Source organism: uncultured Chloroflexus sp. (genome assembly GCF_937129525.1).
GTDB lineage: Bacteria > Chloroflexota > Chloroflexia > Chloroflexales > Chloroflexaceae > Chloroflexus.
The window spans coordinates 1-57671 of record NZ_CAKZNK010000094.1 but is presented as its reverse complement, the minus strand read 5'-3'; the positions used below and the strand labels follow the sequence as shown (position 1 = coordinate 57671).

The 57671-nt window shown below is 58.1% G+C and carries 41 protein-coding genes and 1 riboswitch; of the genes, 23 read left to right on the top strand and 18 right to left on the bottom strand.

What is annotated here, in order from left to right:
* Positions 1-455: 455 nt before the first annotated feature.
* On the bottom strand, positions 456-1538 hold the full coding sequence (locus tag Q0650_RS11905) for a DUF2034 domain-containing protein (RefSeq protein ID WP_298819231.1): 1083 nt from the start codon (positions 1536-1538) through the stop codon (positions 456-458).
* 154 nt (positions 1539-1692) lie between these two features.
* Here Q0650_RS11905 and lspA (Q0650_RS11900) point away from each other — a divergent pair, with 154 nt between their 5' ends.
* From lspA (Q0650_RS11900) to Q0650_RS11865, 8 genes are all read left to right on the top strand, one after another.
* Positions 1693-2193: a signal peptidase II gene (lspA, locus tag Q0650_RS11900; RefSeq protein ID WP_298819267.1), complete on the top strand. Its 501-nt coding sequence runs from the start codon at positions 1693-1695 to the stop codon at positions 2191-2193.
* The gene (lspA, locus tag Q0650_RS11895; RefSeq protein ID WP_298819229.1) at positions 2193-2774 is read left to right on the top strand and encodes a signal peptidase II; all 582 of its coding nucleotides are present in this window, start codon (positions 2193-2195) and stop codon (positions 2772-2774) included. The genes lspA (Q0650_RS11900) and lspA (Q0650_RS11895) overlap by 1 nt, the downstream gene beginning before the upstream one ends.
* Positions 2771-3721: an RluA family pseudouridine synthase gene (locus tag Q0650_RS11890; RefSeq protein WP_298819227.1), complete on the top strand. Its 951-nt coding sequence runs from the start codon at positions 2771-2773 to the stop codon at positions 3719-3721. The genes lspA (Q0650_RS11895) and Q0650_RS11890 overlap by 4 nt, the downstream gene beginning before the upstream one ends.
* An 89-nt stretch (positions 3722-3810) precedes the next feature.
* Entirely contained in the window at positions 3811-4740 is a 930-nt protein-coding gene (gene mdh / locus Q0650_RS11885; protein WP_298819225.1) for a malate dehydrogenase, read from the top strand.
* A gap of 59 nt (positions 4741-4799) precedes the next feature.
* Entirely contained in the window at positions 4800-6581 is a 1782-nt protein-coding gene (locus Q0650_RS11880; protein WP_298819223.1) for an ATP-binding protein, read from the top strand.
* Positions 6578-7450, top strand: coding sequence for a 16S rRNA (adenine(1518)-N(6)/adenine(1519)-N(6))-dimethyltransferase RsmA (rsmA, locus tag Q0650_RS11875; RefSeq protein WP_298819221.1), 873 nt, complete (start codon positions 6578-6580; stop codon positions 7448-7450). Before Q0650_RS11880 ends, rsmA begins: the two co-directional genes overlap by 4 nt.
* Before the next feature lie 52 nt (positions 7451-7502).
* Positions 7503-7892, top strand: coding sequence for a PPOX class F420-dependent oxidoreductase (locus tag Q0650_RS11870; protein WP_298819219.1), 390 nt, complete (start codon positions 7503-7505; stop codon positions 7890-7892).
* Positions 7893-8233: 341 nt separating this feature from the next.
* Entirely contained in the window at positions 8234-9199 is a 966-nt protein-coding gene (locus Q0650_RS11865; RefSeq protein WP_298819217.1) for a hypothetical protein, read from the top strand.
* Positions 9200-9271: 72 nt separating this feature from the next.
* Here the strand turns inward: Q0650_RS11865 and Q0650_RS11860 are convergent, their stop codons facing one another.
* The gene (locus tag Q0650_RS11860) at positions 9272-10027 is read right to left on the bottom strand and encodes an LLM class F420-dependent oxidoreductase (protein WP_298819215.1); all 756 of its coding nucleotides are present in this window, start codon (positions 10025-10027) and stop codon (positions 9272-9274) included.
* Positions 10028-10174: 147 nt separating this feature from the next.
* On the opposite strand from Q0650_RS11860, the gene Q0650_RS11855 reads away from it, so the two are divergent.
* The 3 genes from Q0650_RS11855 (at position 10175) to raiA (ending at position 12946) form a co-directional block, all read left to right on the top strand.
* On the top strand, positions 10175-11083 hold the full coding sequence (locus Q0650_RS11855) for an MBL fold metallo-hydrolase (protein ID WP_298819213.1): 909 nt from the start codon (positions 10175-10177) through the stop codon (positions 11081-11083).
* Complete coding sequence (locus tag Q0650_RS11850; protein WP_298819212.1) at positions 11080-11922, top strand: MBL fold metallo-hydrolase; 843 nt, start codon at positions 11080-11082, stop codon at positions 11920-11922. The genes Q0650_RS11855 and Q0650_RS11850 overlap by 4 nt, the downstream gene beginning before the upstream one ends.
* Positions 11923-12352: 430 nt before the next feature.
* Positions 12353-12946 carry a ribosome hibernation-promoting factor, HPF/YfiA family gene (gene raiA / locus Q0650_RS11845; protein ID WP_298819210.1) on the top strand — a complete coding sequence of 198 codons (594 nt, stop codon included), beginning with the start codon at positions 12353-12355 and terminating at the stop codon, positions 12944-12946.
* Positions 12947-13051: 105 nt separating this feature from the next.
* Here raiA and Q0650_RS11840 read toward each other — a convergent pair whose 3' ends face one another.
* The 7 genes from Q0650_RS11840 to Q0650_RS11810 all read right to left on the bottom strand — a co-directional run bounded on the left by Q0650_RS11840 (position 13052) and on the right by Q0650_RS11810 (position 22331).
* Positions 13052-15754, bottom strand: coding sequence for a cation-translocating P-type ATPase (locus tag Q0650_RS11840; RefSeq protein ID WP_298819208.1), 2703 nt, complete (start codon positions 15752-15754; stop codon positions 13052-13054).
* A 292-nt stretch (positions 15755-16046) separates the two neighbouring features.
* Positions 16047-17171 carry an energy-coupling factor transporter transmembrane component T gene (locus tag Q0650_RS11835; protein ID WP_298819205.1) on the bottom strand — a complete coding sequence of 375 codons (1125 nt, stop codon included), beginning with the start codon at positions 17169-17171 and terminating at the stop codon, positions 16047-16049.
* Positions 17172-17336: 165 nt separating this feature from the next.
* Positions 17337-18092: an adenosylcobinamide-GDP ribazoletransferase gene (gene cobS / locus Q0650_RS11830; protein WP_298819204.1), complete on the bottom strand. Its 756-nt coding sequence runs from the start codon at positions 18090-18092 to the stop codon at positions 17337-17339.
* Positions 18093-18181: 89 nt separating this feature from the next.
* On the bottom strand, positions 18182-18787 hold the full coding sequence (locus Q0650_RS11825) for a histidine phosphatase family protein (protein WP_298819202.1): 606 nt from the start codon (positions 18785-18787) through the stop codon (positions 18182-18184).
* Between the two features lie 75 nt (positions 18788-18862).
* Positions 18863-19723, bottom strand: a complete 861-nt coding sequence (locus tag Q0650_RS11820) for a hypothetical protein (RefSeq protein WP_298819201.1) — start codon at positions 19721-19723, stop codon at positions 18863-18865.
* A gap of 25 nt (positions 19724-19748) precedes the next feature.
* Positions 19749-20807 carry a prenyltransferase/squalene oxidase repeat-containing protein gene (locus Q0650_RS11815; protein ID WP_298819200.1) on the bottom strand — a complete coding sequence of 353 codons (1059 nt, stop codon included), beginning with the start codon at positions 20805-20807 and terminating at the stop codon, positions 19749-19751.
* Positions 20808-20963: 156 nt separating this feature from the next.
* A riboswitch (cobalamin riboswitch) is annotated at positions 20964-21105 on the bottom strand.
* A 179-nt stretch (positions 21106-21284) separates the two neighbouring features.
* Entirely contained in the window at positions 21285-22331 is a 1047-nt protein-coding gene (locus tag Q0650_RS11810; protein WP_298819199.1) for a [LysW]-lysine hydrolase, read from the bottom strand.
* 223 nt (positions 22332-22554) lie between these two features.
* Here Q0650_RS11810 and Q0650_RS11805 point away from each other — a divergent pair, with 223 nt between their 5' ends.
* The 9 genes from Q0650_RS11805 (at position 22555) to Q0650_RS11765 (ending at position 43402) form a co-directional block, all read left to right on the top strand.
* Complete coding sequence (locus Q0650_RS11805; RefSeq protein ID WP_298819198.1) at positions 22555-22968, top strand: ATP-binding protein; 414 nt, start codon at positions 22555-22557, stop codon at positions 22966-22968.
* Positions 22969-23115: 147 nt separating this feature from the next.
* Positions 23116-23619, top strand: a complete 504-nt coding sequence (locus Q0650_RS11800; RefSeq protein ID WP_298819196.1) for a YcxB family protein — start codon at positions 23116-23118, stop codon at positions 23617-23619.
* A gap of 23 nt (positions 23620-23642) precedes the next feature.
* Entirely contained in the window at positions 23643-27857 is a 4215-nt protein-coding gene (locus Q0650_RS11795; RefSeq protein ID WP_298819194.1) for a bifunctional RecB family nuclease/DEAD/DEAH box helicase, read from the top strand.
* A gap of 428 nt (positions 27858-28285) precedes the next feature.
* Entirely contained in the window at positions 28286-30022 is a 1737-nt protein-coding gene (locus Q0650_RS11790) for a 2-oxoacid:acceptor oxidoreductase subunit alpha (RefSeq protein ID WP_298819192.1), read from the top strand.
* A 70-nt stretch (positions 30023-30092) separates the two neighbouring features.
* Positions 30093-30941 (top strand): 2-oxoacid:ferredoxin oxidoreductase subunit beta, encoded by an 849-nt coding sequence (locus Q0650_RS11785; RefSeq protein WP_298819189.1) that lies wholly within the window; start codon positions 30093-30095, stop codon positions 30939-30941.
* A gap of 85 nt (positions 30942-31026) precedes the next feature.
* Entirely contained in the window at positions 31027-31278 is a 252-nt protein-coding gene (locus tag Q0650_RS11780) for a (2Fe-2S) ferredoxin domain-containing protein (RefSeq protein WP_298819188.1), read from the top strand.
* Positions 31279-31408: 130 nt separating this feature from the next.
* Positions 31409-38989, top strand: a complete 7581-nt coding sequence (locus Q0650_RS11775) for a DUF2298 domain-containing protein (protein ID WP_298819187.1) — start codon at positions 31409-31411, stop codon at positions 38987-38989.
* A gap of 72 nt (positions 38990-39061) precedes the next feature.
* On the top strand, positions 39062-41569 hold the full coding sequence (locus tag Q0650_RS11770) for a DUF2298 domain-containing protein (protein WP_298819186.1): 2508 nt from the start codon (positions 39062-39064) through the stop codon (positions 41567-41569).
* A 162-nt stretch (positions 41570-41731) separates the two neighbouring features.
* On the top strand, positions 41732-43402 hold the full coding sequence (locus Q0650_RS11765; protein ID WP_298819184.1) for an NAD(P)/FAD-dependent oxidoreductase: 1671 nt from the start codon (positions 41732-41734) through the stop codon (positions 43400-43402).
* Positions 43403-43485: 83 nt separating this feature from the next.
* On the opposite strand, the gene Q0650_RS11760 is transcribed toward Q0650_RS11765, so the two are convergent.
* The 7 genes from Q0650_RS11760 to Q0650_RS11730 form a co-directional block, all read right to left on the bottom strand.
* Positions 43486-44484, bottom strand: a complete 999-nt coding sequence (locus Q0650_RS11760; protein WP_298819182.1) for a glycosyltransferase family 2 protein — start codon at positions 44482-44484, stop codon at positions 43486-43488.
* A gap of 498 nt (positions 44485-44982) precedes the next feature.
* Positions 44983-45306 (bottom strand): cupin domain-containing protein, encoded by a 324-nt coding sequence (locus Q0650_RS11755; protein ID WP_298819179.1) that lies wholly within the window; start codon positions 45304-45306, stop codon positions 44983-44985.
* A gap of 107 nt (positions 45307-45413) precedes the next feature.
* The gene (gene accC / locus Q0650_RS11750) at positions 45414-47201 is read right to left on the bottom strand and encodes an acetyl-CoA carboxylase biotin carboxylase subunit (RefSeq protein WP_298819177.1); all 1788 of its coding nucleotides are present in this window, start codon (positions 47199-47201) and stop codon (positions 45414-45416) included.
* A gap of 79 nt (positions 47202-47280) precedes the next feature.
* The gene (locus tag Q0650_RS11745; RefSeq protein WP_298819175.1) at positions 47281-48861 is read right to left on the bottom strand and encodes an amidase; all 1581 of its coding nucleotides are present in this window, start codon (positions 48859-48861) and stop codon (positions 47281-47283) included.
* Between the two features lie 32 nt (positions 48862-48893).
* Complete coding sequence (locus Q0650_RS11740; RefSeq protein ID WP_298819173.1) at positions 48894-50177, bottom strand: NAD(P)/FAD-dependent oxidoreductase; 1284 nt, start codon at positions 50175-50177, stop codon at positions 48894-48896.
* On the bottom strand, positions 50158-51618 hold the full coding sequence (locus Q0650_RS11735; RefSeq protein WP_298819171.1) for an NAD-dependent succinate-semialdehyde dehydrogenase: 1461 nt from the start codon (positions 51616-51618) through the stop codon (positions 50158-50160). The genes Q0650_RS11740 and Q0650_RS11735 overlap by 20 nt, the downstream gene beginning before the upstream one ends.
* A 67-nt stretch (positions 51619-51685) precedes the next feature.
* Complete coding sequence (locus Q0650_RS11730; protein WP_298819169.1) at positions 51686-51841, bottom strand: hypothetical protein; 156 nt, start codon at positions 51839-51841, stop codon at positions 51686-51688.
* 13 nt (positions 51842-51854) lie between these two features.
* Here Q0650_RS11730 and Q0650_RS11725 point away from each other — a divergent pair, with 13 nt between their 5' ends.
* Positions 51855-53933, top strand: a complete 2079-nt coding sequence (locus tag Q0650_RS11725) for an NAD(+) synthase (RefSeq protein WP_298819167.1) — start codon at positions 51855-51857, stop codon at positions 53931-53933.
* Positions 53879-54283 (top strand): cytochrome c family protein, encoded by a 405-nt coding sequence (locus tag Q0650_RS11720; protein WP_298819166.1) that lies wholly within the window; start codon positions 53879-53881, stop codon positions 54281-54283. The genes Q0650_RS11725 and Q0650_RS11720 overlap by 55 nt, the downstream gene beginning before the upstream one ends.
* Positions 54284-54355: 72 nt before the next feature.
* Here Q0650_RS11720 and Q0650_RS11715 read toward each other — a convergent pair whose 3' ends face one another.
* Positions 54356-55834: a CARDB domain-containing protein gene (locus Q0650_RS11715; protein WP_298819165.1), complete on the bottom strand. Its 1479-nt coding sequence runs from the start codon at positions 55832-55834 to the stop codon at positions 54356-54358.
* A gap of 225 nt (positions 55835-56059) precedes the next feature.
* On the opposite strand from Q0650_RS11715, the gene Q0650_RS11710 reads away from it, so the two are divergent.
* Positions 56060-56500 carry a carboxypeptidase regulatory-like domain-containing protein gene (locus Q0650_RS11710; RefSeq protein WP_298819162.1) on the top strand — a complete coding sequence of 147 codons (441 nt, stop codon included), beginning with the start codon at positions 56060-56062 and terminating at the stop codon, positions 56498-56500.
* A 10-nt stretch (positions 56501-56510) separates the two neighbouring features.
* On the opposite strand, the gene Q0650_RS11705 is transcribed toward Q0650_RS11710, so the two are convergent.
* A partial coding sequence (locus Q0650_RS11705; RefSeq protein ID WP_298819160.1) for a glycosyltransferase family 4 protein occupies positions 56511-57671 on the bottom strand: 1161 nt, incomplete at its 5' end.

Sequence of the window (57671 nt, the reverse complement as noted above, 5' to 3'; positions counted from 1 at the left end):
CGGTTTTGCGGCAGGGCGGCGATGACGGGAACCCGGTGACGGTGAGGGGTTTTGGGGTAGGGTGGCGGTGCCGGGAACCCGGTGATGGTGATGCGGTTTTGCGGCAGAGCAGAGCGGCGATGACAGGGAACCGATGCAGATGATGGGGTTGCAGCAGAGGAGGATAGAGCGGCAATGACGGGAAACCGGTGACGGAGAGGGGGGCAGAGCGGCAATGACTGGGTGCAGGTGACAGTGATGGGGCTTTTGACATGGTGCGGGTTAGCAGGTGACGTTAGCAGGCTTCAGAGCGGTAGCAATGGGCATGGCCTTGTCATGACCCACCATTGGTAGTTTATGCCAGTTTGACTCAGGATCACTAACTGGTCTGGAAAGAATTATGGCGGAGTTGTAAGCCGCAACACTTCTGCGACTAACTCCACCCTTCTACCGGTGAGAAATGCTGTCGCGTTCGCTTAATTTGAGGCAATAATCGGCAGGCTTTCGTCTACCGCCGGGTCGATTGTGAGCAGACTGCGATGCACCCAGCCCTCTTGCTGACGCGGATTGATAATCCGGCGCCACGATCCGTCGGCGCTGCGTCCCAGCAGGATTACTGTTTCATAGGCGTGAATCTGATCGAGCACTGTGCCTTGCAGGTTTGGCGCGGCGCGCACATTGCCACCATTAAATACTGTCGCTGTGGGCAGCACGGGTGTGGCGGTTGGCGCCGGTGTTGCCGTGGGTTGGGGTGTGCGGGTTGGTCGAGGCGTAGCAGTTGGTTTTGGGGTAGCGGTAGCCGGAATTGCCGCGTTGTTATTTGATGCAGCGTTGCTGGCGATGCCGACGAACTGCGCCTGACCGGCCTGCGCGCTGCCGGCAACTGTTGGCGGGCCGCTGAGCAACAAGGCGACTCCTGCCAGTATCAGATTAAAACCCATGGCACCGACAAGTAAGAGTGCATCGCGCTTGCGATGGTGTGGTTGGTGGGTGGCGTGCAGTTGTGCGGCTTCCTCAATACGCTGTATGAGAATTTTACCGTCCCATAGCTCAACTGCCTGCCCTTTCGCTTCAAGGCGCGATTGGCTGGTAAACGCGCTGGTCGTGACCAGAATTGCGCGGTCGGCGCGCTGAATCTGAAGCGCGCCAACTAGATCGCGCACGTAGTTGGGGCCAACCGGTTTGGTATAGCGTTTGCATTGAATGATGTAGCGCAAACCATCGCGTTCGGCGGTAATATCGACACCGCGGTCGCCGCTGCCGCCCCGCACTGTTACCTGACGCCAGCCGAGATCTTCCAGCAAGATCCCGACCCGCTGTTCAAATTCATCCGGCGAGAGATCGAGTAATTGTTGGCGCCGTAGCCAGCGGAGTCGTTGCTCGCGCAGCCAGCGATTGATCAGAAATGCAATGGTAAGACCGGCTCCGATCAGGCTTATCTTCCACCAGATCGTTAGATCAAGCACAATGCCACCAAAGATAACGATAAATACCAGCAATGAACTCAATAGATCAAGCTCGCCGGGATCACTGCGATGTGAGCGAGAATGTCGGGCCATGACGAAAACTCCCTATGCTTTTCAACGAGGTATGCGAGTACTACCCGGTTTGTAGAAAGGTACCAGAAAGATATTACCCATTCGTTTCCAGTGTCCTGCGTTATAATGAGAAAAATGAGCATACTTGCGCGGAAGGAATGTAGTAGTGAAACGTATGGTGCAGTCTCGCTGGATAATGCCGCTCGTTGTCGCCGTGTTGGCGGTTATGCTCGATCAGGTCTCGAAGCGCTGGATTGTTGCCACTCTAGGGCCTGAAACGATGACTCGCTTCATTCCACTGATCGGTGACAATGTGCGGCTGGCCTACTCACATAACACCGGTATTGCCTTTAGCCTTTTTCAGGGTCAATCAGACCTGCTCACTATCGTTGCGTTGGTGATCATCGCCGGCGCAATCTATCTTTACGTAACCCAGTTGCCCAATCGCCGCCGATTGGTTCAGATCGCAATGGGGTTGATCCTCGGTGGCGCGCTCGGCAATGTCATCGATCGGGTTCGGCTTGGGTACGTGGTCGATTTCATTCAGGTCGGCTGGTTTCCTATCTTCAATCTGGCCGATAGCGCGATTACCGTCGGGGCGGCGCTGTTGATGTTACAGTATGCGCTTGACGAGCTGGCGCTGCGCCGTGTCAGGCAAGCAATGATGTCTCAGTGATGGCTATGCGTTCACGCTGGTTGCTCCTCATTCTGGTGGCAACACCGATCCTGCTCATCGACCAGCTCAGCAAGGTCTGGTTGACCGATCTGCTCTTGCGCGCTGAACAGCCGATCCCCATCTTGTTTGATTGGATTCAGCTTGCCTATCACGAAAATACCGGAGTCGCTTTTGGCCTCTTTCCCGATCAGGGTGGTATTCTATCAATCGGGGCCGGTTTGGTGCTGATCTTGCTGGCCTATACCTATCAGCATTTGCTTCCTGCCGAATCGCGGTTGGTGACCATTGCAGTTGGCATGATCTTCGGTGGCGGCATTTCGAACCTGCTTGATCGATTGTGGCAGGGATACGTGGTCGATTTTATTCAGTTTGGCTGGTGGCCGGTGTTCAATATTGCCGATAGCGCCATCTCTATCGGCGTGGCTGCGTTAGCTTTTCACATCATCTTCATCGGTGATGAACCGTTGCCGGCTGAGCCTGAACCGTTCGATGAGGGGCTGCTCAGCGAATTGCTCAGCCGGGATCCTGAAGTATCGCTGCCCCAAGAGCAGCGAAATTATAATTCGGAGTCGCCATCATGAGTGAGTCTGGCGAACTCGAATGGCTCGAAGCCGACGAGCGGATGGTGGTTGTGCCGCCAACCGCAACCGGCGAGCGAATTGACCGTTTTCTGGCAGCAACGTTACCCGATCTATCGCGCGCGCAAGTGCAGCGCCTTATCGAGCAGGGACTGGTGCTCTATGCCGGTCGCCCTGCTCGCGCCAGTCAACCATTGCGTCCCGGCGTAGTTATCCAGGTCACCGTGCCGTCACCCGTTCCCACCGAACTCGTTGCCGAGCCAATCCCGCTGGCAGTGGTGTACGAAGATGTCGATATTGCTGTGATCAACAAGCCGGCTGGGATGGTGGTACATCCGGCGCCAGGGCATCCGCGTGGCACATTGGTCAATGCGCTGTTAGCTCGCTATCCTGATCTGGCAGTTGGTGGTGAAGTGCGACCAGGGATTGTTCATCGCCTTGATCGCGACACTTCAGGCTTGCTGGTCATAGCCCGTCACGATGCTGCGCTGCGCGCTTTAGTTGAACAGCAACAGGCTCGTCGTATGCGTAAAATCTATCAGGCGCTGGTGATCGGTCATCCTCCTGATACCGGAACCATTGATGCACCCATTGGCCGCGATCCGCGTGATCGGTTGCGGATGGCCGTAGTCAACGATGGCCGTCCGGCCCGAACGCATTATCGAGTGCTGGAGACGTTTGGCGACTACAGCTTGCTAGAGGTACAGCTCGAAACCGGGCGTACCCATCAGATCCGGGTGCATTTACGCTATCTCGGCTACCCGATTGTCGGTGATCCGGTGTATGGGCCGCGCCGCGCTCATCTCCATCTGGAACGCCAGTTTTTACATGCCGGACATCTGGGACTCTTTCACCCGCGCGATGGTCAATGGCGCGAATATACCGCTCCTTTGCCGCCCGATCTATCGTCAGTTCTCAACCATCTGCGACGAATTACATCGTATCATTGATGCGGCAATATGCTACAATGCGCAGGGAAGGCAACGGCGCACTCCGTCGCATTCCATAACTGGCACCGCGAAGATGTGAGGATACAGTTATGCGCAAGAAGATCAGCATTATCGGGGCAGGGTTTGTCGGCTCAACGACAGCGCACTGGCTGGCAGCTAAAGAACTGGGCGATATTGTGCTGCTGGATATCGTTGAGGGAACGCCGCAGGGTAAAGCGCTTGATCTGTACGAAGCGTCGCCGATTGAAGGGTTTGACGCGCGGGTGATTGGCACCAATGATTACGCTGATACCGCCAATTCCGATGTGATCGTGGTCACCTCTGGCGCTCCGCGCAAGCCGGGGATGAGCCGCGAAGACCTGATCAAAGTTAACGCCGATATTACCCGTGACTGCATTAGCAAGGCAGCGCCGCTTTCGCCGAATGCGATCATCATTATGGTCAACAATCCGCTCGACGCTATGACCTACCTGGCTGCTGAAGTCAGTGGTTTTCCCAAAGAGCGGGTGATGGGTCAGGCCGGTGTGCTCGACTCTGCGCGCTACCGCACCTTTATCGCCATGGAGGCGGGGGTTTCAGTCGAAGATGTGCAGGCCATGCTGATGGGTGGGCATGGCGATGAGATGGTACCCCTGCCGCGTTTCTCGACCATTAGCGGCATTCCAGTGAGCCATTTTATTGCGCCTGACCGTCTGGCGCAAATCGTTGAGCGCACTCGCAAGGGCGGTGGCGAGATCGTCAATCTGCTCAAGACAGGAAGCGCATACTATGCGCCGGCTGCTGCCACTGCGCAGATGGTCGAGGCGGTGTTGAAAGATAAGAAGCGGGTCGTTCCGGTGGCTGCGTATCTGACCGGCCAGTACGGTCTGAACGACATCTACTTTGGCGTGCCGGTGGTGCTTGGCGCCGGTGGGGTTGAGAAGATCATTGAGCTACCATTGAACGAAGAAGAGATGGCGCTGCTGAACGCTTCGGCAAAGGCAGTCCGCTCGACCCTTGATACGCTGAAATCGTTGTAGAGCTGCTCTAAGGCGGCGCGCGCAGGCGCGTCGCCTCGCTTACTTCACAGGCGCTATATATGGCCGGTTCGGCGCAACAATCAACGCCACTACCATCACAACGCACTGCGTCAGCATGGAGTCCACTGGGAGGTGAGCGTTTCTACGCAATGATGCGCTGGGTGATGCTCATCTTGTTGGGTCTCGTCACCCATTTTCTCACTAACGGTGGTCTCTTCACTGGCGAGTTAGAAACGCTAGAGCTGATCTTCCTGGTCTATGCCGGTTTTGCCTTTGTCTTCTCATTGCTGGCATTTCTACCGGCTGCTGCCGGTCTGAGTAGCCTTTCATACCTGTTCGATATTGTCTTTATTTCGCTCATGGCCTTTTTCGGCGGTGAGCGAATTGTGATCTTCTTTCCGCTTTACCTGGTGCCACTGACGTATGCTGCGATCCGGCAGCCGATCCTGGTTGGCTTGCTCTCTGGAGCGCTGGCAGCAGTCGCATATATTGCCGCTTTTATTGGCTGGCGACGGCTGATCGCGCCCGAAGCGCTCATGACAATGCTTGACTACGTGGCGTTGGGGTTGCGCGGTTTGACGCTAACGATTATGCCCTGGATAACGGGTAATCTGGTTGAGCGTCAGAGTGAAACGAATCGGCAGCGCGTGGCGCAGGCGCAACGTGAAGCCGAGCAAGCGTTGCGTGACGCCAATGCCTATCGCGATCAGATGCGCTCGTTGTATCAGGTTGCTCTGGCCTTGGGAGCAACTGCCGATTATCGTCAGGTACTTGATGTCCTATTGCGGGAAAGTCGCAAGATTGTGCCGTATCGCGCCGGAGTGGTGCTCTTCTCGTCGGGTCGGCCTAATGAACTGTATGTGGCATTCGGCTCGAATCTGGCACCCGGCGATCTCAATCGAACGTTGCAAATGGACACAGGCCTGGCGGCGGCGCTCCGCGCTCAGACAGCTCAGACTATCACCTCTTTTGCCCAATTTCCGGCCTTGCAGCAGATCGGTGCGCTGCGTGATTGCGCTGCGGCAGTGCTGATTCCGTTGCAGGCAGGTATGCGGGTCTATGGATTGTTTGTCGTGATGACCGATCACGCGCTCACGCCCGATCAGGTTGAGATGCTCATGGCGCTGGCTAATTATGCGATTGTGGCTCTGCACAATGCCCAGTTGATCGCCGATTTGAAAGAAGAGCGCGAAAAGTTGCTGTCACGTGAAGAGGAAGTGCGCCACCAACTGGCCCGTGATCTGCACGATGGCCCGGCTCAGGCTATGGCAGTGATCACTATGAAGGCCGAATTTATCAAGCGACTCCTCGAACGCGATCCGGCGCAAGCGCTGGCCGAACTCGATGAATTAAGCGCGATCGCGAAGCGCACCAATTTTGAGGTGCGCACAATGCTCTTTGAGTTGCGCCCGTTGATGCTGGAAACCCAGGGTTTGAAGGTTACGCTCGATCAGTATCTCGAACGGTTGCGCGCAAAGGCTGGCGATACCGCTATTGTGCTCGAAGGAAGTGATATTGACAAGATTCGCCTCGGCACGAAAGTCGAAGGCGCTCTCTTCAATATGATTCAGGAATCGGTAACCAACGCGATCAAGCATGCGAAAGCTGCTCATATCTGGGTGCGATTGCGCCGATTGAATGATCAGATGCTTGAAGTGGTGATCGAAGATGATGGCGTTGGTTTCGATAAGATGGCGGTGCTGAAATCTTATGAGAAGCGCGGGAGCTTCGGCCTGCTGAATATCGACGAGCGCGCCCGCCTGGTGGGTGGACGGGCAGAAATCGAATCGACCCCTGGCAAAGGCACTCGCATTACCATCTTTGTCCCGGTTGAACAGTGAATCCCTATCTCGATCCGCAACGTATCCGCGCCGCGCTGCGCGCGTTAAACCTGCGCCCAACCCGCGGGATGGGTCAGAATTTTCTGCTCGATCCTGGCGCGTTACAAACGATTGTTGCCGAAGCTGGATTGAGGCCAACTGACACTGTGATTGAGGTCGGGCCGGGGTTGGGGGTGTTAACCTGGGAATTGCTAGAGCGTGCTGGCCGGGTCATCTGTGTCGAGCTTGATCGTCGGTTGGCCGAACGACTGACCGACGAGTTTCGCAATCGCGCCAATCTCTTTTTAGTGCAGGGTGACATCCTTCGTTTCGCGCCTGCCGATCTGCTGACGCAGGCCGCCGCAACACTACCCTACAAATTGGTTGCCAATATTCCCTATGCCATCACCGCGCCGTTGCTGCGCCACTTTCTAGAAGCGACAATACCACCTGAGCTGAGCGTGGTGCTGGTGCAGTGGGAAGTGGCTCAGCGTATCTGTGCCGGTCCCGGCGATTATAGCGTGCTGGCCCACGCCATTCAATTCTATGCCGAACCGGCCATCGTCGCGCGGGTGCCGGCCAGCAGCTTCTTTCCTGCTCCTGCCGTCGATTCGGCCATCTTGCGCTTGCGTCGTCGCCCGCAGCCGGCAGTGAAGGTTGTCGATGTCAATGCCCTCTTTCGCCTGATCAAGGCCGGTTTCCTGCACGCGCGCAAGCAACTGGGCAATGCTCTGCCAGGTGGTTTGGCGGCGCTCGGCGTAGCCATTCCTCGTGAACGGGTGATCATGGCGCTGCGGTCTGCCGGTATTGATCCACAACGTCGCGCCGAGACGGTCACGCTGGTGGAATGGGCAAATCTACTCGCCGTTTTAGCCGAATCGGGGGTATAGTACAAAGAGAACCTGTTTGCACGGTTCGGATTCTATACCTCTGGAGGAAGTTGTGCCTGAGCAGACGACACCGTATTTTGCCGGTCTTCACCGACAACAATATGCGAACCTGATCACCTTTCGCAAGAATGGTCAGCCAGTGGTGACGCCGGTCTGGTTTGCCGAGCGAAATGGCAAGATCTATGTAATGACGACCGCTAACGCGGGCAAAGTGAAACGCATTCGAAATAATCCGCGTGTAGAGATTGGGCCTTCGGATCGGGCTGGCAAGCCGCTAGGCCCGACCGTGCCGGCGCAGGCGCGGATTCTGCCGCCTGAAGAGACGCAGGTGGCTCGTGAAGCGCTCGATGACAAGTACGGTCTGATGAAGGCGATGTTCGACTTCTTTATGAATGTGCGCGGCGTCGAGCGGGCATGGATCGAGATTTCACCGGCAGAGTGAAAGCGTCCGGGTTAGTTATCTGAAACGAGCCGGGCGCTATCGATGCGACCAATGACCATTGCCCTGTCACAGTTGTCTGCCGATATTGCAGGCTGGCGGTGATTGATGCGTCTGCCACCGCGCAGGGCATTTTGCCGGTGAGCAGACGATGATACAGGATGGGTTTCTTGGCGGCAGGCGATTGGCGTTCATTGCAATCTGGCAGTAAAAGCGTATGATTGGGCTGCAATGCCAGACTGCCGGCTGGTTTGACAATTGCGCGCATGTAGTGGTATAAGCATAGCCATGATTGCTATTGGCCAGATCGGGCGCCACGTCGCGCCGCCCAGGAGAAGGAGCGAGTGAAACGATCAAATCGCGCTCTGCTTGCGCTCCTGCCCGTGCTGGCAATGATGCTACTCATCGGCCTTATGGCCGCTACACCGCCAGCGCCGACACCGGCAGCAAAAGCGATTGATCTGTCTCCCCCTGAAACCCCGACGGCGGAACCTACCGCTACTGCCACGCCATCGCCGCTACCATCGCCAACGCCGACCCCAACACTTGCCCGCCGTGAGTTTTTCGAGACGTATGAGGTCAAAGTTGCGCCAACCAGTTTCCTGCCCGGTCGCGGCCCGGTCTTGCCAGGCGAGTTTGTCTACGCTGGCCGTCGGCTCGATTTTTACGTTGGACGCGCTACCTTTAGTGCCGATCAGGTGCGCGATCTGGCCGTCAAAGCTGAATATGCGCTGGGGTATCTGCAACGTCGATTCGATGTTGAGCTGACTGAACGGGTCTCGATTGGTTTTTACAATCCGGCACTTGCTCCTACTGGTGATACGCGCGGGATTGCTTACACCTACGACCGCACCAATATTCGTATCTTTTATGGGCCAAAGGAAGACACTTACCAGGCGCTCGTTATCTTAACCCACGAGCTGGCCCATGCCTTGCAAGCCGAAGCCTATGGGCGCGAAGCGCAGGCGCGCGCCGATCTGGTGTTACTTGAGGGTCTGGCAACCTGGATTTCAGGTGAATACTGGCTAAGCCTGACCGACTCGCCGTCGTTCCAGGCGCGCGCGCGGGAATTATACCAGGCCGGTTACCGTGGCAATCTGGCGGCATTGGCCAGCAGCGCGAATTCGATGGCTGCCTACGAAATGTGGGCCGGTTTCGTTGAATATCTGGCCCGCACTTACGGGTGGGATAAGTTTAACGAGCTGTATGCTAATGGTCGTGGGCGCGCTCCTGGTTCGGCGAACTATCGCGGCATCTATGGCAAGAGTTTTCAAGAACTCTACACCGAGTGGTATGCTACGTTGCGATAGGTAGGGTATGCGTCGGGTGGAAAGGAAATCGTTGTGTTAACGGTTCCTTTCCACCCGGCGCCATCGCCGCAGTCAATCTCCGCGCAGCTTGAGCAAGGCCTCAACCGAGCCAAAGTTCCACGGTTCACCCAGACCAATGATGATATGGGTTGCTCCAGCTTCGAGATATGGTTCAATCGGTTCACCGGCTCGCGGTGACACACTGCGCTCGATCGTTGCCGGATCACGCCCCACCTGCGCACACCACTGATCGAGAATCTCATTCTTGCGCTTAAAATTCTCTACCGGCCCGAAACCATGCCAGATGTCGGCATGTTCGGCAGTAATACGGAGCGTCACCTTCTCGCCACCGCCACCGATCAAGATCGGAATGCGGCGCAGCGGCGGTGGCTGATCGATTGCCCAACGCTGTTTAATAATGGGGAGCGCCGCGCGCAAAGCGCGGAGGCGGTCGGCTGCAGTGCCGAACTCGTAGCCGAACTCTTTATAATCACGTTCAAACCAGCCGGCGCCGAGACCGAGGATTAACCGTCCGCCGCTGATATGATCAACCGTCTTGGCCATATTTGATAGCAACGCCGGGTTGCGGTAACTGTTGCAGGTTACCAGACAACCAATCTCGGCGCGTTGGGTGATGGTAGCCATCGCTGTCAGCAACGTCCATCCCTCAAAGTGGGGGCCATCTGCGGGGCCATAAAGCGGGAAAAAGTGATCCCAATTCCAGATCGTGTCACAGCCAATCGACTCGGCATACTGCACAGCATTGCGGTACGATTCCCAGGTGGTATGCTGAGGGTGGAGCTGGACACCGATGCGAAAACGAACCATGGTTTTACCTTTCTGTTTGAATGCCGGTTATTAAAATCATACCCTAAAAACCATTCACAAATATCGTTTATGCTGTAAACTGTGGTATGCGATGATCAAGTTGTTTCAACGCTTCTCTCAGGACGATAATACTGTACGGAAGAACCCATGAGAGTGCGAATTTGGGGCACGCGCGGATCATATCCGGTTGCTCAGGCTAACATGTTGCGGTATGGTGGCAATACGACCTGTGTAGAGGTGATAGCGGGGGAGCGCCATATCATTCTTGATGCTGGCACAGGTCTGCGCGTATTAGGCGATGCATGTAAACAAAACCAGGCCTCTTTGCAACATCTCGATCTCTTGATTACACACACCCATTGGGATCATATCATGGGTTTCCCCTTTTTTGCGCCACTGTTTGATCCCATGTTGAGACTTGATATTTATGGTCTGGCTCGCACTCAGTCTAGTTTACGCACCACACTGGCTGGCGCGCTGAGTGATCCGCTGTTGCCGCTGACAATGGATGATCTACGCGCTCAGATTAACTTTTTCGAAATTGGCGCCGGCCATAGCTTTGAATTGGGGCCGGTACAGGTGCGGACAGCGCTGGCCAATCATCCCTATCGGGCGTTGGCTTATCGGCTCGAAACGCCTGATGGCATTCTGACCTTTATTCCCGATACCGGTCCATTCCATACAGTGCTGTTTGGCGATGAACGGATTGAATGGACTGGTCAGCCGACGGCGCGCAGTCAGAGCGATTTGCGCGAGCTGGCGGCGATGAAAGCGGCTATCCTCGAACTGGCCCACGGCTCTGACTGGCTGATTTACGATGCCCAGTTTACCGATGCCCAGTACGCCCGTTTTCCGCACTGGGGTCATAGTAGCGCCTCACAAGCGCGCGAGATTGCCGAAGAGGCACAGGTGCGTCAATTGATCCTGTTCCACCATGATCCACACCGCACCGATGAAGAGCTAGACCGGATTGTCGCCGAACAACAGGCATTGGCTGCGCCGGGTTTGCTGGTGACAGCCGCATTTGAAGGCATGGAACTGCGGAGAAAGCTATGAAGGTTCGTTTCTGGGGGGTACGCGGGTATGTGCCCACGCCCAACGCAGCAATGCTGCGTTATGGCGGTAATACCTGTTGCACCGCAGTCACCGGCGATCATGGCGAGTTAGTGATACTTGATACCGGCACCGGTTTTTGCCTGTTGGGTGACGAATTGATGCAGGGTGAATTTGGTCGTGGTCGTGGTTCGTTGACCTTGTTGATCAGCCATACCTACTGGGATCACATTCTCGGGTTGCCGTTTCCCGGCGTGGTGCATATCCCCGGTAACCGGCTCGATATCTATGGCCCGGAAAGCACACGCGGCTCGTTGCAGATGGTTTACGACGGCATGCTCTCGCCGGTCTATTCACCGGTGTATGGCCTGGCGCACATTGGCGCTACCCACCGCTTTACCACCATCTCGACAGAGCCATTTACCATTGGGCGATTGACCGCGCGCGCGTTGCCGCTTTCACGTCGTCAGCATTCGCCGATCTGGGCGTACCGACTTGAAGAAGATGGTCGGGCATTGGTCTACATCACCGATGCGCGCTACGGTGAAGAAGGTATTCGTGATGAGGCGATTGCGTTTGCGCAACAGGCTAACGTCCTTATTCACAGCGCGCCGTATCTGCGTGACGAGCAGGTCGAAGATTATGGCCAAAGCCGGATCGAAGATGCGATTGAAGTGGCGCTCCTGGCCGGGGTTGAACAGTTGTTGATTTTTCACCACGCTCCTACACGCACCGACGACGAACTCGATGCAATTGTGGCGCATTTCCGGGCCTGGCTGGCTGCTCAGAACAGCTCATTGCGCTTGATTGCCGCAGCCGAAGGGATGGAATTGAGGGTCTAGGCGCTTGCGGTGTAGTTGGTGGTTGACTGCAAGCGCCTTGTATTCACAGCGGTCTGGAGTGATCGGGCCACCGTTACAACCGGCGTGACGCCGAGATCGCCGTTTTCCCGTCGCGGAAGATCTCCACAGTAAGCGGTATGCTCGCCGGATCAATTATGATGCACAGTGAACAGTTTCTCACTCTACGCATCTTGCGAGACTTCCCCCGGCGTAGTAGAATACGAGCAAAGCTCTTCAGCGAATGCTACAGCGTTGTAGCTTTCAGGTAGGAGAGAATCTTTATGACCCTTGTGGGCAGCCGTAACTCACTGCAATTCAGGTTTATTTGAGAAATAGCTCGGTCCTCGCCGTGCTGATGGCGAGGGCCGGGTTGTTTTTTATCGCCCCGGCCACCCGATGATGGGTTGGCAGCAGCGGATGGAGGAATGCGATGGAACTCACCATCAAGAGCCGAAACGGCAAGATCTCGGATCGTCAACGCGAGCATATTGAAGAGAAACTCGCCAAATTGGGGCGTTATCTCAATGGCATTACCAGTATCGCTGTCGAAGTACAACACGAACAACAACGGAATGCCGGTGAAGTCTACCGCGTGCAGACGACCCTGGTTGCCGAACATGGCGTCATCTTGCGGGCGGAAGAGCGCGCGCCCGACCTCTACGCCGCGATTGACTCAGTTCAGGAGGTGTTGCAGCGCCAGATCTCGCGCTATAAAGAGAAATATTGGCGGCGAAGCCGCGAGCAGCGGCGCGCAGCCAACGGCTTGACTCCGGCTGAGGAAGTGGCAATTGCCGAAGCGGAAGCAGAAGCGATTGCTGCGCCGGTTGAGTCGGAGCCTGTCGCGAAGGTCATTCGCACCAAGACCTTCCGTCTCCGCCCGATGTTTGTTGATGATGCGATTGAGCAGATGGAGTTGCTGGGTCACAATTTCTTTATCTTCCAGAATGCTGAGACGATGCAGATTAGCGTGCTCTATCGCCGACGTGATGGCAATTATGGCGTGATCGTGCCCGAAGTCGGTTAGTCGTGATCGCTGACGAGCGCCGATCCCCCCTCTCTCCACCGACGGAGAGAGGGGGGATCGTTTTTCGCTACCGGCATGGCGCTCTCTCGCTCTGGCAACCACCGGTCACGCTGTTCTGACGCTTGCCTGTCGTTCCTGACGCAAGATCCACTTGGCAATTTCCAGTACCGGCACAATCGTTAACGCAACCAGCGCCACGATCAGCCAGTCGTTGATCGTGAGCGGGAAGGTGCCGAACGGTTCATGCAGGAAGGGTAAGTAGACCACTCCGGCGAGCAAGAGCAGTTCCCAGACGATGGCGAGATTGAGCCAGCGGTTGGCAAACGGTCGATGGAAAACTGATAGGTGGTCGGAGCGGAAATTGTAGGCTTTGAAAAACTGGATCAGTACCAGTGAAACAAAGGTCATGGTCATCGCCTCGATCATGCCGCGTCCACTCTGCAATGCCCAAACAAAGAGCGAGAGGTTGACAAGGGCCGACCACAATCCGCCGATCAGCATAAGGCCGACCACCGGACGGGTAAAGATGCCGCGTCGCGGATCGCGGGGTGGCTGGCGCATCAGGTCATCATCGGGTGGATCGACGGCCAGCGCCAGCGCCGGTAAGCCGTCTGTGGCCAGATTGACGTACAGGATCTGGACGGCAGTGAGCGGCAGTGGCAGACCGGCCAGGGTTGCGCCAGCCATCAGGGTGATCTCACCGATATTCGATGAGAGCAGGTACATCAGGTACTTCTTGATGTTGCCGAAAATGCGTCGTCCCTCTTCGACGGCGGCGACGATTGAAGCGAAGTTGTCATCGGTGATAGTCATCGCCGCCGCCTCTTTGGTCACATCGGTGCCGGTGATGCCCATGGCAATGCCGATGTCGGCCTTCTTGAGTGCCGGCGCATCGTTAACGCCGTCGCCGGTCATCGCCACCACATAGCCCTTCTGTTGCAACGCCGTCACCACCCGCAGCTTATGGGCCGGCGCAACGCGGGCATAGACATCGACCGTTTCCACGATGCGGGCAAAGTCGTCATCGTTGAGCGCATCGAGTTCGACGCCGGTCATGACCCGGCCATGGGTGAGCAAGCCCAATTCACGGGCAATTGCAGTTGCAGTCAATGGGTGATCGCCCGTAATCATGACGACCCGAATACCGGCTTGCTGGCAGGTCTGGATGGCCGTTTTGGCTTCAGGGCGAGGTGGGTCGATCATGCCCACCAGGCCAAGTAGCGTGAGATCGTGTTCGGCGTCATTCAACGTAGCCGGGGCTTTGGTGGCGATTGCCAGAACCCGCAGGGCAGCGCCGGCCATGGTTTGCGCGGCGTTAAGCACTCTGGCCTGGTCTGATGGGGTGAACGGGGCGGGGCCGGTCGGCGTCAACCAGTGACTGCACGCCGGCACGATCACCTCCGGCGCCCCTTTGGCATATGCAACGGTGACGCCGCGTTCGTTGTGAAGCGTGATCATGCGTTTCGTTTCGGACGAGAAAGGGATTTCAGCCACCCGCGGGGTCTGGGCCACCAGTTCATCAACCATGAGGCCGGCTTTGGCTGCCGCTACTACCAATGCCGCTTCAGTTGGATCTCCCTGCGCCTGCCAGCGCTCGTCGCGGAAGGTGACGCGGGCATCGCTGGCCAGCGCCGCGCCGCGCAAGAGGTGTTGGACGGCAGCATCAGGTTGCTCTGGTTGATCGTTGCGGCGAAACTCGCCGACGGGCGCGTAGCCCGAACCAGTAATTTCCCACCATTCATCGGCAACGAATAAGCGGCGCGCAGTCATCTCATCTTTCGTCAGGGTACCGGTCTTGTCAGTGCAGATGACCGACGTGCTGCCAAGCGTTTCGACTGCCGGCAGGCGTCGCATCAGCGCATTGCGTTTGACCATGCGCTGCACGCCGATAGCCAGCGAGATGGTGACGACGGCGGGCAAGGCTTCCGGCACTACGGCCACAGCGAGTGCGATGCCAAAGATGATCATCTCGACCAGCGGCTGGCCACGCCAGAAACCGAGTAAGGTGATTACGGCGACAATAATCAGCGCCGCGCGCGCCAGCGTATGACCAACCCGGTCGAGGTTGTCTTGCAGCGGCGTGCGACCGGTCTCAATCGTTTGCAACATACTGGCAATGGCGCCGAATTCGGTCTGCATGCCGGTGGCAACCACAATCCCGCGTCCGCGACCGTAGCTGACTGAGGTGCCGGCATAGACCATGTTCTTGCGTTCGGCGACCGGAGCTTCAGGTGGAATGATCGCGTCGGCTGACTTTTCAACCGGCAGCGACTCACCGGTAAGGGCAGCCTCTTCGATTTGCAGGTTGACTGCCTCGATCAAACGCAGGTCGGCTGGAATTCGATCACCGGCGCGTAGTAGCACAATATCACCGGGAACCAGCTCGCGGGCCGGCACGGCTTGCTCACTGTTATCGCGCAGGACGGTGGCGTTGGGCGCGGCTAGCCGGCGCAGCGCTTCGATTGCTCGTTCGGCGCGGTATTCCTGCACAAACCCGAGCAGAACGGCGAAGAGTACGATGACGATGATGGCAATCGACTCGATGCCGTGACCGAGGAAGAGGGAGAGGCCGGTAGCGATGAGCAGGATGATGATCAATACGTTCTGGAACTGAGCGAGGAGGATTGCCCACGGTGAGATGCGGGCCGCCGCTTGCAGCTCGTTTGGTCCATATTGAGCAAGGCGGTTTGCTGCTTCGGTCGAGGTTAAGCCATCGGGAGAGCTGTTCAGTCTGGTGTAGACTTCAGCGAGTTCATAAGTATGCCAGCGCGATCGTGGTTCGGTGCGCATGGGGGTTGAAATGGCCATAATACAGACTCCCTGGTTAGAGATTGCAGGGCGAGAGCGACAGTTTACTTTGAGTGTAGCATGCCGATAGATGCAAAACAATGCGAGGTAAGGATCGGTTTAGCAACTGTTTCGGAGGCAAGCTTATAGGACAGCGATGGTTTCCGAGCTTGCGTAGCAAACCAGCGCATGACCTGGCAAGCCGAAGGGTGCTGTGAATAGAGCAGGGAAGATCGTCTACAGATGCGCTGAAGCTCATTGTGAGCGCAGACGCGCCACCTGACGCGATTGCGCTGATGACCGGTTTACAAATCTAATCAGCAAACGCACCCTGCTGCTCTGTTCGGCGACGTTCGGCGCGGCGGTCAGCGATGATGCGTCGGGCGCGACGCGGTAGTGGTTTGCGGAACGGCAGGGCGGGTATTGCCAGCGCAGCAATTGCCGCGCCGATGTGGAGATCAAATGTGGGTGCGCTGATAACCGGGAAGGGATAGTAGACGAGACTGGCTGGCTCAAGCAGACGCGCGAGGGCGATTATTGCCAGAGCGCCACTGAGAACGATGCAGACAATGGTATCGTGGCGATGCCAGCGTTCGCGCCGATACGTGGTGCGAGGCACGCTCTGACTCAACTGACGGGCTGCCCAACTGGTGAGGAGGAGACCGAATGTGCCCAGGACACCCATAACCGGCAACGTAGATGGGCCGGCCCATAGCCAGCCGATCAGTGCAGCGGCGAGACTGCTGAGACCCATGATCAATGCCAGAGTACGGCCAGGGGATGGTGAGACAAGGGTGTGACCATAGCCTCGCGCTTCGAGGGCTTCCGCCAGTTGCAGCGCGCGTTCAAGGCTCCCTGCCAGCAATGGCCCCAGCAGCGCCCACCAACTGCGGATGCCGCCGAATCGGTGGCCGCGGGCGCGTTGGGTGGCAGTAATGTCCTGGATTGTTCGCACCAGACCCGGCGCAAAGGCGATGGCAATGGTTACGGCCAGGCCGGCGTGAAAGAGCGAGCGGGGAGTCAGGCGCAAGAGCCGGTGGTGATCGACGAGGGCATTAAATGCGCCAAAGATCAAGAGGAGTGTCCATAGTCCTAACCCACGGGTCGCTCCCCATGCCAGCGCCTCGACAGTGATCGGTCCGCCCAATACAATTCCCCCCAGCCAGACCGGCAACTGAAAGGCCGGTAATGTGATCAAGGCCGTTGCGCCGCGTGGCCCGCCAACGGTCACTATCGCGAAGATGATGTAACCCACCCAGATGATTGCGCCTGCGCGGGCAAAGAGCGAGAAGCTGCGCGCTAACGGTCGATCATCGCGGTGAGCAACGAAGACGTATGTCACCACCAGCATGGTCAACACGTGGTAGAGCGGGTGGGGAGCGAGTATTGTCATTGTTGTGGCCGCGACCAGCCAGTAGAGCCATGTGCGCGTGTGCATTGATGTGCCTCGAGATGGTCGAGATAAATCTGAAACGATACCGGTAACGCTCGCGTTTGACCGGGAATGATCGGTATCCAGGTGGATGACTGTCAGGCTAAGGGGGTCATTCTACCCACTCCTATGACGTGGAAGCAACTTCAATCGCCAGTCGCAACCATCGCGCTACGCCAGCCGGATCGTCAGCGCAGCCAGCGCAACGACTTCGCCGATTTCGCACAGCGCACCGTAGGTATCGCCGGTCAGGCCGCCGAGATCGCGCACCCACCAGCGCGCGAGCAGGTGGGCAACGACCAGTACCAGCGCACTGGCGATGATTCCGGTGAAGCCGGCGATGAACCAGGCGCTACCGATCATCAACAGTGAAGCCATCAACAGGTCGCGCTGGCGAACCTGTGCATTAAAGGTGCGGCCCAGGCCGCCCTCACGGGCAGGTGGGAAGCGGTAAATGCCATAGCAATCGGCCCAGCGCCCCAGCATCGGCGCTAATAACAGCGCCGGCCATGCAACCGTCGCCCCGGCAATGAGCGCTACTTTGAGCAAGATCAGAACGATCAAGGCGATAGCTCCCATAGCGCCAATCCGACTGTCTTTCATAATCTCAAGTTTGCGTTCGCGTGAGCGCCAGCTCATGACGGCATCAAATGTATCGCTGAGGCCATCAAGGTGGAGACCACCGGTGATGATGCCCCACGTTGCCACCACTAGCACTGCCGCCGTCAGATCTCCCCACAACGGTCGACTCAGCGTATCAACCATTACTAGCGCGCCGCCGATGACCAGGCCGGCGGCTGGAAACCAGGGAATGGCTCGCGCCACACTCTGTTCACTCATAGCCGGCAGGCCGGGCAGCGGGAGAATGGTGAGAAAGCGGATCGCCTCGATCAAACCATTGATGGGGCGCGTCGATGAATCACTCATATCGTTCCTTTCTTCGGTATGGCGTGCCGATGGCAGGTTGCATGTGGCAGGCTGTGACTGGCGCCTGGTTATGTCCGGGCAGCACTCCTTCACAGGCGGGGGACATGGTTAACCATACGGATGATGATCGACGAGCCATAGACATCAAGCGCAGTGATACTACCCAGATCGATCCGCCAGCGCCAGTGTTCGGCAATCGGCATGTTGCAGCAAAAGCAGAGTGCCAGTTGGATCGGGGTAGCATGGGTGACAATCAGCACTCTCCCGCCGCGGTTGTTGGTCAACAGCTCTGCCCATGCTGCATAGACGCGCGCCGCCGCTTCTGCCAGGCTTTCACCGTCGGTAGCGCGACCATCGACGCCGTTTGCCCAGCGCGCTCTGGCATCGTCTGGAAAGCGCTGCACGACTTCGCGATAGGTCAATCCTTCCCATCGGCCATGATCGATTTCCAGCCAGCGCGGATCTTCTGTAAGCTGAAAGTTGCGTTGTTCTACCAGCAGGTTGGCCAGCGCGCGGGTGCGTCGGGTTGGGCTGACAATGGCGTGGGTAAAGGGCAACGAACGGAGACGTTGGGCGACGGCAGCGTGCTGGCGCTGACCGTAGTCGGTCAAGGGGCTATCGCCGCGGCCCAGGTAACGGCGGCTGCGATTAGCTGCGGTCTGACCGTGACGGACGAGCCAGATGCTGGTGCGCATAGGATTGTTCTCCTGCCGGTGCCGGCGATGGCTGCGGGAACATTGCCCAGGGCAGCCGTTCATGTCACGTCATCTTCATTGCCGCCGCCTGAGAGTCACTGCAATGCCGCCGATGAGCAATGCCGCCAGCGCCACAAACCCAAGCCACTGTCCGGCGTTGCCGTCGGCTGTTACCGGTGTAACCGATGTGATCGTCGCAGTGGGTGTGAAGGTTGGGCTAAAAGTCACTGCTGCCGTAGCGGAAGCAGTTGCGACAGGCGATAATGTTGCGGTTGCCGACGCCAGGGTAGCAGACGGCTCAAGAGAGGCAATCAGTGACGGCGCGGCAGTCATTGGAGGCGTGTTGGTGGCTGTTGGTATGGCGGTTGCCGTGTGAGCGATGGTCGCCGCGGGTGGAATGGTGGCCGTGGGTGCGGCGTTCGTTGCCGGAGCGGTCGTCGCCGCCGCTGGTGGGATAACCGCCGCTTGCCGGCAAACATCGGCCAATTCTACTTCTGGTGGCATGGCGCCGCCGCTGGCATCACCCGGCCCCCATGCCCAGCCGTGCAGATCGCCATCGCTGACCGACACGTTACTCGCGCCGAGATTGGAATAGCGCCATGTTCCGCCTTCACGTACATAGAATGCCCAATACACGACCCGACCCTGCTCGCGGGCACAGAAGCAACTGGTAGCAGGATAGTCGCAGCCCTCGTTGCCGATTTTACACACTGCCGCGCCGATGCTACTCCGCTGACTGATAACCGGCAGCCCACTGCGTTCGAGCAGTTCCAATCCGCTGATCGATGGTTCGCTAAACTCAACGCAAGCGGTAACAACGTCACCGTTGCCGAAGCGCGCGACGACCCCGGCGCGGTTGACCGCCGGTTGGGCGATCGCCACGCCGGAGAGCAGGACAATAGCGCTCAAGATGATGAGCTGACGAATCAGTTTCATCGTTGCTCTGCTAACGCGATTGCAATTACACTAGACGCGCGCGGCGCAGAGTCAGGCCCAACCCGATCAACAGGAACCCGATGAATGCCATCACCGGCAGATAGAGCAGTGTTTCGCCAGCAGTGCGCGGCAGGCTGGTTGCCGGCGCAATCAGGGTCTGCGCCGCTGGGATAGAGGTTGTTGCTACCGGTAATGCGCGACCGGCCAGGGCCGGAATCGCCTGATACGTGGCCAGGGCATTGTCATCGGGCATCGCATTCTGATAGCGGAACGCGCCACTGCTATTCTGAAAGGCTGCCAGGGCGCTCAGGGGTGTTGCGTCCCCCTGCTTCCACGCTGCGCTATTCGGGTCTTCACCTAACGCGATGATTGCCTGCGTCACGGCTGCGGTTGAATTGGCATCGCTGGCGTTGCCAAAAGCCGACGTTTGCGAGTATGGGAAGCCGCCGTCAGGGTTTTGCTGACCACGCAAGTAGGCGCGCGCCGCAGTTAACGCATCACCGGCGCGGGCATAGCCACGGAGCGCCATCACAGCCAGAGCCGTGGTATTGGTATCGCTACCCGTTGCGGCTGCGCCGTCAAAACTCCACCCGCCGTCGCGCAATTGCAGCGCAATCAGGCGATCAATCGCCGCTGCCGGCGGTTGCGCGCCCATCGCCTTGATCGCCAGCAGCGCCAGCGCGTGGCCGTAGACATCAGCGCCATACTGGCCGGTAGTCGGAGTATAGGTTGAGCCGAGCTGTTGGGCGAGATTGACGCCGCCAAAGTTGAGCGGGTCGCGTCCGGCGGCCACGGCGGCAAGAATGAGTTTGGCCGTAGCGCCAGCCGATGAAGTGCCGTAGGTAGGGGCCTGTCCGGCCAGATAAGCCACAGCGCTGGCCGGCGGTTGCTGCCCACCGGCGACAAAGGCAACAATAGCGTCCGCGGTATCGCCAGGGCCAAAACCGGCAAAACTCCCATCGGCCTGCTGCTGGCCGGCAACCCACTTCAGTGCCGATTCAACCAGGCTACTCTGCGCGAGTGCCGGTTGCCAGACGACGATACTCAGGGTCACGGCAAGGAATAGGGCCAGAATCCGACGCATGATTTCACACCTTTCGTTCAACCAACCGACTGATCGGCATTGACGTTTATCCACGACAGGCAACAAAAATCCCTCCACCACGGGTGGAGGGTGAATCGAATAAGGCAGGCATGCAAGCCAATCTTGCGCGCGCCTCACCCCCTTACCAACGCGGGTGTGACAGCGAACATGTAGGGACGGGCATTCTGGCTCGTCGCTGCAAGCGACCTACAGTAGCGTGGACTGCGCCGGCCTTTGACCGGACTTCCCCCAATTAAGCCCTTCGCTTCCTCCGGGCTCCCTACCGGCGGGGTAACAACCCCGCAGTTGCATATATTCAATTGGGGCGATAGTACCACAACTGTTGTTGCCCGTCAATCGCCTGGCCTGAATCCCTGGGTATATCGGCAGTTGTCGGCTAATACGGAGGTTGCGCGCAGATCATCCGCCTCAATTGAGTCTGGCGCTCTTGCGGTATGAACCGGTGGCGGCATTCAACTAGCGCAATTGGGCCAGTACATCGGCCAGTACCGCAATCGCTCGCTCATATTCGGCCACCTCGACGTGTTCGGTAGGGGTGTGATCGAGGCGCGAGTCGCCAGGCCCGTAGGCCACAATTGGGCATTGCCATACCGGTCCGACCACGTTCATGTCGGCAGTGCCGGTTTTGTGCAGAAAAGCCGGTTGGCCGCCGTGTCGGCGAATAGCGCGCAGGAAGGCGCTCGCCAGTGGTGTCGCGCGCGAACTTTGAAAGGCCGGACATGCTCCCTCAAACGTCACTTCTGCCGGGCCGGCCAGCGCGCGCAGCGTTTCAGCCAGGATATGCGGGTCGATACCGGGTGGCAGGCGCAGACCAATGGTCGCTTCCACCCATTCATTCATTCCGTCGCTCTCACTATGCACCCGGCGCAACGAGGGTATGAGCTGATCGAACAAACGCTCGCGACCGGCATTAACGGTTTGACAGTGTTGAACGACGGTCTGCCAGAAATCGACCATCTGCTCTGGCGCTGCGCGCTGCTCGCCGGCGCTGTGGGCAGCCGACTGCTGATAGCGATAATGGACAAGCAACCGTCCTTTGTAGCCAAGCGTAATACGATCCCAACCACTCGGCTCGCCGATGACGCAAAAGTCAGGCCGATAACGGTCGCGGGCCGCATGTGCGCCGCGCGAACTGGCCGCTTCTTCCTCAGTTGCGCCGATAATCACCAGCCGGCAACGCAATGTGCCGGCCAGTTCGGCCTGGCGCGCTGCCCAGACAAAGGTAGCCAGTGGCCCTTTGGCATCAACTGCGCCCCGACCATACAGTTTGCCATCCTCGATCCGCACCGGAATATCGCCGGGTACGGTATCGATATGGCCGAGCAAGACAACAAGGGGGCCTTCCGTGCCTGCATGACCGACCGCGCTGCCTGACTCGTCAATAAACGCCTCCCAGCCAAAGGATGCCATCTGATCGACCATGACCCGCGCCGCTGCTTCCTCTTGTCCTGACAGCGAAGGGGTGCGTAGCAGGTGAATGAGAAAATGAAGCGCATCGTTCATTAATGAAAACTCCCGTATGCTTGAAATGAATTGTGTGATTCGATACACTCTGGCCGATGTTGATGATGATTCATTGCGGCGAAATCGCCAATAATATCGTTGTCAGGTTAAGTACGGGATGGCTATCCTGATCGACCCTGCGCAATCCACTCATGCCAAACTGCTTTCCCTATGGTATCATAAGCGTTGTATTTGCCCGACATCCACAGTTACTGGAGAAGATATGCCCGCATCGTTTGTCTTCAACGCCGACCTGCGCAATTTGAAACAGATTCGGCGTTCCATTACTGATGCGGCTGTTTCGATTGGCGCTCGTAACGAAATTATCGACGACATCGTGTATGCTGCGAACGAACTGATTTCTAATGCGATCACGTATGGCTACGGCGGCAATGTCGGTCCGATCTGGGTTGATATCTGGCGAGACGATTCCACGCTCTATGTGCGCATTTGTGACGCTGCGCCGGCTTTCAACCCGCTCAATGTACCGTTGCCGCGCAACCTGATCGGGCGGGGCAGGCAACGAGTCGGTGGATTAGGATTGTTTCTCTCCCGTCATCTCCTCGATGATTTACAATATCGGGAATTGCCTGATGGGGGTAATGAATTGATTTTGATCAAATGGGATGCTTTTTGAACGGGGTGGGGTTGATTTGCCCCCTGTGCCAGGGATCAGTTCCCTGGCGGTGTCGTTAGCGATGAGAGAGTGGTATCAGAGTATCGCCACACGCTTATACCTGACGCCATCTGGATGGAAGCCTGATTTATTTGGTAGCGATCAGCTATGATTATCGAGAGCACCATCAGCCGGAAAGAATTTATCCGTCATGCTTTGAGCCGTTACTTCCGCCGTCCGATCTTCTACGTCTTCGCCTTTGTGGCCGCAGTCTTGACGGCGTTCGTTATCTACGATCCAACCACGCCTCAAGCGCCGGCGCTGCTTGGCGGCTGGATTCCATTTCTCCTCTATGCCCTGACCGGATGGATTATCATTCATCGTCAAAGCCGCAACCAGGATTTGCCGATTTACCAGCCAACCCGTTATGAGCTGGGTCGCGATACCTTGATCGTCAGTGCGCGCAGTGGGCGCAGTGAGATTCCCTGGTCGAACGTGCGCGCCTGGCGTAAGATGGGTGGTATCTACGAGCTGCAACTGATCAACGGTCAGGTTTTGCTGATTTCGGCCCGCGCAATCGGACCGCGTCAGGTAGGAGTCTTTGAGCGGATGTTGCGGAATCGAATTGATCCCAAGCCTGAGCCGGGTGTGTTTGATGAGCCGGTAGCTTGAACAAATAGTATGTGAAGTAAGCGATGATCGACGACTATCTCCCGCCCATATCGCTTGATCCGACGCAGTCACAGGCAATCTCTCCCACCGATCTGGCCCAGTTCTTACGATTCGATCAGTGTCGGCGCTATTTGCGGTTGCGTCTGCACGAGCGCCGCCGCGAGCTAAACTGGTTGCCGCGATACGGGCTGTCGCTCCAGTCGCTTTCGCCAATGTTGACGGTAGCCGGGCGACAGTTTGAACAGGCAGTCGAACAACAGGTGCGCAATCGTTTTCCACAGGCGATCCATTGCGCGCAACGCCGGCAGCAAGGTGATCCGAAGTTTACGACCGACGATCACAATCATATCGTGGTGGAGGAGTTCCAGCGATTAACACCGGGTGCGGCACAGGTTCTGTTTCAGCCGCGCCTCTCCGCTCCGCTGTACGGTTGGACGATGAGCGGTGATGTTGACCTGCTGCTGTTGCAACGCGATCAAACTGGCGCCTGTCATGCGCTTGTCGTCGATACCAAAAGCTCGGCGACGGCGAAGATCGAGCATTGCCTGCAACTGGCTTGCTACTATGGTTTGCTCAAGCTCATCACCGAGGATCATCATATTGAACTGGCTTCGATCCAGCTTGGTGTGCTCTACCGCGGTGAATGGCTGTCGTCGCTGCAAACCCCGGCTGAGCGGCAACGGCTTGAAACTGAGCGGCAGCAGGCGGTTACGCTACTCGGCGTCACAACGGCTCAGCTTGCCCTGATCGCCGATCCGAAACCGTATCTGGCCGAAGTTGAGACCTGGCTGAATGGGGACAAATCGATCCTGGCTGCTATCGCTGCGGCGCAGTTTGCCGACTTGCCGTTTCACCTTACCGCGAAATGCGATGGTTGCATGTACAACGAGATCTGTATGCGGTGGGCGGCTGAACACGACGATCTCTCGCTGATTCCATCGCTGACCGAGCCAGAAAAGTCGGTGTTGCGCGCCAGCGGTATTGTGACTACCCAACAACTGGCGCTGCTCAAGGAATTAAGCGGCGAGAGTTTGATTACACCCGCAGATCATCGTCAGAAGATAGGTGAACTTCTCGCTCATCCGGTGCTGGCTGCGCGTCTCGATGAACTGATCCATCGCGCCCGCGCTTTCCGGCGCTGGCGCGGCGACCGGATCGCTGCGCTGAATTATTTGCCTTACAAGGGGCATAGCTCCTTCCCTGCCGTGAGCGCCGATTTGCATCCCAACCTGATCGTGGTCTATCTCGATCCGCTCTACGACCATACTCAGGGGATGTTAGTGCTGCTCGGCGCGATGGTAATGGGGTATCGTGATGGTCAACCACAACAGCCGCAGTTTGTGATCAGATCGCTTGATCAGCCGCCGCAATCGCTGGCTGATGAGGGGGCGTTGCTGGAAGCGTGGCTTAATGAGTTGTTCAAGGCCATTCTCGAGCAGGCTAGCCCTGCTGCCGATGGCAAACTGGAAGCGCCGATCCATCTGGTTGTGCCCGATTCGTTTGCTTTGCACACGCTGCTCGATGGATTGGCCCGCCATCCTGTGGTCTGTGGCGCGACGCCACTGTACGATTTGGCCGCGCAGAGCGCCGGGTTTGAGGCGCCAATGGTGACAGTGCTGGTAAACGAACGGCGACGCTTCCGCAACGACCCGCTGGCCTACGACTCGCTGGCTCGGCTGGCGCGCACCTACGGTTTTGATTGGGGTGAATATCGTCGCCGTTTCTACCGTCGTGTCTTCGACGATCTCAGCAACGATAGGACGATTGGCTGGTATACCCGTCGCATTCGTTTCAACAACCAGATTCCGCTCGAATATCTCTACGCGGCGTGGAACGCTTTGCCACCGCCACCCGATCGCGGCGACGATCCTCTGATCGATTACCGGCAGGTGAAGTTGTCGGAGGTGATCGGATTCGCGCGAAAGCGGTTGGAGGCGCTGGCGCTGTTAGCTGAAGGGTTGCCGCGCAATGATCGCACCACGAAGCCTGCTTTCGATCTCTCGCGCATTGCTGCCTATACCCGTCAGGCGCGTACTCTGGCCGCTGCGCTGGCCGAGTTTTTGCTCATCGAGCGCTACGTGGCGCTGATCACTTGGGGGCAACAGCATCTGCCGCCTCCTGAACAGCGCGTGCTGGCCGGAGTAAGTCTGATCGCGCGCTATCATCACGCAGACCAGGATCCGAAATTGCTGGAGACACTGGCAGAAAATGAGCGTCGTCAGGCGTTGCGGGCTGAGTTGACCGGTGGGCGTAAACGAGCGCGGCTGAAACCCGAGCAAAAACGAGAGACCGACCCGCTGCCGTTGCCTGATGTGCCGTTGCGCTTTCGGCTCGACCTGAGTGGGTTAGATTGCGATAGAGAGACGGTGTTGCGGCTGACGGATCTCTCCCCTGGCGATAAGGTGATCCTTGCGCCGCGCTGGAGTGTCGATGAACGGCTACCTCCCGATCAGCGCGAGCGGTTTACTACCACTGCCCGCCAGATCCTCTTTCAGCCGCGGGCAACACTGTTGCAGATCGAACCGGACGGGATGATTGCGCTTAAGCCAGATCTGCGTTACAGCAATGGCGACCGGCGTTTTACCTTCCCATCGCAGTGGAAGTGGCCGCAAGATGGTGAACTGTATACGATTGAGGCCGATCCGAACGATATTTACGGTCAGCGCTGTCTGGAGATCGTCAATGAGTTGCAGCAAGGAGCAGCGAATGCACTCTATGCCCGTCTGGTCGATCCACAAAGCGTAAAGGCGCAGGTAGCAGATGCGGCGATGGCCGGGCATGAGCGATTTGGTCAGGGGCTGCGCAAGCTGGCTGAAGCGGAATTGTTGCATTCTTTTGATGAGCATCAGAGTGCTTACATTATCGGCCACGGCGACGCGCCCACGCTGTTAGTGCAAGGGCCACCCGGCACCGGCAAGAGTTATACTTCGGCCTTTGCCTTGCTGGCCCGCATGCAAGGTTTACTGGCTGCTGGCCAAAGCTGTCGCGTGCTGCTCAGTTGCAAAACGCATGCCGCAACTGATGTGCTGTTGCGCAAGGTTGCTGAGGTACAGCAGAAGCTGGCCGAGATCCAGGCTAAGCAACCGGCGCTGTTTGCTGAATATTTCGATGAGCGATTGCTAACAGTTCCTCTCTTTCGTGTACGGCCTAAAGAAGGCGCCGATCTGCCGCCAACCGCGAACGTGATCGATCGTATCAATCCGATCCAGGGAGCGACAGCCTGCTTTGTGGCTGCCACACCGTTCGCGGTAGCGTCACTCCTCAAGCGCGATCAGCAATACCATACTGATCCCTTCGCCGACTTGCTGGTACTTGACGAAGCGTCCCAGATGAACCTGGCTGAAGCCTGTATGGCAGCGATTGCGCTGCGCCCTGACGGACGCCTGATCGTGGTTGGCGATCACCGTCAGATGCCGCCGATTGTGCAGTATGAATGGCGAGGCGAGCGGCGGCGCACTTTTCACGCCTATCGTGTCTACGCATCGCTGTTTGAGACGCTGCTTGCCCTCGACCCGCCGCCGCCAATTGTCCGACTGGTTGAGAGTTTCCGGGTGCATCGCGACCTGGCTGCCTTTTTGCGTCGCGCGATCTACGAACATGATGGGATCCCATACTTCTCGCGCCGCATAACGACGCTGGCAGCCGCTCAATTAAACGATCCACTGGTTGCCGCTGCGCTCAACCCAAACCATCCGTTGGTTGTGATCACGCATGACGAAGCCCAGAGTCAGGATGTCAATCACTTTGAGATTGGCCTGATCAAGCCGCTGATTGAGGCGCTGGTCAGTCAGCTTGGTCTCGATGCTAGCAGCGGTGTCGGGGTTGTCGTGCCACACCGCGCACAGCGGTTGATATTGCGCGAACAGTTGCCTGATCTCATAAAGCAGCTCCTGATCGAACATGAAGGCGCGACGGTGGACACTATCGAGCGCTTTCAGGGTGGTGAGCGTGATGTGATCATCTTCTCGGCGACCGAGAGCGATCCTGACTATCTCCGCGCCGCCAGCAGCTTCCTGCTTGATCCGCGTCGCTTGAACGTTGCCCTCAGTCGCGCCCGTCACAAGCTGATCCTGATCGCTGCCCGCTCTGTCTTTCAGCTCTTCGCCAGCGATGAAGAGGTGTTTCAGCACGCCCAACTCTGGAAACAGCTTTTGCGCGACACCTGTCGTGTGCCGTTGTGGAGTGGTAAGCGCGGCAATGTTACGGTTGAGGTGTGGGGCAACGAAACGGTCGATTAATCCGGGCTGATAGCGCGAAGCGTCTGCCACCTTTCGCTGACCAACTGCATCAAGCTCTCATCGGGTAGGAGCGGAGACGGGGGAGATCCCCCGTCTTCATCTTCAGCGGTTGGAGCGATAACACAGCGGAATGAACGATTTCGTATCATCCCTCGCATCCACTCCATTTCGACCCGTCTATTGTCGATGGTACTGCTTCCCTCTGATCGAGACCGTCAGAATTGGGCGGGATGTTGGCCCAGTCGTGGCGCAGGTCTGACCGGTTGCCGCAAGTCATCTGCGCAGTATTTTTGCACAAACATCGCACTGCTTATCACAAGAAACGGGGCATTGCAGGAGTGGATCGGCGGTGATATGATAGTTCACAACACTCTTATGTCTGCTGTGCCAGTGTTGGCGCATAGCAACGCAGCTACGGCGAGGTAGCCATGATTCAAAAAGAAGATGTCGTCATCCGTGTCGCTGGCGAAAGTGGTGATGGCAGCAGCGCCACTGGCGAGATGCTAGCGCAGGCTGCTGCGCGTTCTGGTCTCCACGTCTTCACCTTTCGCACCACTCCCGCCGAAATAAAAGGCGGACCGGTGATGTTTCAGGTGCGCGCTTCCAACAGTCCGGTTCGTTCGATGGGTGATGCGGTTGATGTGCTGTTTGCGTTCAACCGTGAAGCCTGGGACCTGCACCAAGCTGATCTGGCTCCCAATGCTGTCTTGCTCTACGATCCCGATGAGTTTGAACTACCGGTTGAATTTGCCGGCATCGCTTACCAGGTACCGATTGGCCGGCTGGCTCAGGAAGCGGGTAATCGTCGCGGCAAAAATGTGGTGGCGCTGGGAGTAGTGGCGGCGCTGTTTGGTTTGGGTTTGAACAAGCTGGAAGAGATTGTGCGGGCCAAGCTCGGCAAGAAGGCTGAGCTGCTTGAGTCGAATCTGGCGGCGCTGCGCGCCGGGATCGCTTATGGGCAACAGCTTGCTAAGCGCGACCCATTCTGGATGGAGTCGAGCGGTGAGCATGATCGTTACGTGATGACTGGCAATCAGGCGATTATCGCCGGCGCTCTTCACGCTGGTGTAGAATTTTTTGCCGGCTATCCAATTACCCCCGCTTCCGATATTATGGAAGGTATGGCGACGATCTTGCCGCAGATTGGCGGCGGTTATCTGCAGGCCGAAGATGAGATTGCTGCGATTATGGCCTGTATTGGCGCATCGTATGGCGGAAAACGCGCGATGACCGCCACCTCTGGGCCGGGCCTGTCACTGATGAGTGAGGGGATCGGCTATGCCAGTATGACCGAGATTCCGGTTGTGATTGTGGACGCGCAGCGTGGCGGTCCAAGCACCGGCCTGCCCACCAAAATGGAGCAGTCAGACCTCAATATTGCTCTTCACGGCGGTCACGGCGATAGCCCGCGCATTGTGCTTGCGCCGGCGAGTGTGGCCGAGTGTTTCCACCTGACGGTGTGGGCATTCAATCTGGCCGAACAGTATCAAACACCGGTGATTATTCTTAGCGATTATTCGCTTTCATTCCGCACTGAGACAGTTGAGCCATTCGATCTGAGCCAGTATCCGCGGGTTGACCGGCTGCGTCCCACCGGGGAATTAGCGCCCAAACAGTACCGTCGCTATGAGTTGACCGCGAATCTAATCTCGCCGATGGTCGCGCCCGGGGTGGCGTATGCGCAATACACCGCAACCGGCCTTGAGCACAACGAGTTTGGCAATCCCGACTATACGCCGCACAATCACGCGCTGATGACCGAAAAGCGCTGGGGTAAGCTGGCGCCATTGCAGCATTCCCGCGCCTATGTGCGTCGCTTCGGCGCCGAGCGGGCTAAGGTGGGGATTATTTGCTGGGGCACGACTGCCGGCCCATGTCGCGGCGCGGTGTATCTGGCCAGCCAGGAGGATCTGCCGGTAGCGATGCTTCAGGTGCAGATGCTGTCGCCGTTGCCTGTTGATGCGATCAGCGAGTTTCTCGAGCAGGTCGAGATTGTGCTGGTGCCGGAGGTCAATTTCCAGGGTCAGTTTGCCCGGCTTTTGCAGGCCGAACTCGGTATTAAGGTTCAATCGATGACTAAGTATACGGGTATGCCCTTCTCGCGGCTGGAAATTCTGCGCCAGATTCACGCACTGCACGGGTTGGCCGAGCCGGTGCTGGCGTAGAGGTTTAAGGGGGCGACGAGGGCCAGGGCGCGAAGAGTGGTAGTTTGCGGTTTAGCGTAAGGTATGTTCTATGACTGCCGTTCCGATTACTTCATCGCCCGTTGTCTACAAACCATCCGATTATCGGAGCGATCTCAAGCCGATCTGGTGTCCGGGTTGTGGCGATTTTGGGGTGTTGGCTGCTATCCAGCAGGCACTGGCAGCAATTCAGGTCAATCCCAAGGATTTGGCCGTTGTCTCCGGTATTGGCTGTAGTTCGCGCTTGCCCGGCTTTTTGCAGACCTATGGTTTGCATACGGTCCATGGCCGGGCATTACCGGCGGCGATAGGGCTAAAGATTGCCCGTCCCGATTTGACGGTTATGGCTGTCGGTGGCGATGGCGATTTTTTCAGTATTGGTCTGGGCCATCTGCCCCACGCGGCGCGGCGCGATCTCGATTTGACCGTGGTGGTGATGGATAATGCAATTTACGGTTTGACCAAAGGACAAACTTCGCCAACTTCACCGCGCGGTCACGTCACCAAGAGCACTCCCTACGGGCAGTCAGCCCAGCCGCTGCATCCACTGGCGATAGTGCTGGCGAGCGGCGCGTCATTCGTTGCCCGCGGATTTTCCAGTCAGCCGAAACAGTTGGCCGAGTTGATCAGGGCTGGTCTCGAACATCGCGGTTTTGCCTTCATTCACGTGCTCAGTCCGTGCGTAACGTTCTACGATACCTATAAACTGTACAAGGAGCTGGTCTACGATCTGCCGGCGACGCATGATCCATCTGATCTCGATGCTGCCATGCACTATGCCGTAGAGAGTGAGCGGCTACCGCTCGGCATTTTCTACCGTCGCCCACCTCTCGAACCGCTGCCGCGACCGACGCCGAAGCCGTTTGATACCCAGGCCTATTTGAATCGGTTCCGGGCCTGATCGTGCTCATTAACTCTGACGCGCAGGCGTAAGACCTGATAGTAATGATGAAGCGCCTGCGCGTCGCTCCATTCATTTCACCACGATGCCACGTATCTACCTCTGTATGGGACCTCATTGTCGTAGTCGTGGCGCCACCGATGCGCGCGCGACGCTCGAACATGCGCTCTGGCAGGCCGGCCTGTTGGGGCGGGTGGAATGTATTGCCAGCGGTTGTCAGGATCGCTGCGCATTGGGGCCAAACCTGCTTGTACAACCAGGTGGACGCCGCTGGCACGGCCTGACGCCGCAACACCTGCGCGAGCTGTTAGCTTTCCTCAAGGATACTGATGTATAATGCCAGCGTATGCGCTGCATCACTCTGATGCAGCACACTGCACTGTTTTCGTTGCCGTGATGCAACCATGCTTTGCGCCTGAATCTGTCGGCGTCAACCGGCATAGCAACAACGTGTTAGCAACACATCTGTGGAAATCGCCGTGCGACAGGCTTTCATCCGATACCGCGCATGGGTTGCCCGCCTAGGGCTGGCAGCTATTTTACTGCTTGCGCTCTACTTCCGCGCGCTGAACCTCTTTGATTGGGACTCAGGCACCGGCCAGCATCCCGACGAACGCTTCTTTACGTATGTCGCTTCAACTGTTCGCATGCCGCAGAGCCTGAGCGAGTTTTATGACTCGAGTCGCTCGCCGCTCAATCCACGTAATTACGAGCAGTTCCCCCTCTATGTCTACGGGCCACTGCCGATCATGATGACGCGCGCGGTAGCGGTCATGCTCACTCCAGCCGAAGCTTTGCCGGCGCAAGTGCCGACCATTGCCGGGCCGCCGCGCATTGGCGCCGATCCGTCAGCGCCTGCCGAACGACGAACCGATTATGGCGCGCCGACGGCTAATCCCGAACGAAACTGGCCACGGTTCGATCCGCTGATACAGTGGTTGAATCCCGACCGCGTCAATCTGACCAGTTATGGCGAAATCGTGAACGTCGGTCGGAGCCTGGCGGTGATCTTCGATCTCGGCAGTGTCGCCCTCGTCTATCTGATCGGGCGACGCCTGTTTGGTCGTCGAGTGGGGTTGCTCGCCGCGTTGCTGGCCGCTCTCACCGTCATGCACATCCAGCAGAGCCATTTCTTTGTTGATCCGGCCTTCTCTACCTTCTTCTGTTTGCTGGCGCTCTACTGGACGGTGCGGGCCGCGCAGGGTGGCAGCGTGGGTGTGTACCTGGCGCTGGGGGTGAGCATCGGCCTGGCAATGGCTAACCGGATCACGATGGCGACCATCGGCGGTTTGGCGATTGCTGCTGCTCTCATTGCGGCGCAGCGGGCGTTGCGTGGCCAATCGTGGTTGGCTGTGTTCGACCGCCTGATGCGGCGTGAGATCTGGCTGTTAGTGATGGCCGGCATTGTCACGCTGCTGACTTTCCGCGCCATTGCGCCCGACTCGTTCATCGGCTCAGGCGCCGACTCTCCCTTCATTGATGGCCCATCGTCACTGCACGGAGCCGGTTTCTTCGATGTCCGTCTCGATCCTCGCTTTCGCGAAAACCTGATCACTGTGCAGGCATTGGTGACGGGTGAGTACGACTTTCCCCCCAGCCAACAATGGGTGGGCCGGCCAGCCTATCTCTTTCCCTGGATGAATATGGTGCTGTGGGGAATGGGGCCGCTGCTTGGTCTGGCTGCCTGGGGGAGCTGGCTGCTCTTTGCGGCCCGCTATGTGCGGCGCGGCTGGCAGTGGGCGCTGCGCCCATCACCGCTGGCAGGAAGGCCATGGCATCCGGCCTGGGTGCTTTGGATCTGGATCGCCTTCTATTTTGCATGGCAGGGCAATCAATTTGCCATTACGATGCGTTATCTGCTGCCGATCTACGGCGCGCTGATCGTTCTGGCAGCGTGGGGGTTGATGGTATCGGCCCGGTGGGGACGCCGATGGTACGTCCACAACAGTATGCGCCGCAGTCAACTATGGTCAGACGAGACAGCGCCGGCACGACAATCAAGGTATCGGACAAGCGTACTCAAAACGCTGTCGTGGATTGTTCGCCTGGCGCTGCCGGTGACGCTGATTGCGACCGCGCTCTGGGCATACGCCTTCTCGCGCATCTACACCGTGCCCCACTCGCGGGTGCAGGCAGCGCAATGGCTGGCCGAGCATGCGCCGCCGGGTAGCTATATCATTTCCGAACGCTGGGATGATCCGCTGCCGTTGCAGGCAACGTCAACGGCAGCCTGGAATGTCACCTTCTTTGGGATCGATTCATCGCCCTACGCCGAAGATGAGCCGGCTAAGTATTTTGGTAGTAACGGTGAATCTGGTCTGCTCGACCAGCTCGATCGAGCGGATTATATCACTCTGACCAGCAACCGCGTCTACGATAGCACATCGCGTCTGCGCATGCGCTATCCGGCATTGATGCGTTACTACCACAGCCTGTTTACCGGCGAATTGGGCTTCGAGCTAGCGGCAGAGATTACCTCATACCCTACCATCCTCGGCATCCGCATTCCTGACTGGATGGCTGAAGAGGCATTTAGCGTCTACGACCATCCACGAGTGTTAATCTTTCGCAAGACGCCGTTGTACAGCCGGGAACGGGCGGAACAACTCATCACCGGCGATGTTGAGTGGGGTGAAGTCTACAAGTCGCCGGTGCGAATTGCTGACCGTAATCCGACTGCGCTCCGCTTGACCGAGAGTGTCTGGCCGCAGTACGCTGCGGGTGGAGAGTGGTGGGCGTGGTTAGGAACGAATCCTTTTTCGCCGCTGTTGTGGGTGCTCTGGATTGAAGCGCTGGGGCTGGCCGTCTTTGCCGTCATCGGGCCGCGCCTGCGCCGTTTGCCTGACTACGGCTTCTCGCTGACCAGGATTCTGGCGTTGCTGCTGGTGGCGTATCTGGCCTGGCTGGCCGGAAGCCTGCGGCTTGCGCCATTTGCCCCGGTCACTCTCTGGACGATTGGGTTCATCGTGCTGGGGATAGGAGTAGTGGCTGGCTGGCGCAATCGCGATGCATTGCGCCAACTCTGGCAAGAGCGACAAACGGCGTTACTCGTCGCTGAAATCCTCTTTATCGGGTTTTTGCTCTTCGGTCTGACTCTCCGCTGGTTCAACCCTGATCTCTGGCATCCGGCGCGCGGTGGCGAGAAGCCGATGGATTTCGCGTACCTCAATGCAGTTCTGCGTAGCGCGGCCTTCCCGCCGCTCGATCCCTGGCATGCCGGTGGTTACATCAACTACTACTATTTCGGGTTTGTGCTGGTAGGAACGCTGATCCATCTTAGCGGGGTCGCGCCGGCGGTTGGTTACAATCTTGGCGTTGCCACGATCTTCGCTCTCACAGCGCTAGGGGCATTCGGAGTCGTCTACAACCTGTTAGCTGCGCACTCGGCGCTCCGTCGGCGCGAACGGGTAGCGCTGCTCTCCGGTATACTGGCGCCGGTCTTAATGCTGCTGATCGGCAATCTCGCCCAAGCCGGCTGGTTCGTCAGCGGCTATGCCGCTGAACAGGTAGCCAAAGGGCGCTACGAGTGGGCTTTCTGGGATGCAACTCGTATCGCTCCCGGCACAATCAATGAATTCCCCTTCTTTACCTTCCTGTTTGCCGATTTGCATGCGCACATGATAGTCATGCCGCTCAGTCTGGCTGCGCTGGGTCTGGCGCTGGCCTGGTGGCGTCAGGGAGCATCAGGACAGTGGTGGATCGTGGCTGGATTGGGAGTGGTTGCGGGCGCGATCAGGGCTACGAACACCTGGGATTACCCGGTGTTTGTGGGTCTGGCCGGGTTGATGCTGGCCCTGGCGACGGGGCGGCGCTGGCGGCGAGCGGGGCATGGTTGGCCGGCGACGGCGCTGGTTGCTGCATCTGTCGGAGCCGCGCCGGCGCTGCTGGGTAATCTGCTCTTTGCTCCCTTCATTGCCAGTTTTGTGACCGAGTCAAGTGGGATCGAACTCTGGAGTGGGCAGGGTTTGACCTTGCTTGAGACCGTTATCACGGCTGAACGTACCTCAACCGGTCAACTGCTGCAAATCGGCGGTCACTGGCTGGCAGTTTGGCTGGCCGTGATCGGGGTTTGGCTGTGGCGGCGCGGATATAATCTGTTGCTCGTGATCGGGCCGGTTGCAATCCTGCTGGTCGGATGGGCCCTCGATCTGCCGGCTCTTATCCCGTTGCTGGCCCTGATCGCAGTGGCGGCGTGGATCATCTGGCAGATTCGGCATCATGCAGCAACCACTCTCATCACTTCTCTGTTTGCCTTCGGCGGGTTGGGCTTGTGGGTTCTGGTTGAAGTGGTGGTGGTGCGTGGCGATGTCGGGCGGATGAATACCGTCTTCAAATTCGGCCTGCATGCCTGGATGCTGCTGGCGCTGGCAACGGCAGTCGTTTTGCCGTGGTTATGGATGGCGACGCAACGATTGGCTGTCCAGGGCCGCTGGATTGTTCGCCTGGTTGTCGGCGGGCTGCTGGCTGCCGGATTGGTCTACCCCATCACTGCCACGCCGGCCCGGATTGCCGACCGCTGGGATCCGACTGCGCCCCGCTCGCTTGACGGCATGGCGTTCTTCACCAACATCACCGCAGCGCGTAACGGCGCGGCCTATTCGCTCGATGAAGACGCGGCGGCAATTGACTGGTTGCGCCGCAATGCGCGTGGCACCCCGATCATTCTCGAAGCGCACCAGCCTTCGTACCAGTGGGCCGGACGGATTGCCACCTTTACCGGCATGCCCACCTTGCTCGGTTGGGAGTGGCATCAGATCCAGCAGCGCAGCGCAGTGCAGGCCGGGCCGGTGATCGGTTATCGGCAGCAGATCATCGCCACCATCTACAATACGCCCGATCCCGATACCGCGCTGTCAGCTCTGCGCCGTTACGGTGTGGAATATGTGTATGTCGGCGGCGTGGAGCGACAGCTTTACAGCGCGGAAGGATTAGCCAAATTCGCGACGCTTGTCGGTCGCGGGGATCTTGACCTTGTTTTCCGGCAGGGTGAGAGTGTTCTCTACCGTGTGCGCGAGCCGGGTCAGCCCCGTATGCTCACCAGCGATCTGCCGATTCGACCACCGAGCGCGCGTACTATTCCGGCACTGGAATTGATGCAGCCGGTGAACGAACTGCCGGCAGTTGGTCGGTTAGGCTGGAATACTCTGCTTGGCGAACAGCAGTGGCTGGCGGTCATCGTGTGGCTGCTGGTCTGGTATCTGATTGCCGGGCTGGGTGCGCTGCCGGCTTATGCTGCGTTGGGGCGATGGGGGCTGGCATGGGCGCGACCGGTTGGCCTGATCATGCTCGGTTACGCAATCTGGTTGCCTGTCAGTCTCGGTCTCTGGCGCTACGATCAGGTAGGGGTGACAGTTGGTCTGGTGGTGATGGCGGTCATTGCGCTGGCGTTATGGCTGATCGGTGCGCGGCCCGATCGCGCTGCGTGGCGCACTGTTATCCCAGGTGAAGTTGTCTTCCTGGCCGGCTTTGCCGCGATGGTTTGCATCCGCGCGCTCAACCCCGATCTGTGGCACCCGGTATGGGGTGGCGAAAAGCCGATGGAGCAGGGCTTCCTCAACGCCATTTTGCGCAGTCCGGTGATGCCGCCCTATGATCCTTTCTACAGTAACGGCTACATCAACTATTACTACTACGGTCTCTATCTCATGTCGCTGCCGATCAAGCTTCTCGGTCTTGATTCGGCGATCGGTTTCAATCTGGCCCTGGCGACACTCTTCGGTATGTTGTTGGCCGGCGCGTATGAGCTGGGCGCGCGACTGGCTGGCCGACGACGCTACGGGATACTGGCTGCTGCGCTGATCGGACTGGTTGGCAATCTGACCAGCCTGATCGCAGCGGGTTGGTCGCAAGGCGCCAACGGGTTGCGCTTGCTGTTGAGTGGCAATGCCGCGCTGCTCGGCGACTGGTTTGTCGGGCCGAGTCGGGTGATCCCCTACACGATTAATGAGTTTCCGCTGTTCAGTTTCCTTTACGCTGACCTGCATCCACACCTGATTGCGCTCCCGCTCTCGCTGCTGGCAATTGCCTGCGCATGGCAATTGATTCTGCTCAATCGACAGCAAGCCGGTCGGCTAACAACCCCGGTTGGGAACTCCTCAGCGGAGTCTTCTCTGCTCCGCGTTGCGCCAACCTGGGCGCTCATGGCGTTGACTCTGGGGACGCTGGCAGTCACCAATTCGTGGGATTTCCCCACCTACGGTTTGCTTGCCGGTTTGTCAATTGTCGCCGGCGCCGCGCGGCGTGATGGCTGGCGCTGGCAGGCAATTGCGCTGGCGGCGGTCAAAGCGATTGGATTGGGAATAGGCTCGCTCTTGCTCTTTGCCCCCTTCTTCGACCGCTACTGGCCGATGGTAGGTGGGATTGGGTTGGTGACCAGTCACGTCACTTTACCGTTCGATTATCTGCTGGTGTACGGTTTGCCGCTCGTTATCGTTGTCCCGGTTATCATCGGCGCGGCAGCGCGGCGCTGGCAGCGCCTCGTGCCGGTACGTTTAGGGACACTGATGTTAAGCGTGATCGGAATAACGATCATTATTGGCGCGGCGTTGCCGGCCTGGGCGTTGCGACTGGGTTTGCTGATCTTGTTAATCCTCACCACCACCTTATTGGTGCGACGAGCCACCGGCGCGCCGGCATGGTATGCGCTATTGCTAAGCTGGCTGGCGTGGGCTATTTCGCTCGGCGTGGAAGTGGTCTACATTCGCGACCATCTCGACGGTAGCGACTGGTATCGCATGAACACCGTCTTTAAATTTGGCATGCACGTTTGGACATTACTCGGCCTGGCCGCTGCCGGTCTTTTGCCGCGATTGTTCCATCAGGCGCGCCAGTGGGGCGGGCAAGCAGCGGTCAGAGTAGCCCTGGTCGCAATCGCTATGCCGGCGCTGATAGCAGCCAGCTATGCGCCGGTAGCCATTCCATCGCGGCTGGTCACGCGCTTCCCGGTTGATATTGGCCCAACCCTCGATGGAATGGCTTTCATGGAACAGGCCAGCTTTACTTATGACTGCGCTGCCTTTGGTGGCTGTGAGCCGAATACCACGATGGTACAGGTAGATTTGAGCGGTGACGCAGCGGCGATCCGCTGGCTCAATCAGCAGATCGACGGCACGCCGATTGTACTTCAGTCGAGCCTGTGGTTCTATCGGGCCTACGGCATTCGCATCGCTGCGGCAACCGGTTTGCCGACAGTGATCAGCGCGTTGCATGCCGATGAACAGCGTGATCCGATAGTGACGGGGCGGCGAGTGCGTGATGTCGAAGCCTTTTACACCACCACCGACCCGGAAACGGCATTACGCATTCTGGCCCGCTATGATGTTGATTATGTCTATGTTGGCGGTGTCGAGCGCGCTTTTTACCCACAGGGCCTTGAGAAATTGATGGTCTTGCGCGACCGTTATTTGCGTCCGGTTTATGAACAAGACGGCGTAGCAATCTACGCGGTTGCCAATCTGCCGGACAGCTATCGTCTGTTGCGCGCCGATCCGTTACCGGTTGCGCAGCCGCCTCTTCCACCGCCACCCAACGAACCGACCATTGATCTCTCTGAGCTGGAAGCTGCCGTTGCGGCACAACCGACCAATGCTCAATTTGCCTTTGCTCTGGCGGAAGGTTACCGCCGTCAGGGACGGCTTTATGAAGCGGCGCAGGTGTTAGCTCCTGCCGCTGCTGCCAATCCCGGCGACGTTGGCTTGCATCATCTCTGGGGCGATATTTTGGCTGAAGCGGGCAGGTATGATGAAGCCGAACAGGCTTATCTGGGCGCAATTCAGGCCAGTCCAACCGCAGGTAATTACAACAAACTGGCGACTGCATTGATCGATTGGGGTTGGCTCGATAAAGCCGAGCTTGCATTGGGGCAGGCGATGAGCACCGATCCAGCTTTGCCTGACCCCTACTTTCAACTGGCCCGTCTCTTTATGCTGCGTAATCAAACCACTCTGGCCAGAGACGCCTTGCAACGGTATCTGCAACTGGCGCCCGATGGGCCGTGGGCTGATGAAGCGCAGCGAATGATAAACAGGCTTGGCGGAGGACAGCCGTGATCGTCTCGTTACGCGAGGGTCTGCGCAGAGTAAGCGGGGATGGCGCAGATGCAGGCAGCACAGGAGCAGGCTATGAGAACGTTGGCTGGTGATGTCCTGATCTGGTGGTTGATCGCCCAGCTCTTCGCCTGGATCGGCTGGCCGATCGCTTACCGTATCTTCGTCCATCTACCAGGGAGCGGGTTTGTCTTTGCCCGTCCGCTCGGCTTACTGGTGACCGGTTTTCTGGCGTGGTTGCTGGCCATGCTCGGCCTTAGTCGCTTCGATCTACCGCTCATTATCATCTGTCTGCTGATCGTTGCCGGTAGCGGTTGGATCTGGCTCTGGCGCAGCGGGCATCGCCGACTACCCCCGCTCGGTGATGCGCTGGTCGGGGAAGCGATCTTTCTCATCACTCTGCTCGGCGTGGTCTGGTTGCGGGCGCGCGAACCCATTCCGTGGGGCACCGAACGCCCAATGGATTTCGCCTTCTTCAACGCCATTCAGCATAGTGGCTTCTTCCCACCACACGATCCATGGCTGGCGGGATACAGCATCAACTACTACTATTTCGGCTACCTGCTCATGGCCGTTCCGGCGATGTTGAGTGGTTTGCCACCGGCGACGGCTTACAATCTATCCCTGGCCTTGCTCGCCGGCATGACGGCGCAAGGCGGTTACGGGGTGATCAACACCATCCTTCGACTGCTTCATCATCATCCCCCGGCGCTGGTGCGGAATGCCCTTGGCGCGCTCGGCGTGATTATCGTCCTGCTCGCCGGCAATCAATCAGGCGCCATTCAGGTTATCACCGGTGACGAACGGGCCGTTGCCCTTGATGACCGCCAGTTAGTGGCTGTCTTGAGCCAGGCCTGGCGCGGTGAAACATTTATCACATTGCCGTACCCCCTCCAGACTGCCGCCTACGATTTCGGCACGGTGGAGGGCTGGCCGCGGGCTGACAAATGGCAAGACTTCAACTGGTGGTGGCCGTCGCGCTCGCTGTGGGATGGGTACCGGATTGCTGGCGATCCGCCGCGCTACGAGCAGAAGTACACTATTACCGAATTTCCCTTCTTCAGTTTTCGTCTCGGCGACATGCATCCGCATGTGATGGCATTACCCTTCACGACGCTGGCAATCGGATTGGCGCTGGCGGTTGCGGCAGTTGGTCAGGCGAAGGTGGCAGCGCGCGCCAATGAGCCATCGTCACCGGATGCGCTGCAATCGGTTAAGCCGCCGATCCTCTTCCCTGAAGGGCGGGCCGGCTGGCTGGTGCGCCTCCTGCACGGAGTCATTCTCGGAAGTCTGTACGTCATCAACAGTTGGGATCTCCCGAGCTACCTGCTACTCTACTGGGGAGGGATTGCGCTCGCCTTGCAACGTTGCCATGCTCCGTTTCCGTGGCGAATGTGGTTGCGCCCAACGGTTATCATCACCGTGCTCGCCTTTGTGCTCTACTTGCCGTTTCATCTGACGTTTCGCTCACCGGTAGGTGGATCAACCCCTTGGCTTGATATACCAATCATTAGCCGGCTCACCAGTGTGATCGGCATTTACCTGGGCGAACGGAGTGGCTGGCACGAGTTTGTCATCATCTTTGGACTGATGGCAGTGCCGATCATCATTGGCGGTTGCCTCTACCGGCCATCGGATGAACATTCCTTAGCCGGCTCATCAATTCCACGCTGGCTATGGTGGTTGCCGCTTTTCCTGCTGGCCTTCGGCTTGCTCATAGGGTTTCCCTTGCTAGGGTTATTCGGATTGGCGCGCGTTGCGGTGTGGCGCATGTTGCATGAGCGGGAAATCGGCTTCCGCTTCGGGATGCTCATCATCGCCGTCGGCAGCGTCGTGCTCTGCGGGGTAGAATTCGTCTACATTCGGGATTTGTTCGAAAACCGGGTGAACACGGTTTTCAAATTCTACTATCAGGTCTGGCTGCTCTGGGGCCTGTTGGCGCCGGTTGGGTTGTGGTGGATGTGGGCGACAGCGACGGGCTGGCGACGGTGGCTATCTGGTCTGGGCAGTGTTGGTTTTGGTCTGCTCCTGGTGGGAGCGCTGGTCTATCCATATCTCGTCATACGTGATCTTGGTCGCGCGCCGCTCTATGGCCTCAATGGGTACACACCGCGTGAGCAAACTGCCGCTGGAGCGGCATCCATTGCCTGGCTGCGCCGCAATATACCCGCTGGCAGCGTGGTGCTCGAGGCGGCGGCGGTCGAGAATGCCGCCGCGGTTGCAGCGGGCAGTGAATCGCCGCGTTGTGGCGGTTCGTACAACTGGCAGGGCTTCGGTGGTGTCGCGGCTGCCAGCGGGTTTGCCACCGTGTTGGGCTGGACAGGCCACGAAATACAATGGCGTAGCGGCGATCCGGTAGCCCTTGCCGAACTTGGCCCGCGCTGTCTGGCAGTTGATACCATCTACCGTAGCGGCGATCTTGATCAGATTCGATCGCTGCTTGCCCGATACCGCATCGACTACATCTACATCGGCGCGCTTGAGCGTGAAATGTATCCCGCGACCAGTCTGGCCGCGCTGGCCCAGGTTGGTGAGGTGGTCTTCGCGCAGGATGAAGTGGTGATCTATCGCGCGCGGCGGTAAGCGCGAAGATTGCTCAATCGGCGCTGTCATCTCGGAACGGTCGCCTGGCTGCGCAATCGACCGGGTTCGCTTCGCGCGCGTTCTCTCCCCATGTCAGTACTGCTGGATCCCGATCTGAGGGTATACTACAAATGTGACCGGTATTACTGACAGAGGATAACCATGCCATCATCAACCGATTACGATGTGATAGTCGTCGGCGGCGGCCATAATGGCCTGACCTGCGCCGGCTATCTTGCCAAAGCCGGCAAGCGTGTGCTGGTACTCGAACGGCGGCCAATTGTCGGCGGCGCTGTCTGCACCGAAGAGGTGATCCCCGGCTACAAGATTGATGTCGGCTCTTCGGCCCACATCATGATCCATCTCACCCCAATTGTGCGTGACCTCGAACTCGAGCGATACGGGCTTGAGTATATCGACATGGATCCCTATGCCTTCTACCCGTTGCCCGACGGGAGTGGCGCTATCTACTTCTACCGCGATGTCGAGCGCACCTGCCAGAGTATCGCTACCGTCAGTCCGCGCGATGCCGAAGCTTACCGGCGCTTCCTCGATTTCTGGACACCGCTAAACGAGGCGGTATTCGATGTCTTTTTGAATCCGCCGTCAGTGACGCGCTTGTTTGGCAAAGTTGCTTCCAGCATTCCGCGTTTGCCCAAACCTGAACAGAAGGTGCTTGAAGTCACTCGACGCCTCTTCACCAGCTATGCCCAGTTGATTGAAGAGACTTTCGAGAGCGAGGCTATGCGCGCAGCGATGACCTGGCTGGCGGCGCAGAGTGGCCCACCGCCGGATGAGATCGGGGCAGGTGACTTTTTCGGCTGGCACGCGATGCTGCACTACAGTGGCGCAAAACATCCACGCGGCGGTTCAGGGATGTTAACTCAGGCGATGGCTCGTTCGCTCAAAGCCATGGGTGGTGAGGTGGTGCTTGATGCGCCAGTGCGCCGGATTATCGTGCAGAATGGGCGCGTGCAGGGGGTTGAGACCGCGGATGGTCAACGCTATTCGGCGCCAATTGTTGTCTCGAATGCGCACGTGTTGACAACCTTCCTGCAACTGGTCGGCCCCGAACACCTCAGCGCCGAGCTGGTGCGCCGGCTCAATCATATTCGCATCGGTAACGGCTTCGGTATGACGGTGCGCTGCGCGGCGGAAGAGCTGCCCGACTACATTGCCGCCCGCAGTTATGGTCGTCCCCACGAAAGCCATCACGGTCTGCAACTGCTCAGCCCTAGCATGAACTATGTGCGCCGGGCCTACGAAGACTATTTGCGCGGTGAGCCGAGTCGCGAGCCAGCCGTAATTGCCATGACCTTCTCGGCGATCGATCCCGATGTTGCTCCTCCCGGCAAGCACACCGTCTTTCTCTGGTCGCAGTATTTTCCCTACCAGCTCAGTAATGGCCGCCATTGGGACGACATCCGCGAGTCGGTTGCCGACTCGATTCTGGAAGTACTCTACCGGTACGCGCCCAATATGCGTGGCAAGATTATCGACCGCTTCATCCAGAGTCCGCTTGATCTGGAACGACGGATCGGGTTGCTACGCGGTAACGTCATGCACGTCGAGATGAGCTTTGATCAGATGTTCTTCTTCCGGCCTCTACCGGAATTGGCCGGTTATCGCACCCCGATTCGCGGTCTGTATCTGACCGGCGCCAGTACCCATCCCGGTGGTGGTGTGTTTGGCGCGAGCGGATACAACACGGCCCGGGTTGTCCTGGCCGACACCCGCGCGCGTCGTTGGGGGCCGCTGGCTCTGGGAGCCGGGGCGCTGGCGGCGGGAGCAGTGGTTGCCGGACGGCGGTTGCTCCGTCTGCTAGATCAATAGGAGCGTAACCGGCGCATGGCACAATCGCGGGGATCGGCAAGAGTTCGGCAACCGCTCTCGTCGATCCCCCGTCTGATCGATCGCTAGCGTTGTCCCCACCAGCTACCGATCCGATCGGCAACATCGCTCCCAAGCACGCGATCGAGGAGCGCCAGCGGCGTTTTGGCCAGCCTCGGTCGCCATCCGGCCAGTGTGAGCGCGTAGACGGCATAGCGCACAGCCGCGCCGAGGGCGCCGTTGCGCGCCTCGAGATTGGCCATTGCCGCATAAATATCGGCCAGCACAGCCGGTCGCGCCGGTCGTAAGCCTGGATGCGCAGCAAAAAACTGTTCGGCAATCTGGAGCCATTCGCGGTAGAAACCGCTAAACTGCGCGACGGTTTTGGAAGCGGCATGGAGCCGGTAAGTGGCAACAATGCCGGGGGCCTGTAGCATCGGGCCATGTCGAATCAGCCGTACCCAGTAGGCAGTATCGAGCGCATAGCGCATCGTCAGGTCGAGCGGGCCGGTGAGTCCAGCCGCTGCCCGGCGCGCAAAGACAGTCGGTTGGATCGGGATGAGTAAGCGCAACAACGACAATGGGTGGTAGGGTCGCGCGGCAACAGTTCGCAACGCCTGTCCCTGCTCGTCGATATAGCGAGCGCTGGCATAAACAGCAACCGCTCCTGGGTGAGACTGTAAGGCTGAAACCTGTGCAGCAATGGCGCCCGGCAGGTAGGTGTCGTCACTATTGAGCCACGCCAGCACAGATCCCCGCGCTCGCGCCCAACCCCGGTTGATTGCATCGGCCTGACCGGCATCCTTGCCGGTGACAATCTGAATGCGGTCGTCGCCGGCGAACGTGTCGAGCACGGCGAGCGTTTCATCGCTGCTACCGCCATCAATAACCCACACTTCGAGGTTGGGATAATTCTGGCTAAGAATACTCTGCAACGTTGCGCCAATGTAACGCCCCTGATTGAGCGAGGGCACTACGATGCTGACCAGTGGCTGCGCCGGATCGCGTATCACCGGCGGCGGTAGACTGGCAGTGAGATGGGCGTATCCAGCCCACGCGGGATATTCGGCGGCAAGTGGTTGCATACGAGTACGAAGAAGCGCAAGCTGCATGTCGCCGGCTGTCGGTTTAATGCCCGGTCGCTCTCATAGAAGCCAACCAGCTACGTTCAACCAGGAGTGAACGCAGGATTTGTTTCGGTTGAGGCATTGCCGGTTGATCAAGCTAAACGATAACGCATGGTATACCTTCGGGCAACATTGTCATCGCGCCCTGGAAGTTCGCCAGCTCTCAGCGGCATTTGCCTTTGGCAATCCCGAAATGCGCAACCTGTCGCGCTGTTCGGTCTTCACTCGGGGCAGCGAAGGGCAAATCGATTGCTTGTCGGGTCCAGGCCGACAGACTACGCTGACCTCGATCCCGCGATGTTTCCATTGTGAACCAGTTTGCCTGCGATACCAGACTGCTGCAACCCTTCTGCTCTGAACCGGTATCGCGGTGTCGATCGGCGCCGACATCGCGCCAGGCGCAACGGTCAGACGGTATGCGCAACGTATCTGCCGGATTGCACACTCGCCGATTTATCAGGTATCGCCATCAACGGCCAGATAGTCGGCGCGCGGTGGGCTAAATGTGTCGATTGCCAGAGTCTCTTCAAGTGTCCAGACTGCAGGAGTGCCACCGGGAATCGCTACCGAGCTGCCGGCAGTGGCTTCGATAAACGTATCACCCAGTTGGAAGCGGAGGCGGCCATGAACGATGTAGGCCACCTGATCTTCAGGATGGCTGTGCAACGGCACGTGGCTGCCCTCTGCCAGACTCACTTCCATCTGATACATTCGCTCAGTCAGCGCGATCCGCCGTCGTCTCACGCCGGGAAAAAGCTCGATCCAGGGCCGTTCCCACATAGAGCAATCTTCCTTCTAGTACTAACAGAATACACAATTGGTAGCGATGCGTTGTAGAGCATCGCTACCAACTTCTTAACGCAACTCTCTGCCAGTCATCGCAACTGCTACTCTGCCGTGTTGGATGCCGGCTTGAAGGTTGCCAGCACCGCTCCGGCTTCGACCGTCATACCCACTTCAACGCGCACTTCGCCAATCGTACCGCTATGGGGAGCGGTAATCTCATTCTCCATCTTCATCGCTTCGACGATGAAGAGCACCTGACCGGCTTCAACCTGCTGGCCGTGGGCCACCCGCACTGCCACAACGCGGCCCTGGATCGGACTGATGACACCATCAATTGGCGCGTTGAGTGTCGTCTTGCGTGGGGAGACGCGGCGCGGGGCAGAATTGCGTGCCGGATTCGTCGGCTGAGCAGAGGTCAGACTCAGTCCATCGCCAAAGACGGCCACCCCAAACCGACGACCATTTACTTCTACCGTAAACCGACGGGGTTCTTGAGCCGGTTCGGTTGGCAGTGGCGAGGCTGGTGGCATCAGTTCGGCAGTGCGCGCAAGTAACTCGGGATGGCGTGGAATGAAATTCACCGTCGCTGCGCCGGCCAGGAACACCGGATGTTCGAGCGCGGCCTGGTGGAAGGGAATGATGGTTGTCACCCCTTCGATCCGGAACTCGGCCAGCGCTCGTCGCATGCGGGCAATCGCCTCTTTGCGGTCGGCGCCCCAGGTGATCAACTTGGCCAGCAGCGAATCGTAGTGCGATGGCACCGTGTAGTTGGCCCGCACACCGCTATCAACGCGCACACCTAACCCAACCGGCTCGCGGTATTCACCAATTGCGCCGAGAGCGGGACGGAAGTTGTGCAGCGGATCTTCGGCATTGATCCGGCACTCGATGGCGTGACCGCGCGGCGCCAGGTCTTCTTGCCTGAGCCATAACTTCTCGCCTTGCGCAATCCGGATCTGCGCTGCCACCAGATCGACGCCGTAAACCATCTCGGTTACGGTATGTTCGACCTGAATGCGTGTATTCATTTCGAGGAAATAATAGCGCCCATCCTGAAAGAGGAATTCGAGCGTACCGGCGCTAACGTAGCCAACTGCTTTTGCCAGTCGAACGGCGGCAGCGCCCATCTCGGCGCGCAATTCGGGAGTGAGAGCCGGTGATGGACATTCTTCGATCAGCTTCTGATGGCGACGCTGAACCGAGCAATCGCGTTCGCCGAGGGATACGGCATTGCCGTAACCATCGGCCAGCACCTGAATCTCGATATGGCGCGGATCGTCAAGGTACTTTTCAACGTACAATTCGCCATTCTTAAACGCAACTTCGGCTTCTCGTCGAGCTGAAGCAAACGCTTCATCGACCTCTTCCGGCGAGCGCACCACGCGCAGCCCGCGTCCTCCGCCACCACCGACAGCCTTAATCGCAATCGGGTAGCCAAACTCTTTGCCCAATCGACGCACTTCGGCTGCATCACTGACCGGTTCGAGCACACCGGGCACTACCGGTACCCCGGCTGCCGTTGCCTCGCGTCGGGCTGCTGTCTTGCCTCCCATCCGCTCCATTGCTTCGGCTGGCGGCCCGATAAAGACCAGTCCGGCAGCCGTTACTGCGCGCACAAAACTGGGATTTTCAGCCAGAAAGCCATAACCGGGGTGGATAGCCTCGGCTCCGGTGGCTTTGGCAGCGCGCAGGATCGCCTCGATATTGAGATAGCTTTCGGCGGGTGATGGTGGACCAATCAGATAAGCATCGTCTGCATAGGCTACGTGCGGCGCATCGCGGTCGGCTTCAGAGTACACAGCTACGCACCGCAAGCCCAATTCGCGACAGGCCCGCATCACCCGCAGGGCAATTTCGCCCCGATTCGCAACCAATACTGTACGAAACATTGCAGCCGCTCCTCAATGCTGCTCTGCGCCGCTTCAACTTTGTGCGGCCTAAGCGCCAATTGTAGCATAGCGCGCCGTGTTACAGAGATGGCGCGAGGCGTCCCAGCACTTGCTCGGCGGCGTAAGCAGCACGCAACAGCAGCGGTTCGTTCCACGGACGGGCGATGAGTTGTGCGGCGCGTGGCACTCCATCGCTACCATAACCGGTTGGCAGGCTGAGCGCTGGCCAGCCGAGGAAGTTCCATGGCCCGGTGAATGAGGTTGGTGTTGGTATGCCGAGCGCCGGCGCCGATGCAGGAACGACCGGCGTAATCAGCAGATCAATCTCGGCCAGCCGTTCTGCTACCCGTCGCCTTAACATCGCTCGCGCCTGTTGGATGCGCGCAGCATCGACCGGCGAATAGATGAAGGCGGCCAGTATGCGGTGGCGCATAAATTCGCCATAATCGTCGAGCCGTGTTCGTAACCACGGTAAATGCAAAGCTGCCGCCTCTATCGCCAGCAAAGCCGGATTGAGCAAGCGCAACTCTTCCAGTTCAGGCACATCGATAGGGATGATGATGGCCCCTTGTCCGTCCAGCGCATCGGCGGCGCGTCGCATTGCCGTCAGCTCATCGACACCCGCCAGGGGTTGCCCGCTACCGTCGGCGGTCAGCAATCCCACCCGCAGATTACGCGCGCCGGCAGTTATACCACCGATGGTAACGTCTGGAGCCAGGCGCAGGGTGCGTGGATCGCGCGGGTCTGGCCCGCCGATCACGCTGAGTAGCAATGCCGTATCTGCCACCGCGCGGGTCATCGGCCCGGCATGATCGAGCGACCACGAAAGCGGGAACCCACCTGCCAGGCTTACCCGGCCATGAGTCGGCTTGAGACCAACAATTCCGCAATGGGCAGCAGGAATGCGGATCGATCCACCGGTGTCAGTGCCGATGGCGGCAAAGGCCATACCGGTAGCAACCGCAACGCCACTGCCACTGCTGCTACCGCCGCTGTCGCGTGACCGGTCGTAAGGATTGGCTGTTGGGCCGTAGTGGGCGTTGTTTGAGCCGGGTGAGTAAGCGAATTCCGACATGCGGGTCTTGCCGATCACGATTGCGCCGGCGGCGCGCAGGCGCTCGACGACCGTTGCATCAGTTGCCGCCATCACTCCGGCGCGGATGCGCGATCCTGCTGCGGTCGGATAGCCAGCTACGTCGAACAGATCCTTGACCGCAACAGGAACACCGTGCAACGGACTACGTATCTTGCCCGCTGCCAGTTCAGCGGCAGCAGTGCGGGCATCGGCCAGAGCACTCTCGGCCATCACTATCTGAAAGACATTGAGTTCGGCGTCATAGTCGGCAATGCGCTCCAGCGCCTGCTCGACCAGTTCTACCGGCGAGATCGTTTTCCGTTGCAACTGGGTGGCAATACCGAAAATGCTGGTTGGATCATCGCTTGTCGGCAGGTCACCGTTAGGCGGACTGGCTGCCGGCGGCAGATTGACTGCATCGAGCATGTCGGGTAACTGCTCGTGATCGACAGCATCGAGCAGCCGCTCAATATCAGGAAAACGACTCAGAAAGCCCTTCTCGATGATGCCGGCAAAGTCGGCTTCGGTTGCCGGAATGCCGGCAGCGCGTAGCGCAGCGCGTAGCCGGTCAATCAGATGATCCATGGATGCTCCTTGTCGTTGTTGCAAGTCGATGGTTACGCTTCCAGACATTCACGGGCCGCTCGCCAGCCGCTATCAATGGCGCCATGCACTGTTTGTGGATTGCTGGTGAAGGCCGTTGCTTCACCAGCGAAGTGGATATTCCCTTCCACCGTCGCCAGTGCCGGTCGCGCCCAGGCCATTCCTGGCGGCAGATGGGCATAGCCGCCGCGCGCGTACTGATCGGCAGCCCAGCGGTAGCGGCGGAAGCCAACGCATCGTTCGGCCACATCACTGCGGCCTAAAAGCCAACTCAGTTCGGCCAGACCCAATTCGCGTACCGTCGCGTCAGGCAAACGATCGAGCGCAGCGGCTCGTTCAGCCGTTACATAACTGCACAGCAACGGCGCAGCCGGATCGGGGTGAGCTGGCGTCCACCAGCGCGCAAAGAGACCATTGTGCGCGGCATAAGCAAAGTCTTCATCCCATAGCGGTGTGTCAAACCAGAAAAAGTGTTTGGTCGCCGGTCGTGTATTGAAGGCGGCAATGGCAGCGCGTTTGGTGGCTGAGAGAGGTGGATTGAAGCGGATCGCGCCGGCAGCCAGGACTGCGACCGGCACAGTGACGACACAGCGACGCGCGCGTAAGGTGGTAGCGCCCGCCTCTATGGTCACCGCATCCCCATGATCGGTGATTGCCCGCACCGGCATGCCAGGACGGATGTCGAGATTGCGGGCCAGCCAGTTTAACAAGGTATCATAGCGTTCGCGCAGGCGAAACTCGCGCGGCCCGGCCTGATCGACCCGTTGCTCGCGAGCCAGATCGACACAACTGAGCGTTTCCAGCTCTGCGCAACAGGTTTGCGCCAGCGCCACATCGGCCACCGCCAGAGCCGCTGGATCGAACCCATGACGGCATAGTTCCGTGGCCAGCGAACAATCGACGCTCTCGTCGGTGTAGCGCTCTGCCAGACTATTCCATATCGCGCGCGCGCGCGCAATCGCTTGCCGGGCAGGATCGTCTGGCGGCAGCTCGTGAATTGGTCGAGCTGGCGTGCCCCAGCGCAAGCCGTTGTATCGATCCACTTCGTCGAGCGTCAATCCAGCCTGCTGGGCCAGCTCCACGGTACTCGTATGTGCGCCGTGAATCAACTCAGCGCCAAGTTCAATCGGGTAGAACCCGCAACTGCGCTCAGTCCAGATCCGGCCACCGATGCGTGGTCGCGCCTCGATGACTGCTACCCGCGCGCCGGCATCGCGCAGAGCGCGCGCCGCTGCCAGCCCTGCCGCCCCTGCGCCGATCACCACTACGTCAAGCCGGTCAGATCCCGATTGAGACATACTTGATATCCAGATACTCATCAATCCCGGTTGGGCCGCCTTCGCGTCCAATCCCACTCTGTTTGACCCCACCAAACGGAGCCTGGGCCGTGGAAGGAATGGGATCGTTGATCCCGATAATGCCGTATTCCAGTCCCTCGGCCAGGCGCCAGACCCGCCCCACATCGCGGGTAAAGGCATAGGCAGCCAGACCGTAAGGCGTGTCATTGGCCATCCGGATCACCTCGGCCTCATCGTCGAAGGGAATGAGCGGCGCAACCGGCCCAAACGTCTCTTCACGGGCCACCAGCATATCGCTGCGCGCATCGAACAAAACGGTCGGTAGCCAGAAGTTGCCGCCAAGTGGCGACGGCCCGCCGCCGACCAGCACTTTGGCGCCAGCGGTAAGGGCATCTTGCACGTGGCGCTCGACCTTGCGCCGCGCCTGTTCATCAATCAACGGGCCGATATTCACTCCGGGCTGCAAGCCATCGCCGACGGTCAGGCGAGCAACCTCAGCAGCGAAACGTTCGGCAAAGTCAGCATAGATCGGTCGCTGAACAAAAATGCGGTTCGCGCAGACGCATGTCTGGCCGGCGTTGCGGAACTTGGAGGCAATAGCGCCGCGCACCGCTGCTTCCAGATCGGCGTCGGCAAAGACGATAAACGGCGCGTTCCCGCCCAATTCTAGCGAAACTCGTTTGAGCGTATCGGCTGAGCGGCGCATCAGTTCTTTGCCGACTTCGGTGCTACCGGTAAAGCTAATCTTACGCACGCGGGTATCGGAAAAGATGGTATCGGCAAAGGGTCGTGGATCCTGGCAGGTAATAATATTAACCACACCGGGTGGCGCTCCGGCTTCGGTAAAGAGCTGGCCCAACGCCAGCGCCGAGAGCGGTGTCTGCTCGGCTGGTTTACAGATCACCGCGCAACCGGCAGCGAGGGCCGGCCCAATCTTGCGGGTAATCATCGCGCTAGGAAAGTTCCATGGCGTAATCATTGCGACAACACCGACCGGCTGGCGCAGTACCAGAATGCGCTTGGCACTGGTTGAAGCCGGAATCGTCATCCCGTAGATCCGTTCGGCTTCGCCGGCAAACCAACTGAGAAAGCTGGCCGCATAAGCAATTTCACCACGCGCTTCAGCCAGTGGCTTGCCCTGTTCAAGCGTCATAATGGTAGCCAGCTCTTGCTGTCGTTCGAGCATCATCGTCGCTACGCGCCGCAGCAACGCTGCTCGCTCACCGGCAGGAGTCGTTGCCCATCCCGGTTGCGCCGCTACCGCTGCCGCAATCGCGGCGCGTGTCTCTGCGACTCCGGCATCGGGCACGTAGCCCAGTACAGTGCCATTCGCCGGATTAATGACGGCAAACGTTGCCCCACTCACCGCCTCACGCCACTCGCCGTTGATCAGCAGGCGTAAAGGCAGCGTTGCCAGCGGCTCTTCAGCCACTACCGTCATCGCGCGCTCCTTTCATTCAAACCGCTGCTGCGCAACAACGTAAAAAAGATCGTTTCATCCAGAACGATCAAATTGATCGCTCCTCAAACGAAAATGTTGCGTCATTGCAGCGTAGCGTCAACTTCACCATACCTCTATTGTACAGCGTCTGCCCGGCGCGGTATACTGTGAAGGGGTTATCGAGTAACTGCTTTTCTACCAGCACTACGGACGATGGTGACATCGCCCTTTCCACTATGAACCAGATCCATCCTTTCTCGTCTATCTATCGTCATGGGTTCGCCCGGCTTGCCGTTGCCATTCCGGCGGTACGCATTGCCGAGCCGGCCTTCAATGCCGAACGAACGATTGCGCTGGCCCGGCGCGCCGCTGCTGAGGGTGCAGTGTTGGCGCTGTTTCCCGAACTCGGCATTTCAGCTTACAGCAATGATGATCTCTTTCAGCAAACCACCCTGCTCGACGCAGTCGAGCGATCGGTAGCTGCGATCGCCGCCGCTTCTACCGCCATCAATGCCCTGCTCCTGGTCGGAGCGCCGTTACGCCACGAAGGTCGGCTCTTTAATTGCGCAATCGCCATCTGCAACGGTCAGATCGCAGGAGTAACACCAAAGAGTTATTTGCCTAATTATCGCGAATTTTACGAAAAACGCCACTTTGCCGCTGCCCGTGACGCAATCGGCGATACGATTCAGGTGGCCGGCCAGACGGCGCCATTCGGAACAGACCTTATCTACACGACAGCATCCATTCCCGGTTTTGCCGTGCATGTAGAGATCTGCGAAGATTTATGGACGCCGCTGCCACCCAGCACCTTTGCGGCGCTAGCTGGAGCGACCATCCTCTGCAATTTGTCGGCCTCAAACATCACCATCGGCAAAGCCGACTATCGGCGCTCGCTGTGCATGAACCAATCGGCCCGCGCGCTCGCTGCCTATCTCTACTCGGCGGCTGGACTGGGTGAAAGCACCACCGATCTGGCCTGGGATGGCCACGCCCTGATTTGTGAGAATGGGGAGTTGCTGGCCGAGTCTCAACGATTCTGCGACGATGAACAGATCATCTTCGCCGATGTCGATCTCGAACGGCTGTTGCAAGATCGCATGCGGCAGACCAGCTTCAGCGATACGGTTGGTGACTACCGCGAACGGCTGCGAGGCATGCGCAAAATCGGGCTGACCATTTCGCCGCCGGTGATTACAGATCTGCGCCGCCGGGTACCCCGATTTCCCTTTGTTCCCGCCGACCCGGCCACGCGCGATGAACGTTGCTACGAAGCGTACAATATCCAGGTTCACGGTCTCATTCAGCGCATGCGCAGTGCGGGGGTTGAGAAGCTGATCATCGGAGTTTCCGGCGGGTTAGACAGTACCCAGGCCCTGATCGTTGCCGCGCGCGCGATGGATCGGCTCGGCCTGCCGCGCCAGAACGTACTGGCCTATACGATGCCCGGTTTTGCGACCAGCAGCCAGACCCGCGCCAATGCCCATGCCCTCATGGCGGCGCTCGGCGTCAGTGCGCATGAGATCGATATTCGTCCTTCGGCGCTGCAAATGCTGCGCGATCTGGGCCACCCGGCGGGTGATGGCGCGCCGGTGTATGATGTTACCTTCGAGAACGTGCAAGCAGGCGAACGTACCTCGCACCTGTTCCGGCTGGCCAACTATCACAACGGTATCGTTGTTGGCACCGGCGATCTGAGCGAACTGGCGCTAGGTTGGTGTACCTACGGCGTTGGCGACCAGATGGCGCACTACAACGTCAACGCTTCCGTCCCCAAGACCCTGATCCAGCATTTGATTCGATACGTCATTCGAACCGGCGAACTCGGCGCAACGGCCAATCGAGTGCTGGAGGCGATTCTGGCCACGGAAATCTCGCCCGAACTGGTTCCGGCGACGGCCAACGGCGATGACAAACCGGCTCAGCGCACCGAAGCGATCATCGGGCCATACGCCTTACAAGACTTCAATCTCTACTACATCACCCGTTACGGCTTTCGACCGGGCAAAGTGGCTTTCCTGGCCATGCACGCCTGGAGCGATGCAACGGTCGGTGAATGGCCAGAGGGGATACCTGAGACTGAACGACGAGCCTACGATCTACTCACGATCGCGCGATGGTTACGGGTTTTTCTCTACCGATTCTTCCAGATCAGCCAGTTTAAGCGCTCGGCGATGCCCAACGGCCCCAAAGTTGGTTCAGGCGGTTCACTCTCGCCACGTGGTGACTGGCGCGCGCCGAGCGATGCGGGAGCTGCGGTATGGCTGGCCGAACTCGATCAACTTATTGCCGAATTGGAAGCTGGTTCGCGCTGATCGCGCTCATCAGCATCATGAGCGCTTGCCAGCGTGCTGATCCACCTGATCCGGTAGCGGAAGGCGAGCGCGTTTACCGCATCTACTGCCTGGGCTGTCACAGCCTCGATCCAGCCGGGCCGACGGCGCTCGGCCCGCCGCTGGCCGGCATCGGCGCGCGAGCGGTCAACAATGGAGAGGGTCTCAGCGCGGCTGAGTGGCTGCGGCGCGAGATCGTTGATCCCGACGCCGCGCTCACACCCGGTTATCCGGCAGGTCTGATGCCGCGCACCTATGGCACTGATTTGCGCGCAGCGCAGATCGAAGCGCTGGTGGCGTATTTGGTCACATTACGATCGGCTGAGGACTGAGAATTTTGCAACAAAACATCAGCTCCTTCTCTTTGAGAAGGAGCTGGTGGGCATGTGAACAAACAGCGTTAATTAGTTGATTGGGATGGCATTATAGTCTTCAGCGACGACATTCGCTGCAACCGTACTTGAGTTTGCTGACGAAATGCGGATGACTGCTACGATTTGACAACCCGAATTTGCACATTCGATAGTTGCGCTACCACCGAAACCACCGATATAACCGAATTCCGCTAAGTCTGCAGTCGTCTTTCCACTTGCTGGGGTTGCCGAGATAGCATTACTGTTTACCTTCTGTCCGGGATTGATCGAGGACAAGGTATGGGTACCGACCAACACGCCGTTAAGATCGTAGTATCTCACCGTGATTGTACCTGAAGGACCGGAACCGACATTCTGAATGGCGATATTAGCTCGCTGACGAAAACCAGGGTTGATATCGAACCGTGATTGCGTCCAACGAACGTAGGGTGCAGCCAGCTTGGAAGATCCGGAAGTTGCACCAATGAAAGCGGTGCCAAACGCAGGCGCAACGGTAGAAGCAGCGGCAACTTTGCCAATAGCAACTATATTGGCACCGGTGCTGGTAATCACTGCTGAACCGTTGAATCCATTGGGAATACCGCTGGCGCTACAAGTCTGGAAGCTGGACTTGCTATTAGCGGGAATTGTGGCGGTCTGAGTAGCAACAGTATTATTATTCAGATCTTTGTAAGTTACCGTGACTGAGGCAGAATTAGTCGTGCTCGTATTCTGTACAGCGTAGGCCGTGCGTTGTTGATTAGCGCCGAAGTTGCAAAGCGCGCTGGGCATATAGATTGTATTGGCACCCTGAGTGACACCTTCAAAGGCACTAACTTTATATGAACTATCGGTTGTTGCCTCAATAGCGGTCGCAACAACTTTGCCGGTAGCTTGAATGGTTGCTGAGCCGTTGAAGCTTGAACCAAGTGCACCGATAGTACCTGCGTCAAAGAAACGAGCCGTGCCAGTTTGAAGGGAGAACGTTTCGCTATGGATCGGCGTGGCTGATCCAACTGGAAAGAATTGCAGCGTCACATTTACCGAATTTGTATCAGCGTTCTGGATAGAAAACTTGGTTGTCTGGTTAAAGGTATTCTTCAAGACGGTAGCAATTAATACGTTGTTACCGCCATCATTGCTGCCAAAACCGTTTGATAATGGACGGTTTCGCACCGTTGAACTCTGCGGCAACTGTACAACCGTTGCGACAATTGGCTGATCCGAAGAAATCACCGCCGAGCCTTGACCAGAGAACGCACTTAATTCATTGGTAGTACCTACGTTTAACGAAGCGCCAGCATTGGCAGGCAGAGTGCGACTGAACGTGATAGGTGAACCACTTCCTCCCGAAGATGGATAAAAGGTAAAGGTGATATTGGCTGTTGCTGTACCAACATTTTGATAAGTGATTGAGGTTATAAAATTGGTGTTGTACGCGCTGCTTTGGGCGCTGACCGAAGTGGGAAGACTGCTCGAAGCAATTAACATCGCTACGATTGCAGCCACTAGCTTAGGCAGACCTCGCATATGACTCTCCTTTACAATGTAGAAGAACTGAACCTCCACGTTATGAAGGATAAAGGTGATGCGAAGGGTTTTCCATAACGCAAAGAGGTTATTTTTGCTAATCCGTTCAGGTACTGATCAAACAGTAGCATTTGCTTGTTGGTAGTATTAGAATATAATGCCGAATACTGTCAGCGTCAGAGTGACTGTAACTGGCGAAGACATCGATCACTGAGGAGTTAAATCATGCGCTCTATTGCTTTCCTGCTTGCCCTTGTTAGCTTAATTGCCTGTTCAACAACACAGTCTGTGCCGACTTCCACCACTCCTAACGTTGTCATACCCACTCCAACCAGTGGTGAAGCGGTAGTATTTGGGCGGGTGCTGTCCAGTATTACTGGCCAGCCAATCTATCGAGTACGGGTGGCGTTTGCGGAAGTTTTGCGCAACGAAGAGACGGCGATCTTTGTCGATGATACTGGTTTATCGCCATTTGCGGAAACTGACCTGGAGGGTCGTTTTGTTGTGCCCAATCTTCCACCAAAAGAGTATGTTATTGTAGTTGGCGATCCCTTTGGTCTCAACGATGTAGTGCGTGACCCAACAACAGGTCTTCCCCGAATTTGGAGTATTGAGGCAGGAAAGCAGATTGATGCAGGCGATCTCACCGTTAATATCGGGGTGTAATACATTTTGATTAGCGGGTATTAGCCCGTAATACCTGAAGATAAAGATGCTCATACTGACGAGCAGCCGGTTCGATAGTGAAATGCTTAACCTGTTCACGCGCTGCGGTTGCTAAACCATGGGCAAGAGTTTTGTCAAAGGCTAGTTTTTCCATTGCCTGGGCAAGTGCTTCAGGTTTTCGAGGCGGAACTAACAACCCGGTCTGTTCATGCTGCAGTAACTCACGAGTGCCTGGAATATCAGTAGCTACCACTGGAGTGCCAACTGCCATTGCTTCAAGGATCACAGTGGGGAGTCCTTCCCATAAAGATGGTGAGACTAAAACATCCAAATTAGCAATAATATCGATTGCATCAGGCCTTGCGCCTAACCAGAAGACGTATTGACTGATACGAAGCTGTTCTGCCCGTTCAATGAATGTTTTCGGCTTGTTACCGTAACCGCTTCCGACGATGAGCAGAATCGCGTTCGGTATCCGCTTACGTGCTAGCGCAAAAGCTTCTAATGCATCAGGAATACCTTTTTGTTCGGTCAATCGTCCAACCAGCCCAAACAGGATTGTATCTGGCGCCAGGCCTAATTCTTGCCGTAAGTTTTTGCCGGTACGCTGATTCAGCACGCGACGCAGATCTATGCCGTTATGAATACGGTAGATTGGTCGATGCAAGATACGGGCTAGCGGGTGGCGACTCAAATGAGCGACTACTGCATCAGATACTCCGACCTGAACAGTAGCCAGCGCTGGATATAACAGGTTTGCTATCTTGCGGATCTGCAAATGACGGGGAAACTCAAGTGTTGTGTGACACGTGCGAATGAAAGGTGTCCGCCCAGCAGCAAGCGCGAGTCCGACCAACCCGGCATACTCGCCGTGCGCATGGATGATGTGCGGGTGTAAGTGTTGCACTTGTGGGTGCAGACCACGCCACGCCTTTATCACTGAATGCACCATGTGTTGTGCAAATGGTGCACCGTACACAACCTCAATTCCACTCGCGCGCAGCTCTGCTTCCCAGTACTGTTCAATGGGACGATCAAAGCGCCAGAGATTGGCAATAGTGATGTGGAAGAGCTGCGGATCGAGTGTTTGGGCCAGTCGGATGCTATATAGCTCAAGACCTCCACCTAAATCGCCGACAATTAATCCGGGAATCAGTTGAACTATGCGGAT

Coding starts and splice junctions, on each gene's coding strand:
- Q0650_RS11905 (WP_298819231.1), bottom strand. CDS start 1,538: ATGGCCCGACATTCTCGCTCACATCGCAGTGATCCCGGCGAGCTTGAT.
- lspA (WP_298819267.1), top strand. CDS start 1,693: ATGGTGCAGTCTCGCTGGATAATGCCGCTCGTTGTCGCCGTGTTGGCG.
- lspA (WP_298819229.1), top strand. CDS start 2,193: ATGGCTATGCGTTCACGCTGGTTGCTCCTCATTCTGGTGGCAACACCG.
- Q0650_RS11890 (WP_298819227.1), top strand. CDS start 2,771: ATGAGTGAGTCTGGCGAACTCGAATGGCTCGAAGCCGACGAGCGGATG.
- mdh (WP_298819225.1), top strand. CDS start 3,811: ATGCGCAAGAAGATCAGCATTATCGGGGCAGGGTTTGTCGGCTCAACG.
- Q0650_RS11880 (WP_298819223.1), top strand. CDS start 4,800: ATGGCCGGTTCGGCGCAACAATCAACGCCACTACCATCACAACGCACT.
- Q0650_RS11860 (WP_298819215.1), bottom strand. CDS start 10,027: ATGGTTCGTTTTCGCATCGGTGTCCAGCTCCACCCTCAGCATACCACC.
- Q0650_RS11855 (WP_298819213.1), top strand. CDS start 10,175: ATGAGAGTGCGAATTTGGGGCACGCGCGGATCATATCCGGTTGCTCAG.
- Q0650_RS11850 (WP_298819212.1), top strand. CDS start 11,080: ATGAAGGTTCGTTTCTGGGGGGTACGCGGGTATGTGCCCACGCCCAAC.
- raiA (WP_298819210.1), top strand. CDS start 12,353: ATGGAACTCACCATCAAGAGCCGAAACGGCAAGATCTCGGATCGTCAA.
- Q0650_RS11840 (WP_298819208.1), bottom strand. CDS start 15,754: ATGGCCATTTCAACCCCCATGCGCACCGAACCACGATCGCGCTGGCAT.
- Q0650_RS11835 (WP_298819205.1), bottom strand. CDS start 17,171: ATGCACACGCGCACATGGCTCTACTGGCTGGTCGCGGCCACAACAATG.
- cobS (WP_298819204.1), bottom strand. CDS start 18,092: ATGAGTGATTCATCGACGCGCCCCATCAATGGTTTGATCGAGGCGATC.
- Q0650_RS11825 (WP_298819202.1), bottom strand. CDS start 18,787: ATGCGCACCAGCATCTGGCTCGTCCGTCACGGTCAGACCGCAGCTAAT.
- Q0650_RS11820 (WP_298819201.1), bottom strand. CDS start 19,723: ATGAAACTGATTCGTCAGCTCATCATCTTGAGCGCTATTGTCCTGCTC.
- Q0650_RS11815 (WP_298819200.1), bottom strand. CDS start 20,807: ATGCGTCGGATTCTGGCCCTATTCCTTGCCGTGACCCTGAGTATCGTC.
- Q0650_RS11810 (WP_298819199.1), bottom strand. CDS start 22,331: ATGAACGATGCGCTTCATTTTCTCATTCACCTGCTACGCACCCCTTCG.
- Q0650_RS11805 (WP_298819198.1), top strand. CDS start 22,555: ATGCCCGCATCGTTTGTCTTCAACGCCGACCTGCGCAATTTGAAACAG.
- Q0650_RS11800 (WP_298819196.1), top strand. CDS start 23,116: ATGATTATCGAGAGCACCATCAGCCGGAAAGAATTTATCCGTCATGCT.
- Q0650_RS11795 (WP_298819194.1), top strand. CDS start 23,643: ATGATCGACGACTATCTCCCGCCCATATCGCTTGATCCGACGCAGTCA.
- Q0650_RS11790 (WP_298819192.1), top strand. CDS start 28,286: ATGATTCAAAAAGAAGATGTCGTCATCCGTGTCGCTGGCGAAAGTGGT.
- Q0650_RS11785 (WP_298819189.1), top strand. CDS start 30,093: ATGACTGCCGTTCCGATTACTTCATCGCCCGTTGTCTACAAACCATCC.
- Q0650_RS11780 (WP_298819188.1), top strand. CDS start 31,027: ATGCCACGTATCTACCTCTGTATGGGACCTCATTGTCGTAGTCGTGGC.
- Q0650_RS11770 (WP_298819186.1), top strand. CDS start 39,062: ATGAGAACGTTGGCTGGTGATGTCCTGATCTGGTGGTTGATCGCCCAG.
- Q0650_RS11765 (WP_298819184.1), top strand. CDS start 41,732: ATGCCATCATCAACCGATTACGATGTGATAGTCGTCGGCGGCGGCCAT.
- Q0650_RS11760 (WP_298819182.1), bottom strand. CDS start 44,484: ATGCAACCACTTGCCGCCGAATATCCCGCGTGGGCTGGATACGCCCAT.
- Q0650_RS11755 (WP_298819179.1), bottom strand. CDS start 45,306: ATGTGGGAACGGCCCTGGATCGAGCTTTTTCCCGGCGTGAGACGACGG.
- accC (WP_298819177.1), bottom strand. CDS start 47,201: ATGTTTCGTACAGTATTGGTTGCGAATCGGGGCGAAATTGCCCTGCGG.
- Q0650_RS11745 (WP_298819175.1), bottom strand. CDS start 48,861: ATGGATCATCTGATTGACCGGCTACGCGCTGCGCTACGCGCTGCCGGC.
- Q0650_RS11740 (WP_298819173.1), bottom strand. CDS start 50,177: ATGTCTCAATCGGGATCTGACCGGCTTGACGTAGTGGTGATCGGCGCA.
- Q0650_RS11735 (WP_298819171.1), bottom strand. CDS start 51,618: ATGACGGTAGTGGCTGAAGAGCCGCTGGCAACGCTGCCTTTACGCCTG.
- Q0650_RS11730 (WP_298819169.1), bottom strand. CDS start 51,841: ATGTCACCATCGTCCGTAGTGCTGGTAGAAAAGCAGTTACTCGATAAC.
- Q0650_RS11725 (WP_298819167.1), top strand. CDS start 51,855: ATGAACCAGATCCATCCTTTCTCGTCTATCTATCGTCATGGGTTCGCC.
- Q0650_RS11720 (WP_298819166.1), top strand. CDS start 53,879: ATGGCTGGCCGAACTCGATCAACTTATTGCCGAATTGGAAGCTGGTTC.
- Q0650_RS11715 (WP_298819165.1), bottom strand. CDS start 55,834: ATGCGAGGTCTGCCTAAGCTAGTGGCTGCAATCGTAGCGATGTTAATT.
- Q0650_RS11710 (WP_298819162.1), top strand. CDS start 56,060: ATGCGCTCTATTGCTTTCCTGCTTGCCCTTGTTAGCTTAATTGCCTGT.